Origin of the sequence: Pseudomonas mandelii (assembly GCF_006438925.1) — a bacterium.
GTDB lineage: Bacteria > Pseudomonadota > Gammaproteobacteria > Pseudomonadales > Pseudomonadaceae > Aquipseudomonas > Aquipseudomonas mandelii_C.
This window is the reverse complement of the sequence record NZ_RCZA01000004.1, coordinates 458,994-514,958: the sequence shown is the minus strand read 5'-3', so window position 1 is coordinate 514,958 and position 55,965 is coordinate 458,994. Positions and strand designations below refer to the sequence as shown.

52 protein-coding genes and 5 pseudogenes (1 of these 57 cut by a window edge) are annotated in these 55,965 nt (G+C 53.7%); 37 read left to right on the top strand and 20 right to left on the bottom strand.

The window, feature by feature from the left end; genetic code table 11:
- From EAH74_RS12450 to EAH74_RS12400, 10 genes are all read left to right on the top strand, one after another.
- On the top strand, positions 1-545 hold a 545-nt coding region (locus tag EAH74_RS12450), incomplete at its 5' end, for a carbohydrate ABC transporter permease (protein ID WP_140678727.1).
- A 165-nt stretch (positions 546-710) separates the two neighbouring features.
- Positions 711-1,814: an ABC transporter ATP-binding protein gene (locus EAH74_RS12440; protein WP_140678725.1), complete on the top strand. Its 1,104-nt coding sequence runs from the start codon at positions 711-713 to the stop codon at positions 1,812-1,814.
- Positions 1,815-1,830: 16 nt separating this feature from the next.
- Complete coding sequence (locus tag EAH74_RS12435; RefSeq protein ID WP_140678723.1) at positions 1,831-3,303, top strand: mannitol dehydrogenase family protein; 1,473 nt, start codon at positions 1,831-1,833, stop codon at positions 3,301-3,303.
- 150 nt (positions 3,304-3,453) lie between these two features.
- Complete coding sequence (gene xylB / locus EAH74_RS12430) at positions 3,454-4,950, top strand: xylulokinase (RefSeq protein WP_140678721.1); 1,497 nt, start codon at positions 3,454-3,456, stop codon at positions 4,948-4,950.
- Between the two features lie 13 nt (positions 4,951-4,963).
- Positions 4,964-5,902: a carbohydrate kinase family protein gene (locus EAH74_RS12425; RefSeq protein WP_140678719.1), complete on the top strand. Its 939-nt coding sequence runs from the start codon at positions 4,964-4,966 to the stop codon at positions 5,900-5,902.
- A 142-nt stretch (positions 5,903-6,044) separates the two neighbouring features.
- Positions 6,045-8,117, top strand: coding sequence for a type VI secretion system tip protein VgrG (locus tag EAH74_RS12420; RefSeq protein WP_140678717.1), 2,073 nt, complete (start codon positions 6,045-6,047; stop codon positions 8,115-8,117).
- Positions 8,114-8,956, top strand: a complete 843-nt coding sequence (locus tag EAH74_RS12415; RefSeq protein ID WP_140678715.1) for a DUF4123 domain-containing protein — start codon at positions 8,114-8,116, stop codon at positions 8,954-8,956. Before EAH74_RS12420 ends, EAH74_RS12415 begins: the two co-directional genes overlap by 4 nt.
- Positions 8,953-9,813 (top strand): hypothetical protein, encoded by an 861-nt coding sequence (locus EAH74_RS12410; RefSeq protein ID WP_140678713.1) that lies wholly within the window; start codon positions 8,953-8,955, stop codon positions 9,811-9,813. The genes EAH74_RS12415 and EAH74_RS12410 overlap by 4 nt, the downstream gene beginning before the upstream one ends.
- Positions 9,806-10,666: a hypothetical protein gene (locus EAH74_RS12405; RefSeq protein ID WP_140678711.1), complete on the top strand. Its 861-nt coding sequence runs from the start codon at positions 9,806-9,808 to the stop codon at positions 10,664-10,666. Before EAH74_RS12410 ends, EAH74_RS12405 begins: the two co-directional genes overlap by 8 nt.
- Before the next feature lie 10 nt (positions 10,667-10,676).
- Positions 10,677-12,905, top strand: a complete 2,229-nt coding sequence (locus tag EAH74_RS12400; protein WP_140678709.1) for a lipase family protein — start codon at positions 10,677-10,679, stop codon at positions 12,903-12,905.
- 99 nt (positions 12,906-13,004) lie between these two features.
- Here EAH74_RS12400 and EAH74_RS12395 read toward each other — a convergent pair whose 3' ends face one another.
- Entirely contained in the window at positions 13,005-13,301 is a 297-nt protein-coding gene (locus tag EAH74_RS12395) for a hypothetical protein (RefSeq protein ID WP_140678707.1), read from the bottom strand.
- Positions 13,302-13,809: 508 nt separating this feature from the next.
- On the opposite strand from EAH74_RS12395, the gene EAH74_RS12385 reads away from it, so the two are divergent.
- Positions 13,810-14,079, top strand: coding sequence for a DUF2790 domain-containing protein (locus EAH74_RS12385; RefSeq protein ID WP_140678705.1), 270 nt, complete (start codon positions 13,810-13,812; stop codon positions 14,077-14,079).
- A 91-nt stretch (positions 14,080-14,170) separates the two neighbouring features.
- Positions 14,171-14,565: pseudogene (locus tag EAH74_RS12380) on the top strand (hypothetical protein).
- Here EAH74_RS12380 and EAH74_RS12375 read toward each other — a convergent pair.
- Complete coding sequence (locus tag EAH74_RS12375; RefSeq protein WP_134419986.1) at positions 14,562-14,831, bottom strand: DUF1652 domain-containing protein; 270 nt, start codon at positions 14,829-14,831, stop codon at positions 14,562-14,564. The pseudogene EAH74_RS12380 and the gene EAH74_RS12375 overlap by 4 nt on opposite strands.
- 305 nt (positions 14,832-15,136) lie before the next feature.
- Between EAH74_RS12375 and eco the strand changes: the two genes are divergently transcribed.
- Positions 15,137-15,619 (top strand): serine protease inhibitor ecotin, encoded by a 483-nt coding sequence (gene eco, locus EAH74_RS12370; protein WP_140678703.1) that lies wholly within the window; start codon positions 15,137-15,139, stop codon positions 15,617-15,619.
- A gap of 29 nt (positions 15,620-15,648) precedes the next feature.
- Complete coding sequence (locus EAH74_RS12365) at positions 15,649-15,954, top strand: NIPSNAP family protein (protein WP_033055038.1); 306 nt, start codon at positions 15,649-15,651, stop codon at positions 15,952-15,954.
- A 24-nt stretch (positions 15,955-15,978) separates the two neighbouring features.
- Here the strand turns inward: EAH74_RS12365 and ilvA are convergent.
- Positions 15,979-16,971 (bottom strand): annotated as a pseudogene (gene ilvA / locus EAH74_RS12360) (threonine ammonia-lyase, biosynthetic); the annotation flags it as partial.
- A 353-nt stretch (positions 16,972-17,324) separates the two neighbouring features.
- On the opposite strand from ilvA, the gene EAH74_RS12355 reads away from it, so the two are divergent.
- Positions 17,325-17,660 carry a DUF2834 domain-containing protein gene (locus EAH74_RS12355; protein ID WP_140678699.1) on the top strand — a complete coding sequence of 112 codons (336 nt, stop codon included), beginning with the start codon at positions 17,325-17,327 and terminating at the stop codon, positions 17,658-17,660.
- 145 nt (positions 17,661-17,805) lie between these two features.
- On the opposite strand, the gene EAH74_RS12350 is transcribed toward EAH74_RS12355, so the two are convergent.
- Together EAH74_RS12350 and EAH74_RS12345 are read right to left on the bottom strand one after the other, a co-directional pair.
- Entirely contained in the window at positions 17,806-18,729 is a 924-nt protein-coding gene (locus EAH74_RS12350) for a magnesium transporter CorA family protein (RefSeq protein WP_140678697.1), read from the bottom strand.
- A 7-nt stretch (positions 18,730-18,736) separates the two neighbouring features.
- Positions 18,737-20,311 carry a RimK family protein gene (locus EAH74_RS12345; RefSeq protein WP_140678695.1) on the bottom strand — a complete coding sequence of 525 codons (1,575 nt, stop codon included), beginning with the start codon at positions 20,309-20,311 and terminating at the stop codon, positions 18,737-18,739.
- Positions 20,312-20,403: 92 nt separating this feature from the next.
- Between EAH74_RS12345 and rimI the strand changes: the two genes are divergently transcribed.
- Complete coding sequence (gene rimI / locus EAH74_RS12340; protein ID WP_140678694.1) at positions 20,404-21,501, top strand: ribosomal protein S18-alanine N-acetyltransferase; 1,098 nt, start codon at positions 20,404-20,406, stop codon at positions 21,499-21,501.
- A 154-nt stretch (positions 21,502-21,655) separates the two neighbouring features.
- Here the strand turns inward: rimI and EAH74_RS12335 are convergent, their stop codons facing one another.
- Together EAH74_RS12335 and EAH74_RS12330 are read right to left on the bottom strand one after the other, a co-directional pair.
- Positions 21,656-22,807 (bottom strand): PQQ-dependent sugar dehydrogenase, encoded by a 1,152-nt coding sequence (locus EAH74_RS12335; RefSeq protein WP_140678692.1) that lies wholly within the window; start codon positions 22,805-22,807, stop codon positions 21,656-21,658.
- 51 nt (positions 22,808-22,858) lie between these two features.
- Complete coding sequence (locus EAH74_RS12330; RefSeq protein ID WP_140678690.1) at positions 22,859-23,215, bottom strand: hypothetical protein; 357 nt, start codon at positions 23,213-23,215, stop codon at positions 22,859-22,861.
- 203 nt (positions 23,216-23,418) lie between these two features.
- On the opposite strand from EAH74_RS12330, the gene EAH74_RS12325 reads away from it, so the two are divergent.
- Positions 23,419-24,267 carry a Ku protein gene (locus EAH74_RS12325; protein ID WP_140678688.1) on the top strand — a complete coding sequence of 283 codons (849 nt, stop codon included), beginning with the start codon at positions 23,419-23,421 and terminating at the stop codon, positions 24,265-24,267.
- A gap of 120 nt (positions 24,268-24,387) precedes the next feature.
- Here EAH74_RS12325 and lpxO read toward each other — a convergent pair whose 3' ends face one another.
- Complete coding sequence (gene lpxO, locus EAH74_RS12320; protein ID WP_140678686.1) at positions 24,388-25,287, bottom strand: lipid A hydroxylase LpxO; 900 nt, start codon at positions 25,285-25,287, stop codon at positions 24,388-24,390.
- Between the two features lie 497 nt (positions 25,288-25,784).
- Between lpxO and EAH74_RS12315 the strand changes: the two genes are divergently transcribed.
- The gene (locus EAH74_RS12315) at positions 25,785-27,374 is read left to right on the top strand and encodes an ABC-F family ATPase (protein ID WP_123365020.1); all 1,590 of its coding nucleotides are present in this window, start codon (positions 25,785-25,787) and stop codon (positions 27,372-27,374) included.
- A gap of 218 nt (positions 27,375-27,592) precedes the next feature.
- Positions 27,593-28,780 carry an MFS transporter gene (locus EAH74_RS12310; protein WP_140678684.1) on the top strand — a complete coding sequence of 396 codons (1,188 nt, stop codon included), beginning with the start codon at positions 27,593-27,595 and terminating at the stop codon, positions 28,778-28,780.
- A 109-nt stretch (positions 28,781-28,889) separates the two neighbouring features.
- On the opposite strand, the gene EAH74_RS12305 is transcribed toward EAH74_RS12310, so the two are convergent.
- Positions 28,890-29,927: an alpha/beta hydrolase family protein gene (locus EAH74_RS12305; RefSeq protein ID WP_140678682.1), complete on the bottom strand. Its 1,038-nt coding sequence runs from the start codon at positions 29,925-29,927 to the stop codon at positions 28,890-28,892.
- Between the two features lie 179 nt (positions 29,928-30,106).
- Positions 30,107-30,718 (bottom strand): FMN-dependent NADH-azoreductase, encoded by a 612-nt coding sequence (locus tag EAH74_RS12300; protein ID WP_140678680.1) that lies wholly within the window; start codon positions 30,716-30,718, stop codon positions 30,107-30,109.
- Between the two features lie 1,314 nt (positions 30,719-32,032).
- Here EAH74_RS12300 and EAH74_RS12295 point away from each other — a divergent pair.
- Genes EAH74_RS12295 through EAH74_RS12280 form a run of 4 tightly spaced genes read left to right on the top strand, consistent with a single transcriptional unit; the run spans position 32,033 to position 38,488 of the window.
- Entirely contained in the window at positions 32,033-34,261 is a 2,229-nt protein-coding gene (locus EAH74_RS12295) for a hypothetical protein (RefSeq protein WP_140678678.1), read from the top strand.
- Positions 34,262-34,275: 14 nt separating this feature from the next.
- Positions 34,276-36,585, top strand: a complete 2,310-nt coding sequence (locus EAH74_RS12290; protein ID WP_140678676.1) for a hypothetical protein — start codon at positions 34,276-34,278, stop codon at positions 36,583-36,585.
- A complete protein-coding gene (locus EAH74_RS12285) occupies positions 36,582-37,097 on the top strand; it encodes a hypothetical protein (RefSeq protein ID WP_140678674.1) in 516 nt (171 codons plus the stop codon). The genes EAH74_RS12290 and EAH74_RS12285 overlap by 4 nt, the downstream gene beginning before the upstream one ends.
- Positions 37,094-38,488, top strand: a complete 1,395-nt coding sequence (locus EAH74_RS12280; RefSeq protein ID WP_140678672.1) for a tyrosine-type recombinase/integrase — start codon at positions 37,094-37,096, stop codon at positions 38,486-38,488. The genes EAH74_RS12285 and EAH74_RS12280 overlap by 4 nt, the downstream gene beginning before the upstream one ends.
- A 119-nt stretch (positions 38,489-38,607) precedes the next feature.
- Here the strand turns inward: EAH74_RS12280 and EAH74_RS12275 are convergent, their stop codons facing one another.
- From EAH74_RS12275 to EAH74_RS12265, 3 genes are all read right to left on the bottom strand, one after another.
- Entirely contained in the window at positions 38,608-39,561 is a 954-nt protein-coding gene (locus EAH74_RS12275) for a LysR substrate-binding domain-containing protein (RefSeq protein ID WP_140678670.1), read from the bottom strand.
- 374 nt (positions 39,562-39,935) lie between these two features.
- The gene (locus EAH74_RS12270; RefSeq protein WP_140678668.1) at positions 39,936-40,643 is read right to left on the bottom strand and encodes a hypothetical protein; all 708 of its coding nucleotides are present in this window, start codon (positions 40,641-40,643) and stop codon (positions 39,936-39,938) included.
- Entirely contained in the window at positions 40,640-41,200 is a 561-nt protein-coding gene (locus tag EAH74_RS12265) for a hypothetical protein (RefSeq protein WP_140678666.1), read from the bottom strand. The genes EAH74_RS12270 and EAH74_RS12265 overlap by 4 nt, the downstream gene beginning before the upstream one ends.
- A gap of 529 nt (positions 41,201-41,729) precedes the next feature.
- Between EAH74_RS12265 and EAH74_RS12260 the strand changes: the two genes are divergently transcribed.
- Both EAH74_RS12260 and EAH74_RS12255 read left to right on the top strand, forming a co-directional pair.
- Complete coding sequence (locus EAH74_RS12260) at positions 41,730-42,743, top strand: SLAC1 anion channel family protein (protein ID WP_140678664.1); 1,014 nt, start codon at positions 41,730-41,732, stop codon at positions 42,741-42,743.
- A gap of 116 nt (positions 42,744-42,859) precedes the next feature.
- Complete coding sequence (locus EAH74_RS12255; RefSeq protein WP_140678662.1) at positions 42,860-43,144, top strand: hypothetical protein; 285 nt, start codon at positions 42,860-42,862, stop codon at positions 43,142-43,144.
- 19 nt (positions 43,145-43,163) lie between these two features.
- Here EAH74_RS12255 and EAH74_RS12250 read toward each other — a convergent pair whose 3' ends face one another.
- Together EAH74_RS12250 and EAH74_RS12245 are read right to left on the bottom strand one after the other, a co-directional pair.
- The gene (locus EAH74_RS12250) at positions 43,164-43,484 is read right to left on the bottom strand and encodes a hypothetical protein (RefSeq protein WP_140678660.1); all 321 of its coding nucleotides are present in this window, start codon (positions 43,482-43,484) and stop codon (positions 43,164-43,166) included.
- 736 nt (positions 43,485-44,220) lie between these two features.
- Positions 44,221-45,249, bottom strand: a complete 1,029-nt coding sequence (locus EAH74_RS12245; protein ID WP_140678658.1) for a hypothetical protein — start codon at positions 45,247-45,249, stop codon at positions 44,221-44,223.
- Positions 45,250-45,262: 13 nt separating this feature from the next.
- Here EAH74_RS12245 and EAH74_RS33860 point away from each other — a divergent pair.
- Positions 45,263-45,428, top strand: a pseudogene (locus EAH74_RS33860) (cbb3-type cytochrome c oxidase subunit I); the annotation flags it as partial.
- A 184-nt stretch (positions 45,429-45,612) separates the two neighbouring features.
- A complete protein-coding gene (locus tag EAH74_RS12240; protein ID WP_140678656.1) occupies positions 45,613-46,242 on the top strand; it encodes a LysE family translocator in 630 nt (209 codons plus the stop codon).
- 148 nt (positions 46,243-46,390) lie between these two features.
- Here EAH74_RS12240 and EAH74_RS12235 read toward each other — a convergent pair whose 3' ends face one another.
- Complete coding sequence (locus EAH74_RS12235) at positions 46,391-46,948, bottom strand: carboxymuconolactone decarboxylase family protein (RefSeq protein WP_140678654.1); 558 nt, start codon at positions 46,946-46,948, stop codon at positions 46,391-46,393.
- Between the two features lie 104 nt (positions 46,949-47,052).
- On the opposite strand from EAH74_RS12235, the gene EAH74_RS12230 reads away from it, so the two are divergent.
- Entirely contained in the window at positions 47,053-47,961 is a 909-nt protein-coding gene (locus EAH74_RS12230; RefSeq protein WP_140678652.1) for an AraC family transcriptional regulator, read from the top strand.
- Positions 47,962-48,146: 185 nt separating this feature from the next.
- Here the strand turns inward: EAH74_RS12230 and EAH74_RS12225 are convergent.
- Positions 48,147-48,245: pseudogene (locus EAH74_RS12225) on the bottom strand (CstA-like transporter-associated (seleno)protein); the annotation flags it as partial.
- A gap of 14 nt (positions 48,246-48,259) precedes the next feature.
- Between EAH74_RS12225 and EAH74_RS12220 the strand changes: the two are divergent.
- From EAH74_RS12220 to EAH74_RS12205, 4 genes are all read left to right on the top strand, one after another.
- Positions 48,260-48,514 carry a LysR substrate-binding domain-containing protein gene (locus EAH74_RS12220; RefSeq protein ID WP_140678650.1) on the top strand — a complete coding sequence of 85 codons (255 nt, stop codon included), beginning with the start codon at positions 48,260-48,262 and terminating at the stop codon, positions 48,512-48,514.
- A 282-nt stretch (positions 48,515-48,796) separates the two neighbouring features.
- A complete protein-coding gene (locus EAH74_RS12215) occupies positions 48,797-49,429 on the top strand; it encodes a carbonic anhydrase (RefSeq protein ID WP_140678648.1) in 633 nt (210 codons plus the stop codon).
- Between the two features lie 71 nt (positions 49,430-49,500).
- On the top strand, positions 49,501-49,968 hold the full coding sequence (cynS, locus tag EAH74_RS12210) for a cyanase (RefSeq protein ID WP_140678646.1): 468 nt from the start codon (positions 49,501-49,503) through the stop codon (positions 49,966-49,968).
- A 35-nt stretch (positions 49,969-50,003) separates the two neighbouring features.
- Positions 50,004-50,480: a DUF1348 family protein gene (locus EAH74_RS12205; RefSeq protein WP_140678644.1), complete on the top strand. Its 477-nt coding sequence runs from the start codon at positions 50,004-50,006 to the stop codon at positions 50,478-50,480.
- Between the two features lie 148 nt (positions 50,481-50,628).
- Here EAH74_RS12205 and wrbA read toward each other — a convergent pair whose 3' ends face one another.
- Entirely contained in the window at positions 50,629-51,228 is a 600-nt protein-coding gene (gene wrbA / locus EAH74_RS12200) for an NAD(P)H:quinone oxidoreductase (protein WP_140678642.1), read from the bottom strand.
- Positions 51,229-51,585: 357 nt separating this feature from the next.
- Between wrbA and EAH74_RS12195 the strand changes: the two genes are divergently transcribed.
- Positions 51,586-51,945: a hypothetical protein gene (locus tag EAH74_RS12195; protein WP_140678640.1), complete on the top strand. Its 360-nt coding sequence runs from the start codon at positions 51,586-51,588 to the stop codon at positions 51,943-51,945.
- A gap of 79 nt (positions 51,946-52,024) precedes the next feature.
- On the opposite strand, the gene EAH74_RS12190 is transcribed toward EAH74_RS12195, so the two are convergent.
- Positions 52,025-52,588 (bottom strand): cupin domain-containing protein, encoded by a 564-nt coding sequence (locus EAH74_RS12190; RefSeq protein WP_140678638.1) that lies wholly within the window; start codon positions 52,586-52,588, stop codon positions 52,025-52,027.
- A gap of 152 nt (positions 52,589-52,740) precedes the next feature.
- On the opposite strand from EAH74_RS12190, the gene cynS (EAH74_RS12185) reads away from it, so the two are divergent.
- The 4 genes and pseudogenes from cynS (EAH74_RS12185) (at position 52,741) to grxC (ending at position 54,561) form a co-directional block, all read left to right on the top strand.
- Entirely contained in the window at positions 52,741-53,208 is a 468-nt protein-coding gene (gene cynS, locus EAH74_RS12185) for a cyanase (protein WP_140678636.1), read from the top strand.
- 105 nt (positions 53,209-53,313) lie between these two features.
- Entirely contained in the window at positions 53,314-53,562 is a 249-nt protein-coding gene (locus EAH74_RS12180) for a DUF2790 domain-containing protein (RefSeq protein ID WP_140678634.1), read from the top strand.
- 41 nt (positions 53,563-53,603) lie between these two features.
- Positions 53,604-54,267, top strand: a pseudogene (locus tag EAH74_RS12175) (carbonic anhydrase).
- Positions 54,268-54,297: 30 nt separating this feature from the next.
- The gene (gene grxC, locus EAH74_RS12170) at positions 54,298-54,561 is read left to right on the top strand and encodes a glutaredoxin 3 (protein WP_140678632.1); all 264 of its coding nucleotides are present in this window, start codon (positions 54,298-54,300) and stop codon (positions 54,559-54,561) included.
- 19 nt (positions 54,562-54,580) lie between these two features.
- Here grxC and EAH74_RS12165 read toward each other — a convergent pair whose 3' ends face one another.
- A protein-coding gene (locus EAH74_RS12165; protein ID WP_140678630.1) for a pyridoxamine 5'-phosphate oxidase family protein crosses the window boundary here: on the bottom strand, positions 54,581-55,965 show its 3' portion. It continues 688 nt past the right edge of the window; the window shows 1,385 of its 2,073 coding nt (coding positions 689-2,073); its start codon lies beyond the right edge, outside the window — the gene reads right to left on this strand; the stop codon is at positions 54,581-54,583.

Genomic DNA, 55,965 nt, shown 5'->3' with positions numbered 1-55,965 from the left:
CGATGGCGTTCTACGAAACCAAGCGCACCAAAGGCACGTTGCTGTGGATGCTCTCCACCAAGATGCTGCCGCCGGTGGGCGTACTGATGCCGATCTACCTGCTGGCCAAAAGTTTCGGCCTGCTCGATACGCGCATCGCGCTGATCGTGATCTACACGCTGATCAACCTGCCGATCGTGGTCTGGATGATTTACACCTACTTCAAAGACATCCCCAAGGACATCCTCGAAGCCGCGCGCCTCGACGGTGCCACGCTGTGGCAGGAAATGGTCCGGGTGCTGCTGCCGATCGCCAAGGGTGGGCTGGCCTCCACGGTGCTGTTGTCGCTGATCCTGTGCTGGAACGAGGCGTTCTGGTCCTTGAACCTGACTTCGTCGAAAGCCGCGCCGCTGACCGCGTTGATCGCCTCCTACTCCAGTCCCGAAGGTCTGTTCTGGGCCAAGTTGTCGGCGGTGTCGACGCTGGCCTGCGCGCCGATCCTGATCTTCGGCTGGATCAGCCAGAAACAATTGGTCCGCGGCCTGTCGTTCGGCGCCGTGAAATGAAGATCGCCGACTCAACGCGATCCACTGTGGGAGCGAGCCTGCTCGCGATGGCGGAGTGTCATTCAACAGTGATGTTGACTGACACGGCCTCATCGCGAACAGGCTCACTCCCACAAAAAAGCCCGCACGGCTCAACTGAATAACAACAAGTGGAGGCCCATCATCATGGCCAACCTGAAAATCAAGAATCTGCAAAAAGGCTTCGAAGGCTTTTCCATCATCAAAGGCATCGACCTGGAAGTGAACGACCGCGAGTTCGTGGTGTTCGTCGGCCCGTCGGGCTGCGGCAAATCCACCTTACTGCGACTGATCGCCGGCCTGGAAGAAGTCAGCGGCGGCACCATCGAACTGGATGGTCGCGACATCACCGAAGTCAGCCCAGCCAAGCGCGACCTGGCGATGGTGTTCCAGACGTACGCCCTGTACCCACACATGAGCGTGCGCAAAAACATGTCGTTTGCCCTCGATCTGGCTGGCGTACCGAAAGCCGAAGTCGAGAAGAAAGTCGGCGAAGCGGCGCGCATCCTCGAACTCGGGCCGATGCTCGAACGTAAACCGAAACAGTTGTCCGGCGGTCAGCGTCAGCGCGTGGCCATCGGCCGGGCCATCGTGCGCAATCCGAAGATCTTCCTGTTCGACGAGCCACTGTCCAACCTCGACGCCGCCCTGCGGGTGCAGATGCGCCTGGAACTGTTGCGACTGCACAAAGAACTCAAAGCCACGATGATCTACGTAACCCACGACCAGGTTGAAGCCATGACCATGGCCGACAAAGTCGTGGTACTCAATGGCGGCAAAGTCGAACAAGTCGGCTCGCCACTGGACCTGTATCACCAGCCGGCCAACCTGTTCGTTGCCGGGTTCCTTGGCACGCCGAAAATGGGTTTCCTCAAGGGCAAAGTCACCCGCGTCGAGAGCCAGAGCTGCGAAGTGCTGCTGGACGCCGGCACCCGCATCACGTTGCCGCTGAGCGGCGCCAACCTGAGCGTCGGTGGCGCGGTGACCCTGGGCATTCGCCCGGAGCATCTGAATCTCGCGCAAACCGGCGACTGCACCTTGCAGGTCACGGCGGACGTTAGCGAACGCCTGGGCAGCGACACCTTCTGCCACGTGGTGACCTCGTCCGGCGAAGCGCTGACCATGCGCGTTCGCGGCGACCTGGCCAGCCGCTATGGCGAATCGCTGAGCCTGCACCTGGACGCCGAGCACTGCCATTTATTCGATGCCGACGGCGTGGCGCTGACCCGCCCGTTGCGCGCTGCGGCCTGATTTTAGAGAGCACGTGATGAAACTCAATAAACAGAACCTCAACCGCCTCGCCCCCGAGGTGGTCCTGCCCGCCTACACCCTGAGCGACACCCGCCAAGGCATCGCGCACATCGGCGTCGGCGGTTTCCACCGGGCACATCAGGCGTATTACACCGATGCGTTGATGAATACCGGCGAAGACCTGGACTGGGCGATTTGCGGCGTCGGCCTGCGCGCCGAAGACCGCCGCGCCCGAGACGATCTCAAAGAGCAGGATTACCTCTTCACCCTGTTCGAGCTGGGCGATACCGACGACACCGAAGTTCGGGTCATCGGCGCGATTCGCGACATGCTGCTGGCCGAAGACGGCGCACAAGCGCTGATCGACAAACTCGCCAGCCCCGAAATCCGTATCGTTTCGCTGACCATTACCGAAGGCGGCTACTGCATCGACGACAGTACCGGCGAGTTCATGGCCCAACTGCCGCAAATCCAGCACGACCTGGCACACCCGAGCGCACCGAAAACCGTGTTCGGTTTTCTCTGCGCCGCGCTGGCTAAACGCCGTGCAGCCGGCACGCCCGCGTTCACCTTGATGTCCTGCGATAACCTGCCGCACAACGGCGCGGTCACTCGCAAAGCGTTACTGGCTTTCGCCGCCCTGCGCGATGCCGATCTGCGGGACTGGATCGCCAGTCATGTCAGTTTTCCGAACGCGATGGTCGACCGCATCACGCCGATGACCAGCACCGAACACAAGCTGCAACTGCACGATAAACACGCTATCGACGACGCCTGGCCGGTGGTCTGCGAACCCTTTGTGCAATGGGTGCTGGAAGACAAGTTCGTCAATGGTCGGCCGGCCTGGGAAAAGGTCGGCGTGCAGTTCACCGACGACGTCACGCCTTATGAAGAGATGAAGATCAAACTGCTCAACGGCAGTCACCTGGCACTCACTTATCTGGGTTTTTTGAAAGGTTACCGCTTCGTTCACGAAACCATGAACGACCCGCTGTTCGTGCGCTACATGCGTGCCTACATGGACCTGGACGTCACGCCGCAACTGTCACCCGTGCCGGGGATTGACCTGACCGAATACAAAAACACGCTGGAGGCGCGCTTCTCCAACCAGGCGATTGCCGATCAGCTGGAGCGCGTGTGTTCGGACGGTTCGTCGAAGTTTCCGAAGTTCACGGTGCCGACGATCAATCGATTGATTGCTGATGGGCAGGAGACCAAACGGGCGGCATTAGTAGTAGCGGCTTGGGCGTTGTATTTGAAGGGCGTGGACGAGAATGGCGATACCTACAGCATTCCTGATCCGCGGGCGGCGTTCTGTCAGGCGTTGGTGGCGGATGATGCGTTGATCACGCAGCGGTTGCTGGCGGTTGAGGAGATTTTTGGTACGGCGATCCCGCATTCGCCCGAATTTGTGGCGGCGTTTGAGTGGTGCTGTAACAGCTTGGGTGACGTCGGCGTGTCGCGGACGTTGGAGCGGGTGTTGGCTTAAGCACGGCGGTGAGTCTGCCTCCGTCTTCGCGAGCAGGCTCGCTCCCACATAGGATCGGTGCTGGAGACAAAAAATCCGTGGCCTCCTGTGGGAGCGAGCCTGCTCGCGAATGGCCTCACCGAGATCGACCTGACACACCAAGGATCTTCCATGGCAAATCAACAATTATTCCTCGGCATCGACTGCGGCACCCAAGGCACCAAAGCCATCATCCTCGACGCCGTCAGCGGTCAGGTGCTGGGCCAGGGTGCCGCCGCGCACAGCCTGATCAGTGGCGCCAATGGCCGCCGCGAGCAAGACACCTCGCAATGGCTGGAAGCCTTCGCGCTTGCCACCCGCCATGCATTGCTCGCGGCGAAGGTCGACGGCCAGGACATCCTCGGCATCGGCGTTTCCGGCCAGCAACACGGGCTGGTGCTGCTCGACGATCAGGGCCAGGTGCTGCGTCCGGCCAAGCTCTGGTGTGACACCGAATCCACCCCGGAAAACGACCGACTGCTTGCCCATCTGGGTGGCGAAAAAGGCTCCCTGGAACGCCTCGGCGTTGTGATCGCGCCGGGCTACACCGTCTCCAAACTGCTCTGGACCAAAGAACAACATCCGCAGATTTTCGCTCGCATCGCACGCATCCTGCTGCCCCATGACTACCTCAACTATTGGCTCACCGGCCGCAGTTGCAGTGAGTACGGCGACGCCTCGGGCACCGGGTATTTCAACGTGCGCACCCGCCAATGGGACTTGCAGCTACTGCGTGACATCGATCCCACCGGGCGACTGCAAGCCGCGCTGCCGGAGCTGATCGACGCTCATCAAGCCGTCGGCACGATCCTGCCGAGCATCGCCGAACACCTGGGCATCAACCCGCAGGCGCGGGTCTCCAGCGGCGGTGGCGACAACATGATGGGCGCCATCGGCACCGGCAATATCAAGCCCGGTGCAATCACCATGAGCCTCGGTTCTTCGGGGACGGTGTACGCCTATGCGGACCAGCCGAAAGTCAGTCCGGACGCTTGCGTCGCAACGTTCTGCTCCTCCAGCGGTGGCTGGCTGCCGCTGATCTGCACCATGAACCTGACCAACGCGACCGGGGTGATTCGCGAGCTGTTCGAGCTGGATATCGAACAGTTCAACAACCTCGTCGCGCAAGCACCCATCGGTGCCGAAGGCGTGTGCATGCTGCCGTTCCTCAACGGCGAGCGCGTCCCCGCCCTGCCCCATGCCACCGGCAGCCTGCTGGGCTTGACCATGACCAACCTGACCCAGGCCAACCTGTGCCGCGCGGTGGTCGAAGGCGCGACCTTCGGTTTGCGTTATGGACTGGACCTGCTGCGCCAGAATGGCTTACAAAGCCGCAGCATTTGCCTGATCGGCGGCGGCTCGAAAAGCCCGGTGTGGCGGCAGATCGTCGCTGACATCATGAACACCCCAGTCATCTGCACCGAACAAAGCGAAGCCGCAGCCCTTGGCGCCGCAATTCAGGCGGCGTGGTGCAAGTCCTGGGAAAACGGGCATGAAGACAGCCTGGTGGATCTATGCGAGCGCTGCGTGAAGCTCGACCCAGCCAGCGAAACCTTGCCGATCGCAGACAATGTGGCGGCCTGTCAGCAAGCCTACGAACGCTATCAACAGCATGTCGAAACCCTTTAAAGAGTGAATAACTATGTACCTGGTGTGTGGCGAAGCGCTGTTCGATTTCTTCAGTGAAGAGGACGCCAGCGGCCTGGCTTCAAAAGTGAGTTTCAAGGCGATTGCCGGTGGCTCGCCGTTCAACGTGGCGGTGGGTTTGCGCCGTTTGGGCGTGGACGCGGCACTGTTTGCCGGCCTGTCCACCGACTATCTCGGTCGACGCTTGCAGCAGGTGCTGCAGGATGAAGGCGTGCGCGCGGATTACCTGGTGGATTTCGCTGCGCCTACGACCCTGGCGATGGTGGCCGTCGGTGCCAATGGTTCGCCGCATTACAGCTTCCGGGGTGAAGGCTGCGCGGATCGTCAGCTGAAAACCGAGCATCTGCCGGAACTGGGCCCTGAGGTACGCGGCCTGCACATCGGTTCGTTTTCGCTGGTGGTGCAACCGATTGCCGACACGCTGTTGGCATTGGTGCAGCGAGAAAGCGGCAAACGCTTGATCAGCCTTGACCCCAACGTGCGGCTCAATCCTGAGCCGAATATCGGCCTGTGGCGTTCGCGGATTGCGACCTTGGTTGAGCTGGCCGACCTGATCAAAGTCAGCGATGAGGATTTGAGCCTGTTGTACCCCGAGCAGGATCCGCAACGGGTGATCGAAGGCTGGCTGCAGCATCGCTGTCAGTTGGTGTTTCTGACCCGTGGTGGCGAGGGGGCGACGGTGTTCAGCCGTAAGCATGGCTCCTGGTCGGTACCGGCGAGTTCAGTGAAAATCGCCGACACCGTGGGCGCTGGCGATACGTTCCAGGCAGCGCTGATTACCTGGCTGACGGAGCAGCAGCTGGATTCGGTTGAGGGCGTACAGCAGCTCAGTCGTGAGCAGATTGATGCGATGCTCAAGTTCGCGGTGCAGGCAGCGGCGCTGACCTGCAGCAAGACCGGGCCGGATTTGCCGTATCGGCAGCAACTCACCTAACTGATTGTTCCGGTCACAACACCGAAGGGCTGTTACGGGCTACAGACGACTTTAGTCGGTAAATGACGGTTCGTTTCCTTGAACGAGGCGCTTTAATCCTGCACCATCCGCCCCAGCTTATTCAAAGGACGGAATTAAAGGCATGCTGGACGCGAACGCAACCCATATTTCCCTGACGCTGGAAGGCGTTTCCGTTGACCTTCAGGTACTCAGCTTCGTCGGTCGCGAAACCCTCAATCAACCGTTCTGCTTCGACATCGAACTGGTCAGCGCGCGCCCCGACCTGAAACTCGAAGAGTTGCTGCACAAGCCCGGCTGCCTGACCTTCGGCGCCACCGGCAAAGGCATCATCCACGGCCTGGTGTACCGCATCGAGCAAGGCGACTCCGGCAAAAGCCTGACCCGCTACAGCATCAGCCTGGCGCCGCAACTCGCCTACCTGCGCCACAACCATGACCAGCAGATTTTCCAGCATTTAAGTGTGCCGAAGATCATCGCTCAGGTCCTCGAAGCGCGCGGCATCCTGGCCGACGCCTACAGCTTCCAGCTCGGCGCGATCTACCCCGAGCGCGATTACTGCGTGCAGTACGACGAGTCCGACCTGCATTTCATCCAGCGCCTGTGCGAAGAAGAAGGCATTCACTTCCACTTCCAGCACAGTGCCAGCGGCCACAAACTGGTGTTCGGCGATGACCAGACCGTGTTCCGCAAACTCGCGCCCGTCGCCTATCAGCAAGACTCCGGCATGGCCGCCGAGAAAACGGTGATCAAGCGCTTCAACCTGCGCCTGGAAACCCGTACCACCCGCGTCAGCCGCCGCGATTACGACTTCGAGAAACCGCGCATCCTGCCCGAGGGCTCCGCCAAAAGCACGTACGCCCCGGACCTGGAAGACTACGACTACCCCGGCCGCTTCACCGACCGCGAACGCGGCAAGCAACTGGCAACCCGCGCCCTGGAACGCCACCGCAGCGACTACAAACTTGCTGAAGGCAAAAGCGACGAGCCCACCCTGGTCAGCGGCCACTTCATGGCCCTGAGCGAACACCCGCGCGCCGAGTGGAACGACCTCTGGCTGCTGCTGGAAGTGGTGCACGAAGGCAAACAGCCGCAAGTGCTCGGCGCAAACGTCATCAGCGACGTCACCCAGAACAAAGACGATTTCCACCAGGGCTACCGCAACCGCTTCCTCGCCACCCCGTGGGACGCGCACTTCCGCCCTGCCCTCGAACACCCGAAACCCAAAGTCCTCGGCAGCCAGACCGCCATCGTCACCGGCCCTGCGGGTGAAGAAATCCACTGCGACGAATACGGTCGCGTCAAAGTCCAGTTCCACTGGGACCGCGAAGGCCAGGCCGACGACAAGACCAGCTGCTGGCTGCGCGTCGCCACCGGCTGGGCCGGCAGTGCCTACGGCGGCATCGCCATCCCGCGCATCGGCATGGAAGTACTGGTGTCGTTTATGGAAGGCGACCCGGACCAACCACTGATCACCGGCTGCCTGTACCACAAGGAAAACGTCGTCCCCTACGACCTGCCGGCGAACAAGACCCGCAGCACCTTCAAAACCCTGAGCTCGCCGGGCGGCAACGGTTACAACGAGTTTCGGATTGAAGACAAGAAAGGTGCGGAACAGATTTACGTGCATGCCCAGCGCGATTGGGATGAAAACATTGAGCATGACCAGAAGATCCGTGTCGGTAACGAGCGGCATGACACAGTCGAGGCCAATGTTTTAAGCGTATTCAAAGTTGAAGAACATCGCATCACCCACCTCGACCGCAAGACTGAAACCCGGGCGGATGATCACCTTACTGTTGGCGTGACTCAGCATGTGAAGGTGGGGACGGCGCAGTTTGTTGAGGCGGGTCAGGAGATTCACTACAACGCTGGGGAAAAGGTCGTCGTGGAAGGCGGCATGGAGCTGACGGCCAAGGCTGGCGGGAGCTTTGTGAAGGTGGATGCGGGGGGCGTGACGATTAGTGGTGCGCAGGTGAAGGTTAACTCCGGCGGTGGTCCCGGCGCGGGGACGGGGATTCAGATTCTCCCTCCTGTTATTCCATGGGCCGCCGCCCAGGACAAAGCAGGCGCCCTGCTCGTCCCGGCCGCCGTACAAATGGCCATGGCCAAAGCCGCCCGTGCGGCTGGGGACATCCGCTGTCCGATTTGCGAGGCCTGCCGTGAAGGCAAATGCGACCTGGGGACTGCGGCATGAGCGACGCACTGAACAACTGGCTCGGCGAACAAACCCGGCTCAACCGAGTCCTGATCCTCGCCCTCGACAGCCTCGCCGAACCAAACCCGGTCACCTCGCTGTACAGCGCCGGCCTGATGCAGCGCTCGGTGCAACTCTATCGAGGCACCCAGTACGCCGAATTCGTCGCCATCAGCCCATGGCTGACCGAACTGTCCAACCCCAGCGCCGACGCCTTCCGCAAACTGCTGGACGACCCACAGCGAAACTGGGGCTGGATCGGCAGCATGGACAACGCCGACCTCGACGGCCTGACCCAACACTGGCGAGCGCGGATGATCATCGACGAAGACGGCGAACGCTCGTTGTTCCGTTTCCAGGACAACCGTGTGATCGCCCGCTGCCTGGCCAACCTCAAAGAAACCGAATATCCGCTGCTGCTTGGCCCGATCGCTAGCGTATTGTTTTGGGATGAAGATCAGTGGAAGAGCGCCGACAACGTCCGGCCTGGGGTTTACCCGGCTCCTGATCCGGCGCCCTGGTTACGAAACCCTGAGTCCGGCGAACAGGCCCGCAGCATCTTGCGCGACAACCTCAAGCGCTGGCTGCTGACCTACCACGTGGAAGCTGCCGCTGAACTGGCGGAAACACGCGTCGTCAGCGAGTGGCTTGAGGAGCAGATGGACTTGCTGGATCTGTGGCAATGGAAAACGCCGGAACAGCGCAAGTTGATGCTGAGTCGACGGTTGAACGCCAAGTGCATGGACGATGTGGCGTGGGAGCCTTTGCCGGGGGAAACGCCGGAGGTGCATTTTGCGCGGTGTCAGCGGGTGTTCGTTGAGCCAGGCGTTGCCGTTTGAAAATCAGGTTCTGGTTGCTGCCGGGATTGGTGCTGCTTCTCGGCGCGTGTAGTTGGGTGGGATCTGCTGCCCGAAACAGCATTGAGGATGTGGCCAGTCGTTATGGGCGCGAGCATTTCACGCTTGTCGTCAGTGTTCCCCCGAATTTCGGCTTTACCTCTAAAGCGCAGTATTCACCGAAAGAGGGTCAGGACTGTGAGGTTTATAGCCCTGGCTTAGGCGGTTTGGTTACTCGACAACAACAGAAATCCGATAAATTTCCGGCAAAAGGCGTAGAGCAGACAGTCTCAACAGAGATCCCGTTGGAGTACCACATTGCTGGTTGCTCGATGGTGCTTACCAGAGTGAGTTATGAGGTTAATGCCACTTACGGTGCTGACGTTTGGGATCATGGATTGGATCACGCAGGCGGACTGGCGATTGTAAAGAACGCATCGAAAACAACCTTAGATGGTTCCGAACAAAGAGGTCTATGCACATGGCTTTTCCAAATAAGCGTTGCTAAAGCCAAGAAAGGTGCAATTGAGAAAATTCTGTCCTGCAATGCTGCCGATGAGAAATGGCAGGTTCCAGAGAATAAACCTGAGCGGCGCAAGCCTGGTGGTGTCGCCGATAGAAGCTCCCTTCCCGGGAAAGTCATAAAACTTGTGCTGCGCCAATCATCCGAGGAGCGACCTGCAATCGGCGACGCTTGGCAAAAGCACGCTGAAGGATGGAAACCTTGCCTCGGAAAAGGCATAAACGATCCATACGGATTCTGTCGAGGCAACACTAAAGAGTTTAGAACTTTCAAGCTGAACGGACGCGAGTGCACCGTCTACCCAAATTGCACAGAGCAAGGAGCGTTTAATGAGTAGCAATTTTTTTTCAGGCAGCGCCAAGTCAGTATTTTTTCTTGTTCTTCCACTGATGGGCGCTTGTAGCTGGGCTGGGCCGATGGCCAAAGACAGTGCAGAAGCAGCAACTAGTTACTATGGCTCAGAATCCTTTACCTTAGTCGCGACGACACCCGCCAACTTTGGATTTACATCGAAAGCCCAGTATGCACCACGGGCAGGACAGGACTGTAAAACTTACGTACCTGGCTTGGGTGGAGAAGTCACCAGACACCAGCAAAAAACTGACCGGATCGACGTTAAAAATATCGAGCAAACTGAACGCTTCGATATACCTTTGGAGTATCACATCGCAGGCTGCGTCATGGACTTGATGCGTGTAGATACCAGCATCAACGGACGATATGGCACCTCATCATTGGATATTGGTGGAGACGGTGGTGGAATATCTATCCGAGAATTTGTTCCCTCGGATGTATCAAGAAACGCATTAACCAGAGACACCGAATTTCGAGGTCTGTGCACTTGGATGTTCCAGCTCAGTGTTGCAAGAATTCAAAAAGACGGCATTTCTAAAATCTTGTCGTGCAGTGCTGCAAATAACGACTGGACAGTCCCCGCTGATTATTTTTCTCGAAACAAACCCGGCGGATCGGTGCAAAAATCCACCCTAAAAGACAGTGAAGTAAAAGTAACGTTTCGCATCTCCGATGAAGAAGAACCGAGCAAGGATAATCGGTGGATAAAAACCCCAAATGGGTGGAAGCCATGTCAAGGCACGGATAACTCAAAGCGGTGCCAAACGCCGCCAACCTTTAAAACTTTTAAAATGAACGGACGCGAGTGCACGGTCTACCCGTCCTGCACGGAATAAGGACTTCCCAATGACAGAACCATATCTGTGTGATAAGAGAGTTTGCCCCGCCAGAGGTAGTTGGATTAGTTTTAGGTTTGTAGATGAGTTCGGCGATGGAAAGCCTTACGCGGGATTGAACTACGAACTAACTGATTCGGAGGGCCAGAAATACGAGGGTATGCTCGATGGTGATGGATACGCAAAAATCAGTAATAACTATAAAGGGCCAGTGACGCTGACCTTAGCAAAGGCTTATCCCGGCGGCGAAGAATTTTACGAAGATCTTCGAGATCGAAAAAACTACCGAATCCCCCTAACGGCTTTTCAGGTTGCCGCTGAGCGAACCTTACACCGCCCTATTGGAAGTAGCGCGAAGACTGGTGCTTATAGAGCGGCGTCAGAAAAAGCGGAATTTTATAACGTTGAAGTTTGCCAGTTTGTTCAACATACACGTCACTTGCCGCCCGAGGCAAAGTTGTCTAAACCTGTTCCATATGGCTGGACAAAACTTGCGTATGACTTTGGGAAGGGAAAGGTGCCCGAGTACGGGCTTGCGTTTTTACCCGACAAACATTATGTGCTGGAGGTGCGGGCCTTACGTGCTTTCAGACCTCTGCTCTCCCTGGCACCGGCGTTTAGCGCGCTTAATCTTTACAATCTGTCACTTTTCGCAACGCTTAGTTACGGAGCTTTCGGTCAAGTTCCTGAAAACCCAAACGCGCCTAAGGATCCGGAAAAACCCGAATCCCCGGAGCCAGGCGGGGAAGTAACGTTTCCTATTGTGGGAACTGTGGGTCATGTTCTTCAGACATGTTTGGCTTGCTATCAGGAGCCTATGCGTTACGCCGATGCTAAAATTGTGAATTACCCCATTGTTGAGGATGTGCCTTATTCGAAGCGTTTGGAGATTATCCCGTACGACCCGGACCTCTATAAAAACGCGGACGAACAAAAAACGCCCTCAGAAGTCCATTTCTTCAACGATCAACGTCAGGGCATGACTGATTGGAAAAACACTGATACTCAAGCCTACGCGACTCACGATGACCGTATGATCCTTATTGCGGTCCGTGGAACGGCAGAAAAATGGGACGCTTGGCGCGATGGAGATGCTGAGCAAGTACCCGTTGAAGACGGTGTTGGAAAAGCACACCAAGGTTTCCACGAAGGTTACGTGGCTGTAAAAGCCTTTTTAGCTGGGTACATTGAGCGATTCAGCACAGGCAATCAGCGAATTCTTGTCTGCGGTCACAGCCTCGGTGGTGCAATTGCACTGTTAGTCGCCGAATGGATACGTCGGAACTACGACCCTGACGTCATTCTTTACACTTTTGGCTCACCGCGGGCAGGTGATGCCGAGTTTGTTGAGGGTGCCAAGTCTCTGGTTCACCATCGAATCGTGAATAACAATGATCCGGTGCCAAGCGTACCTGCCGCATGGATGGATACAAATAAAGCAGTCTGGATCACAGGCATTGCAGCCACAGTAACCGGCGGTGTTGCCCCCGTCGTGGGTGGCATCGTGTTCGGTGCTGGTTTGAGCAGATTTGGCGGCGAGCCGTATCGACATCAAGGTGAGCAGCGTTACTTCATGCCCTTAAGACTGCCCGGAAATCAGGTTTCCTCCGTCTTATGGACTCCCGGTTGCGAAGGTTTCGAAGAATCGGCAATGACCCAACTCTGCTATGCCAACGTAAAAAATAACGACACACCGGAACGTAGCAACTTTGGCATACAAGTGATGAATGGCGCTGATCACACGATGCTCGGAGGTTACATTCCTGCTTGTTGGGCTACCTTGCGCCGCTGGCAAGACACCCAAACAAGCGGCGGTAAGGTGCTAACTGCAAGGGAAGCAGACAACATGCGCACACAGATAAAAAATTACCGCGCTGCACTTGAGAAATGGCAGTTAGCTGCTGATACGGAGTTCCCGGGCGGCACCATCGACAGCAAAAAGAACGACCGGGCTACTGCTGTACAGCGAAACTCTTCAATGGCGGATCTTCAGGCTCGTCAAAAAGAAATCCATTTAGCAATCAAACACAATAAGGCAGAGTTGGAGGAAATCGAAAACACGCTTCAACGCGTCACATCGTTGGAGTCAACCACTCTGCAATTGGCGGATGTTTATGGTGACCGCGCTGAATTGCCCGACATCAAGAAACATGTTGAGCGTTGGGCGGAGCATAAAGAAAACCAAGTGGTAGTGCGTATTGCGCAAATTCCTTCGTCGCAATCCGCTAGCATGGCCTGAGTCTATGCGGGGTGAGAGCCCTTAGTGTGGAATCTGCATGTGCAATAACGTATCAAAAAATCCAGCCCTTACAGGGCTGGATTTTTTATTTGTCTAACGTCAGACCGGCGCCTTCCACCCCATCATCTGCTGCTGCGCAACCAGCAGCAAATCGGACCCATCCTGCGTCAGAAGATAAAGCGCATGCGTAATGTGCGGAATATCTTGAACATCACCGTACTTGAAGCATTGGCAATGGAGCGTTTCAAGCAACTGGCTGGCGGCTCGGACACGCTGTAAAGCGGCTTCGAGTATGTCTTGGGGATTGGCCTCGGTGTCGATGACCATTGGGCTTGTCTCGGTAACGCTGCTTTTGATTGAGCGATAGCGATCTGGGAATGGATTTAGCGTTGGCATAGTAATTACTCGAGCATTAATTAGTAATCGCCAGCACCGTGACCAAACGATGGAGGCGGCTGTGTACAGGCTTGGTCAACCGCTAACACTCAAAACGGCTCGCCCGAAAGCGTCCTGCACACAGCCACCATTGCAACGCACTACGAGACGTAGAAGTCCGCAGCGCGAATGATGGCACATATATGTGCAGTGTTAATCAGGTGACCAAACCTGCTCGCTGATTTTGCAGCGAGGTCAAACAGTAAACGCTGGTACCTTGCCGACGAAAGACGACAAAGAGTCCAAGCGTGTAGGACCTCGCCGAAGCTCCCCCAAGTTTTTTTACCTACATGAAACCTCTGTCAGAAACCTTCTCGCGACAGGCGGCATTCAGTCGGGTTAACCATCGCTTAACCCCGCGGTCCAAAACTTTACTGGACCGCACGCCCTCAGAGTTCTCTGACGCCCAGTGCGGCAGGTTCGACGCCAATACGTCGAGCTGACTTCCCTCCCGCATCGGAGATCGTTCATGAACATGCGCACCTTGCTGATCACCACCGCCCTCGCCTGCACCGCGTTTGCCGGCCTGGCTCAGGCCAATGACACTTCATCCTCCCAGGCCGTGCCCTATCACTACGGCATGCCGCTTCACGTAGGTAAGGTCGTTGCGCTGACTGAACCGAATACGCTGGATTGCAAAGTGGTCACAGCCGACATGAAGTACATCGATAGCACCTCGGGCAAGCCTGCGGAAATCTCCTATCGGAAGCTTTCCGACGCTTGCAGTTATCAAAACTGACGGAAAGGTCTGATTCAATACTTTGCGGTATTCCTGTGAGGGGTTCTGGCGCTATGCTCAGCGCCTCCCCCCACTGCCGCAAGGATTCGCCATGCAGTTATCGTTTCGTACCCTGTCGACTTTTACCGCCGCGCTGTGTTTTCTGTTGGCCCTGGTCTGGGGTTTGATGCCGGACAGGTTTCTGTCAATCTGGAGTATCGAGTACTCGTTGGCGGTGGGCGTTGTCGCGCGGCGCAGCGCAATGCTGTTCGCGGCATTGGGCGTGATGTTTTATCTGGTTCGAAACGAGTCGCCTTCGATCACCCGCCATGCGCTGACCAATGGTTTCATGGTCGGCTGCTGGGGCTGGCAGCACTGGGCTTCGGCGAATGGCTCAATGGCCATGCCGGTCCGGGCATATTGCTTGCGGTGGTGGTTGAGCTGGCGCTGGGTCTGGCGTTTCTCCAGACCAAGCGCGTGTCGGTGGAGCTCGAAACCGTGGGTTAAAGCGCTTTTCTGTCTGGATGCAGAGTCTGGGCAATGGTTTGGTGCTGCATGTCAGAGCGCAGTCCAGCTATCAGGTCATTGATTTCTCGGCAACCATTCAGCTGTTTGGCATTTATTCCTGTCTTCATTAGATCGAGGTGATCGGTTTCACGATCGGAATACACCTTGACGGTCATCGACAGGTCCGGCGACAGCGTGCATTGACAACGTTTCGGCAAAAAGCTGCTTTCAATGATATTGCGAAGTTCCAAGGCAGAAAGAAACATGGCGAACCTCTCCTTAATGTGAGACTGCCGATCAACTATCGATACTGACGCAATGAAATCCCCGGTCAGCTTAAGACCAGCTTCAGCATAAAACATGCCTTGGATTTCGCACTGCAGCTCATCGGTAAATCAACGATTTAGCGAAACCGCACGTAAATAGCCCCTGCAATATGCAAGAAAGGCGTTGTGGTGCCCCTGCAATTTGCATACATCCAGCGACAAGTTTGCATTGGCCGACCACCCCAGTAAGAATGCGGCCAATCAATTCAGTATCCGCTGACCCCACAGGCACGCAAGGAGGCATCATGGGTTCTTTGACCTATATCACTACCGTCGGGCTGATTGTTGCCGGGCTGTCGACCATCGCTCACGCCGCGAAACTAGAAGAGGTTGCGCCGTTCCCCAAAGCTGAGAGCGGTTTCACCCGCCAGGTCATTCACCTTGCCCCACAGACGCAGGAAGACGGCTACCAGGTCGAAATCCTCGCCGGCAAAACCCTGACCGTTGACTGCAATCGCCAACGCCTGGGCGGCATTCTCGAGGAGAAAAACCTCGAAGGTTGGGGCTACCCGGTCTACCGACTGGAAAAAGTCATCGGCCCAATGAGTACGCTGATGGCCTGCCCGGACGGCAAAAGCAAAAAGGACTTTGTGCCGGTGGTCGGTGACGGTTTCATGCTGCGCTACAACAGCAAACTGCCGATCGTGCTCTACGTGCCCAAAGACGTCGAAGTCCGCTACCGGATCTGGTCGGCGTCGAGCAAGGTCGAGAAAGCCGTTCAGGAATAATCGTTCTATCCCGTTACAGGAGCGCCATTTTGATTACCTGCCACGTCAAATATGTGATCGATCCGTATCAACTCAGCGAATTCGAAGCCTACGCCAAAGCCTGGCTCGGCATCGTCGAGCGTTTGGGCGGTACGCACCACGGGTACTTCCTGCCTTCCGAGGGCGCGAGCAATATCGCCTACTGCCTGTTCAGTTTTCCTTCGCTGGCGGACTACGAAAGCTACCGGCATATCGCGATGACTGACGCCGAAAGCACCGCGCTCGTAGCTTCGCTGGTCGAAAAGAAATTTATCGTCAGTTACGAGCGGACCTTCCTGCGCCCGCTGCTGGCCTGACACCGCTCACGCCGGGGCGCCGCTCAACGCGGCGCGCTCGGCCACATGGCGCAAACTGTCGAAATTGATATTGGCGCCTGAGTCGATCGCTACCAGTGTCTGACCACGGGCACCGGTCTGCGCCACGTACTTCTTGATTCCGGCCACGGCCAACGCACCGGAAGGTTCGGTGATTGAGCGGGTATCGTCGTAGATATTCTTGATGGCGGCGCAGAGTTCGTCATTGCTGACCGTCAACACCTCATCGACACAAAACCGGCAGACTTCGAAACCATAAGCGCCGATCTGGGCGACGGCGACACCGTCGGCGAAAGTGCCTACATTTGGCAGGACAACTCGCTCGCCGGCCTGTAATGCCGCGGACAAACACGCGGAATGCTCCGACTCGACGCCGATGATGCGGACGTCAGGTCGCAAGTATTTGACGTACGCCGCGATGCCGGCGATCAGGCCGCCACCACCCACGGGGACGAAGATCGCGTCCAGTGAACCTTGATGCTGACGCAGGATTTCCATGGCGACGGTGCCCTGTCCCGCGATCACGTCCGGGTCGTCGAAGGGCGAGACAAAGGTGCGACTGGTTTGCCGTGCCAGGTTCAGCGCATAGTCCAGGGCAAACGGAAAACTCTCACCGTGCAGCACGGCGTCGGCGCCCCGACTGCGTACACCGAGCACCTTCAGTTCCGGCGTCGTACGCGGCATGACGATGGTCGCCGCAATTCCCAGTTCACGCGCTGCCAGCGCTACGCCCTGCGCATGATTGCCCGCCGAAGCGGTGATCACACCGCGTGCCTTTTGCTCATCGCTCAGTTGTACCAGTTTGTTATAGGCACCGCGGATCTTGAAGGAAAAGGTCGGCTGAAGGTCTTCGCGCTTGAGCAGGATCTGATTGCCGAGCGCCTCGGACAGCGCTGGCGCCGATTGCAACGGCGTACACACCGCGAGTTCATACACGGGCGCGGCGAGGATCTTTTTCACGTAGTGCTCAAGCAAGGTCTGCTGGGCGGGGATGCTCATGGTTGTCTCCTGTCGTACACCGACTGCGTAGGAGCTGCCGAAGGCTGCGATCTTTTACTTTTGCTTTTAAAAGCAAGATCAAAGATCGCAGCCTTCGGCAGCTCCTACGCCGGTCGGCGTTGGTTCAAGACCCAAGAGACAGAAAGAAAAAACCCGCCTCGAGGGCGGGTTGGGTGCTGCAGTCGTGAGCTAGCCCGCCAAATAAGGAATGGCGGTAATAATGCTTGGCTGGCAGCGCAATACAGTGGAAGTCATGTCCGGAAATTAGCCGGACGCCGATGGCAAGTCAATGGCCAATTTTACTCGGCCTCTGTAGGCTGCCGACTCTGTTCATCGTCCCAAGGAAGGAAACCATGAAGTCTGTCGCCCTGCCCCTCATTGCACTGATCGCATTCGCCGGCTACACCGTTTCGGTGATGCTTCAGGCCGAACAGTCATTGATCGACTTCGGCATCAGCCTGATGTCGCGCCCCGACACGGCGCAAGTGGTGATTGATTTGTACCTGCTGGCGACGCTCGCGGGGATCTGGATGTACAAAGATGCGCGCAAGCGTGGGCGGTCACGGTTGTCGGTGGTGCCGTATCTGTTGCTTACCGCAATATTTGTTTCCATCGGACCGTTGTTGTACTTGGTGGTGCGTGGGCTGCAGGATCGGAAGAAATCCGTAACCATCCATCAAGAGGTCTGATCCTGGATTTGTAGTGCTTTTGAGATTGCCATCGCGGGCAAGCCCGCTCCCACAAGGGTTCTGTAGCGGACTCGGAACTTGCGTACACCCTGATCAAAATGTGGGAGCGAGCTTGCTCGCGAAGGCGATCTGACAGCCGCCAAATTTATTTCGCCAACCGCCTGAGCCCGAGCACCATCACTCCAGCCCCCATTATCATCGCGGTCAGAAACAACGGATACGAAACCCACCACGGCACGCCCGCCGTCATCATGCTGAACTCGGACATGCCGCCGATACTTGCAATCAGGTTCAGCGGCAGAAACACCACATTGATCAACGTCAGTTTGCGCAGCAGGTTGTTCATGCTGTTGTTCATCAGGTTGCCCCGGGCGTCGATCAGCCCGGAGAACACCGTGGAGTAGATTTCCGCCTGTTTGTAGCACTGATTGTTTTCGATGATCAGGTCGTCGATCAGGCCAATGGCCTGGGCGCTGAAGTGTTCCTTTTCCGCGTGGTTGCGCAGCCGGGTCAGGACCGCGCCGTTGCTGTGGATGGCATTGATGTAATAGATCAGGCTCTCGCTGAGGTTGAACATCTGGATCAGGTGCTGGTTTTCCATCGAAGCATTGAATTTTTGCTGCAACTCACGGGCAACCAGTTTGATCACCTTCAAGTGGCCCAAGTAGTGATGGATGTTGTTGAACAACAAATCCAGCAACACATCCAGCGGTGTGTTCAGCCGCTGCCGGGTGCCGAGCCCTTGCAGCGGCGAGTCATCGGTGGCGATCACCAGCAAACGATGCTCGGAAAACAGCAAACCGCAGGACGACACTTCAAAAGCCAGGCTGCCGGCACCGGAATAGTTTTCCGGGCGTTTCCAGATCAGGAACAGGTTGTCGGGGTGAAACTCGATTCGTGACACTTCGTCGGGGTCCAGGGCCGAGGCCAGGGCGTGTTCATCGACTTTGAAATGGCTGTGCAGCAGATCCCGTTCGGCCGCATCGGGATTGCTGAACAACATCACTTCGGCGTCCAGCCGTTCGACTTTGTGCAGGACTCCGTGGATCAGTTGAAAGCTCTTGATCATCCGCAGCTCACCAGGCCTGGCCGCGGCGCTTGAGTTCCAGGCGACGGACGAACTCTTCCAGCACCAGTGAATACAGATCGTCCTGCAAGTAAGCGTCTTCGATGCCGGCGTCCATGTTCGGGTTGTCGTTGACCTCGATCACCACCACTTTGTCGCCGGACTGCTTGAGGTCGACACCGTAGAGGCCATCGCCGATCAGGTTCGCGGTCTTCACCGCCAGCTCCACCACCGCCCGCGGTGCTTCGTGAACCGCCAAGGTACGGCATTCGCCATTGATGTCCTGGCCCTTTGCCTTGTGGTTGTAGATCTGCCAATGGCCCTTGGACATGAAGTACTGGCAGGCAAAGATGGGTTTGCGGTTGAGCACGCCGATGCGCCAGTCGTATTCGGTGTAGAAGAATTCCTGAGCCAGCAATAGTACCGAATGCTCGAACAGTTCGGCCGTGGCTTCGAGCAAGGCTTGCTGGCTTTCGACCTTGATCACACCCCGAGAGAAACAGCCGTCGGGGATCTTCAACACCAACGGGAAACCGAGGCGCTCGCCAACCCGCTCGAAGTCTTCCGGTCGCTCTTTATAGAGAATTTCGGTGGCGGGCATACCCAGTTGGTGGCTCTTGAGCAGATCGGTCAGGTACACCTTGTTGGTGCAACGCAGAATCGACGCCGGATCGTCCATCACCACCAACCCTTCGCTCTCGGCTTTCTTGGCGAAGCGGTAGGTGTGGTTGTCGACGCTTGTGGTCTCGCGGATCAGCAACCCGTCGTATTCGGCAATACGTGCATAGTCCTTGCGCTCGATCAGTTCGACGTCGATGCCCAACGTCTTGCCAACCCTGACGAAGTTGTCCAGCGCCTTGGCATTGGACGGCGGCAACGCTTCTTGGGGATCGTGCAGGATGGCCAGGTCATAACGGGCCAAACGCCGGGAACGCGGCACGCGCCAGATCTTGCGGCTGAAACTGTCCAGGGAGTTGGCGAACTGGTCTTCCTGATCTTCGCGTAACTTATGTAAGGCGCCGGACTTTATCCCTTCAATGTGCCAGCCGTTAGTTCGACGAAATTCAACTAGTAATATCGGACACGGAAATACTTCAAACAACTGTCGCGCCAGATCCTGTAACGGCTCGATATGAGTCTTGCCAAAGTACAGTGTCAAGGTAAAGCCTTCGGTATCGCTGTAAAGATGATGACTGAGGGCTTTTTCCAGGGTTTTATCCAGATCATCCAGGGCCAGGCCGTACAAGGATTTTCGAGTCAGTTCGCTGATGGTCCGCACCGACGGAATCACCTTGTGTCCACGGGCTTCGGCCAGTAGCGAGCAATAGTAACCGTGCCCCAGGTACTTGTAGCTGCGGCACAGGTTGATCACCTGGATCCGCTTGCCCCGCTCGTCATCACGGGTTTTTTCGAGGTATTCCTGAGCCGTCACGATGTCTTCACTGGGGAAGTAGGAGGTCCAGTCTTCCTTGCGTTCGACGATGATAATCAACTGGCTGGAAGTTCTAACACCGTCATTTAAATAAGTTGCTGCCGGCAAAGTTTGCTCGGATACTTCGCGCCAATGACCCAGTACCGCTGACATAGTGATTGATCCGTTGGAGAACAAGACCTTTCCTATTAAGCACGAACTTTTTAGAAAGTCCCGTTTCGTTACGCAACTTTTACGGTGGTCATATGAATCTGGTTTTTCGCTTGGCGGTCGTTGAAGACTTACCGGCGCTGCTGGAACTCGAACAACACTGTTTCACCACGGATCGGCTTAACCGTCGCAGTTTTCAATGGATGATCACGCGGGCCCACGGGCAACTGCTGGTGGCCCAGCGTGGCGAGCACCTGGTCGGTTACGCCGTGGTGCTGTTTCACCGGGGCACTTCCCTGGCGCGTCTTTACTCGATTGCGATCGCCACCGACGCGCGCGGCAGCGGCCTGGGCAGGCAGTTGCTCGAACGCGTCGAGGCCTGCGCCCTTGAGCACGACTGCGCCTACCTGCGGCTGGAAGTACGCATCGACAACCCGGCAGCGATTGCCCTGTATGAGCGCAATGGTTATCGACGCTTTGCACTGATTCACGACTATTACCAGGACCACGCCGACGCGCTGCGACTGGAGAAGCGCATCCTCCAGCACCGCGACTCACGCAACATCAAGGTGCCCTGGTACCCGCAGACCACCGATTTCACCTGCGGCCCGGCCTGTCTACTGATGGCCATGGGCGCGCTGCAAGCGGATCGCGTGCCGGAGCGTCGCGAAGAACTGCAGATCTGGCGCGAAGCGACCACCGTGTTCATGACCTCCGGCCATGGTGGCTGCAGCCCTCAAGGCTTGGCGCTGGCGGCATGGCAAAGAGGGTTTCGGGTGCGACTGCAACTGAGCATGACCGGGCCACTGTTTCTCGATGGCGTACGCGATGCGCATAAAAAAGAGGTAATGCGCCTGGTGCACGAGGAGTTTACGGCGCAGCTGCACACCACTGACGTCGAACAGGTGATCGGCGGGCCGCTGGATCTTCCGGGTTTACTGAACGGTGGCGGGCAGCCGCTGGTACTCATCAGCAGCTACCGCCTGACACGTTCCAAATCGCCGCATTGGGTGATCGTCACCGATTGCGATGAAGAGTTCGTTTACCTGCATGACCCGGATGTCGACCACAGCCAGCATCGCCAACCCATGGACTGCCAGCATTTGCCGGTCAGCCATGGGGAGTTCGACAAGATGAGCAGCTTCGGACGAGGCAAGTTGCGTGCGGCAGTGGTCCTGTACGCCCGATCATGAGTGTCACAATCCCTGTAGCAGCTGGCGAAGCCTGCGTTCGGCTGCGCAGCAGTCGTAAAACCATCCACCACGGTGGTTCAGTTAGACCGAGGTGACCGGGTTGGCGACTGCTGCGCAGCCGAACGCAGGCTTCGCCAGCTGCTACAGGAATCGGTTACTTCAGTCCGATCTTGTACAGGGCCCCATCGTCCTCATCGGTCAACACATACAAATACCCGTCCGGCCCTTGCCGCACATCGCGAATGCGCTTGTTGAGTTCGCCCAGCAAGCGCTCTTCGTGAACCACCCTGTCGCCATCGAACTGCAAGCGGATCAACTCCTGGCTCACTAACGCGCCGATAAACACGTTGTGCTGCCAGGCCTTGAAGCGGTCAGCGTCGTAGAACGCCATGCCGCTGAGGCCGGGGGACTTTTCCCAGACATGGTGCGGGGCGACGGTGCCTTCGGCGGACTTGCCCTTGGCTTCCGGTATCGGCTGGCCGGAATAGTTGATGCCATGGGTTGCCATCGGCCAGCCATAGTTCTTGCCTCGCTCGATGATGTTGATTTCATCGCCACCCTGGGGACCGTGCTCGTTTTCCCAGAGGGTGCCGGTCCAGGGATTGAGCGCCGCGCCTTGTGGATTGCGATGACCGTAGGACCAGATTTCCGGGCGTACGCCGGCCTGACCGACAAAGGGATTGTCATCCGGCACCTTGCCGTCCGGGTAGATCCGCACGACCTTGCCTTGCAGCTTGTCGAGGTCTTGGGCGGTCGGCCGGTCATTGTTCTCGCCAAGGGTGATAAACAGATAGCCGTCGCGATCAAACACCAACCTGGAGCCGAAGTGGTTACCGACTGAAAGCTTGGGTTCCTGACGGAAGATCACTTTGAAATCCTTGAGGGCCGTCAGGTCGTCGGACAAACGTCCGCGCCCGACCGCCGTCCCGGCCTTGTCGCCCTCACCACCCCCTTCGGCATACGACAGATAGACTGTGCGGTCTTGCTTGAAGTCGGGCGACAACACCACATCCAGCAAGCCGCCCTGCCCTTTGGCCCAAACCTTTGGCACGCCACTGAGCGGAGCGGAAAGTTTACCGTCGGCGCTGACCACCCGCAGGTTGCCGGGCCGTTCGGTCACCAGCATCCCTTGGCGATCGGGAAGAAACGCCAAAGCCCAAGGATGTTCGAGCCCCTTGGTCATTGTCGTCACCTCAAGGGTGCCCTGCTCGCTTTTAAAATTCTGGGTTGGCGCTGCGAAAACGGGCGCCGTGACGGTGATCAGTGCGCTGGCGCACAGTGTGGCCAGAAGGGTTTTACGCAACATGCACGATTCCTTTTGTCGTTCGAATGGCTGGCAAGATCGCTGTCGTGCCGTTCAACGGTTGCTGGTGTCTGCGTCCCGATGAGGTGGGTTGGGAATGAATTTCGGTGGGGTGGCGGGATGCGACCGGTCTTGGGGATAACGGTTGCCGATGCCACCATTATCAAGGGTCGGTGGCCGCGGCACGGGCACTGTGTTCGGCCCACGAATGGCCGGCGCGCTGGGTTGCGTGCCTTGCATGCTGTTGGGATTGGCCCGGCGAATCGGGCTGTTGTAAGGATTGCTGGTCTGGCCCGTTGGGCTCTGGGCCAACAGCAATGAAGAAGGTGGCGATGCGGTGTCAGCCTGGGCCAGATTGCTCAGCACGCCACTCAACGCCAACGCGGTGCAGCCGAGCACAAATCTGTTCATGGGGTGCCTCTCGACATCAGCGTGGATAGGAACTTCGATATCACGCTACGCCCGGGGTTCGGATTTGTTAACTAAAACCTCCTTCACAAGATGTAACACGAGTTGACCCGACCGCCGATACGCCCGCAGGACCGGGTCGCAGCCTGCTGAAACTTTTGCACAGCGGCACAGGTCACCTGAACATCACTCGCGAGAAGACGACCATGGCACGGGCAATCTGGAAAGGCGCGATCAGTTTCGGTCTGGTGCATATCCCTGTGGCGCTGGTCTCGGCGACGTCCTCGCAAGGGGTGGATTTCGACTGGCTCGACAGCCGCAGCATGGACCCGGTGGGCTACAAGCGCGTCAACAAGGTCACCGGCAAGGAAGTGACCAAGGAACACATCGTTAAAGGTGTGCAGTATGAAAAGGGTCGGTATGTGGTCCTCAGCGAAGAGGAAATCAAGTCGGCGCACCCTCTGTCCACTCAGACCATCGACATCTTTTCCTTTGTCGACAGCGAGCAGATCCCCCTGCAAAACATCGATACGCCCTACTACCTCGCGCCGGATAAACGCGGTGGCAAGGTCTATGCGCTGTTGCGCGAAACGTTAAGCAAAACCAATAAAGTCGCCCTGGCTCATGTTGTGCTGCACACGCGCCAACACCTTGCCGCGCTGATGCCGCTGGAATCGGCGATGGTATTGGTGATGCTGCGCTGGCCTGCCGAAGTGCGAAGTCTGGATACGCTTGAGTTGGGCAGTGAAGTCACCAAGCCCGAACTGGCCAAAGGTGAACTCGACATGGCCAAACGACTGGTTCAAGACATGAGCGCAGACTGGAAACCCGAGGATTATCGCGACAGTTTTGAAGACAAGATCATGGCCTTGGTGGAGAAAAAGGCCAACGAAGGAAAAATCGAAGATGTCGAAACGGCGACTGACGAAGAGGAGCGCAAAACCGCAGACGTTATCGATCTGACCGAGCTGCTTAAACGCAGCCTCGGCGGCAAGAGCACGGGCAAAACGAAGCCGGCCCCAAACAAAAAAGCCACGAAGACTTCTCGTGGCTGATTGATGGTTTTGCGGTGGATGTTATGGCCCCATCGCGAGCAAGCTCGCTCCCACAGGTGATCGCGGTTAACTGTGGGAGCGAGCTTGCTCGCGATGGCGTCTTCCGACGTAACGCAAAACTCAGATCAGAACGATAATCGCCAACAGGCCACCGAAAATCGCCCACTTCTCCAGGTAATAGAGCTTGCGGTTGCGCTTCTTCAGCGCTTTGCCGCGCAGGCGAATCTTGTAGATTTTGGTGAACAAGCGGTTGATACCGCCGGTCTTGTCACCCACATCGTTCGGCGCGCCCGCTGCCGCCATCACGCTACGGCTGAACCAGCGATTGAACGCCGCCGTCCAGCGATACTTCATCGGCCGCTCAACGTCGCAGAACAGAATGATGCGGTTCTGCTCGGTGGTGTTTTCGGCGTAATGAATGAAGGTCTCATCGAACATGACCGCTTCACCGTCGCGCCAGTGGTAGTTCTCGCCATCGACGTTGATATAGCAACCGGCATCGTTCGGTGTTGCCAGGCCCAGGTGATAGCGGTAGGAACCCGCATACGGATCGCGGTGACGGACCAGTTTCGAACCCGGTGGCAGCTCGGCAAACATCGCAGCCTTGATCGAGCCGATGCTTTGCACCAGTTCGGTGGTGCGCGGACAGAGTTTCATAGCCGAAGGATGGCTGTCGCCATACCACTTCAGGTAGAAACGTTTCCAGCCCGTCTTGAAGAACGAGTTGAAGCCGACGTCGTCGTACTGATTCGAGCGCTTGATCTCCCCGGCCCTGAGCAGGTTCTGGCCCTCGGCGCGAATTTCTTCCCAATGGTCTTGCAACGGACTCAGATCGGGAAAGTCTGCCGGGTTCAGATAAGGCTTGTTGGGGATCTTCGAGAACAGATAAAGGAAACAGTTGATCGGCGCCAGAAACGTCGAGTGGTCGCTCAGTTGGCGGCCCAGCTTGTGACGCACGCGTCCGTGCAAGTGAACGTACGCAATGGAAACAACGTAAATAGCGGCAATGATCAATTTCACAAAAAATCGTCACATGTCAGAAGTGAACAAACTGCGTCCCTTGCCGGCCAATCGGCCCAAGGGTCTTGTGCAGTGTCTGAATACGAAACAACGGTCCCGGATGGCGCGTCCTTGAGCCCATGCCGCCTGTCGGCATCGGGTGATAGATGGCATTTTAGCCACAGTTTGTAACCAATAGTTAACCTTCAACTGTGAAAATCTGTCCACTGATGCTGCCAAAGTGGCCGTGCGGCCTTAACGCCCTATCGTTTAAAGAGCCAGACCAGTACAATCGCCGCCAAACATTACGCGCCCCCCTTGGTTGATGACGGGAATGAACCCCGTCTCAGCGCACTTCGACTCGGGCCAAGCGCTCCATATGCTGCTGTCCACTTATTGCCAGATGGACCTTCCGCTTCTGACCGGGATGCATTTCCTGTGGTTCGAAAACCGGAAACGGGTACTGAATCGGTACTGCCGCAACCCTAGCTACTCTGAATGCTTCGCAGGAAAAACCTTTGATCTCTACAGCTAACATCACGATGCAGTTCGGCGCCAAGCCGCTATTCGAAAACGTTTCGGTCAAATTCGCCGCGGGTAACCGCTACGGCCTGATCGGCGCCAACGGTTGCGGCAAGTCGACTTTCATGAAAATCCTCGGCAATGACCTCGAGCCGTCCGGCGGCCAGGTCATGCTCGAGCCGAACGTGCGTCTGGGTAAATTGCGCCAGGACCAGTTCGCCTACGAAGAATTCACCGTGATCGATACCGTGATCATGGGTCACGAAGAGCTGTGGAAGGTCAAGGCCGAGCGCGACCGTATCTACTCGCTGCCGGAAATGACCGAAGAAGACGGCATGGCCGTTGCAGAGCTGGAAACCGAGTTCGCCGAAATGGACGGCTACACCGCCGAATCCCGTGCTGGCGAACTGTTGCTGGGCCTGGGTATCGGCATCGAGCAGCACTTCGGCCCGATGAGCGAAGTGTCCCCAGGCTGGAAACTGCGCGTATTGCTGGCTCAGGCGCTGTTCTCCGATCCTGAAGTGCTGTTGCTCGACGAACCGACCAACCACCTGGACATCAACACCATCCGCTGGCTGGAAAACATCCTGACCCAGCGCTCCAGCCTGATGATCATCATCTCTCACGACCGTCACTTCCTGAACAGCGTGTGCACCCACATGGCTGACCTGGATTACGGCGAGCTGCGCCTGTTCCCGGGCAACTACGACGAGTACATGACCGTGGCGACCCAGTCCCGCGAGCAACTGCTGTCGGACAACGCCAAGAAGAAAGCGCAGATCTCCGAACTGCAATCGTTCGTCAGCCGCTTCTCGGCCAACGCCTCGAAAGCCAAGCAGGCCACTTCCCGCGCGAAGGCGATCGACAAGATCCAACTGGCCGAAGTCAAGCCTTCGAGCCGTGTGAGCCCGTTCATCCGTTTCGAACAAACCAAGAAGCTGCACCGTCAGGCGGTCATCGTCGAGCGCATGGCCAAAGGCTTCGACGGCAAGACACTGTTCAAGGACTTCAGCTTCCAGGTTGAAGCTGGCGAGCGCGTGGCGATCATCGGCCCGAACGGTATCGGTAAAACCACCCTGCTGCGCACCCTGGTCAATGAACTGACCCCGGATGCCGGTACCGTGAAGTGGACCGACGCTGCGGAACTGGGCTACTACGCCCAGGACCACGCGCACGATTTCGAAGACGACTGCAACCTGTTCGACTGGATGGGCCAGTGGACTCAGGGCGGCGAGCAAATCGTTCGCGGTACCCTCGGCCGTATGCTGTTCTCCAACGACGAGATCCTCAAGTCGGTCAAGGTCATCTCCGGTGGTGAGCAAGGTCGCATGCTGTTCGGCAAGCTGATCCTGCAAAAGCCGAACGTGCTGATCATGGACGAACCGACCAACCACTTGGACATGGAATCCATCGAGGCGCTGAACCTGGCGCTGGAGAACTACCCGGGCACGCTGATCTTCGTCAGCCACGACCGTGAGTTCGTATCGTCCCTGGCCACCCGCATCATCGAGTTGAGCGCCAGCGGCGTGATCGACTTCAGCGGCACCTATGACGATTACCTGCGTAGCCAGGGCGTTGTGTTCTAAGCACCGGCTGAAAATGGAAAGCCCTGTCCTGGTGACGGGGCTTTTTATTGCTTGAAGATCAATAGATCGCAGCCTTCGGCAGCTCCTACAGGGGACGCATTCCAATGTAGGAGCTGCCGAAGGCTGCGATCTTTTGATCTTATCGTTAGCCTGCTTCCTTTTATTCGCAGCCCGCGCCATGATGCAGTTCTCCTACCGCCGCCCGCGAACGAGCCCTCATGTCTGTGCAGCAACTGCCACCGCAAAGCTCCATGGCGATCACCCTGCAGATCGTCTCCATCGTCTTTTATACCTTTATTGCCTTCCTCTGCATCGGTCTGCCGATTGCGGTGTTGCCAGGGTATGTCCATGAGCAGCTGGGTTTCAGCGCGATCATCGCGGGGCTGACCATCGGCTCGCAATACCTGGCCACCCTGCTCAGCCGCCCGATGGCCGGGCGGCTGTCGGACAGCATCGGCACCAAGCGGGCGATTGTTTACGGGTTATCGGGGATTGTGTTGAGCGGCGTGCTGACGTTGATTTCAACGCTGCTGCAAAGCTTTCCGTTGCTGAGCCTGTTGATCCTGATCGCCGGCCGCTTGTTGCTGGGGATTGCCCAGGGATTGATCGGGGTCGGCACCATCAGTTGGTGCATGGGTCAGGTGGGCGCTGAACATACCGCGCGATCGATCTCCTGGAACGGCATCGCCTCCTACGGCGCCATCGCCATTGGTGCGCCGCTGGGCGTGGTGATGGTTGGCGAGCTGGGGTTCGCCAGTCTTGGGATCGCGCTTTCGGTGCTGGCGCTGGCGGCGTTGTTGCTGATCCGAAACAAACCCTCGGTACCGGTGATTCGCGGCGAGCGCCTGCCGTTCTGGGCGGTGTTCGGGCGCATTGCGCCGTTCGGCGCGAGCCTGAGCCTCGCCTCCATCGGTTATGGCACGTTAACCACCTTTATTACCCTGTATTACGTCAGCCGTGGCTGGGCCGGCGCGGCTTACTGCCTGACGGTGTTCGGCGTGTGTTTCATTCTGGCGCGACTGTTGTTCATCTCCAGCATCAGCCGTTTCGGTGGGTTCACCTCGGCCGTTGCCTGTATGAGCATTGAAACGGTGGGCCTGGTGTTGCTGTGGCTCGCGCCTTCGACCGGTTATGCGCTGATCGGCGCAGGCCTGACCGGGTTCGGTCTGTCGCTGGTGTATCCGGCGCTGGGGGTCGAAGCGATCAAGCAAGTGCCCAACTCCAGTCGCGGGGCGGGATTGAGTGCTTACGCGGTGTTTTTCGACCTGGCGCTGGCGATTGCCGGGCCGTTGATGGGCGCCGTGGCGTTGAATCTGGGGTACTCGTGGATTTTCTTCAGCGCGGCGTTGTTGTCGGTGACTGGCCTCGGTTTGACGTTGTTACTCAAGCGCCGTGCAATGACGTGATTCACGCAATCCATGTAGGAGCTGCCGAAGGCTGCGATCTTTTGATCTTAAAAAAGCAACGTCAAAAGATCGCAGCCTTCGGCAGCTCCTACAAAGGGATCTGTGAATCTTATTGATCGGCGGTCTGCATCCCGGCCCGGGTCGGCTTGGCAAGCGCGTGAGCGAAGAAACGCCCGGCCTCGGACACCATGGTGCGATGGATGTCTTTGCGGTCGACGCCATCGGCATCGGTGCACAGCGCCGGCATGGCGATGATTTGCTCTTCGTTGCAAGGCGCCAGGAACACGAAGTGCCCTGCCCCGACCAGCAACTTGAAGTCCGGTGCGATCGGCAGTTTGCGCGCCAGGGCGGCGGCATTCTTGTCGAACGCTACCAGTTTGTCGCCGTCGCCGCTGTACAGAAGCACCGGCACATGCACGTCGGCCAGGGTATGGCGACCAAACTTCAGGCTGAGCGGCGCCATGAGCAGCAAGGCGCGAACCCGCGGGTCAGCCACCGGTTGCAAGTCATCACGGTCAGCAATCAATTCGCCTTGGGTGTTGCAGGCATCGCGGTCGTCCGGGCGTTCCTGACAATAGCGGCGCAGACGGTCCAGGTCTGGTGTCGCGCCGGACAGAATCAGCGCAGTCTCCCCACCCGCCGAATAGCCGATCACACCCACCTGATCGGCGTTGACGAAGGGCGCGAGCATACGGTCGCCCAGCGTCTCGGTAATGGCTTCGGAAATCTGGATGGGCCGACCGTAAAGGTTACTCAACGTACCGAGGCGGCTGTGGTCTTTGGAGTTGTCGCCGGGATGGATCACCGCCACCACCACAAACCCTTTGCGTGCCAGCGACGTGGCGAGGTCGTGCAAGGCCAGCGGTGTTCCGGTGTTGCCGTGGGACAGCATCAGCATCGGGAAACGACCGATGGCGACTCGGGTGTCTTCGCCCGCTTCGACCGTGTAGCCCTCAAGGATGCTGGAGTGCTCCTTGTCGCTGGAGGGATAGAAGGCGATGGCGCGCATCGGCTGCAAGTCCAGAGGGTCGAGAAAGCTCATCTCATGGAAGCCGACGCTCCAGTGAGGATGCGGCGCAGGCGCGGCGTGCACTGAGTTCAGGCTGCTGAGCAGGCAAATCAGTAAGGTTGCACAAAGACGCACCATGGAAGGCTCCACCTGGCTACTGACCGGGGACGTTAACCCTCGATTGCATAACTCGGGCCACTATTTAATGAAATTCCGAAACAGCCAGAAACAAAAAACTCCGTATCTGGCACTTGCGTGATCAGAATACAGAGTTTTTTGGATGTTGCTCGAGCTGTTTGATTTTCTTTACACACGCCTTACGCAGCGGCGAACAACTGCTCGCTGATTTGCGTGTGAGCGTCGCTCATGGCTTTGGTGCGGACTTCGTCACCGTAGGCAAGACCATGGGCACGGACGAACTCGATGTCAGTGATACCGAGGAAGCCGAACAGCACCTTCAAGTACTCTTCGTGAGCAACGCCAGTGGCCTGACCGGCATGCAGACCGCCGGAAGTCGATACGATGACGACTTTCTTGCCACCGCACAGGCCTTCAGGGCCGGCTTCGGTGTAATGGAAGGTCTGACCGGCAACGGCGATGCGGTCGATCCAGGCCTTGAGTTGGGTCGGGATAGTGAAGTTGTACATCGGAGCTGCAATCACCACGGCATCGGCGGCGAGGAATTCGGCCAGGGTGGTGGCGCTCAGCTCGGCTTCGTGTTGCTGCGCGGCGTTACGCAGTTCAGCGGTGGTGCCGGCGGCAACCAGGGTTGTCGCGGAGAAATGGCTGATGGCATCGGCGGCCAGGTCGCGGTAGGTCACCACGGCAGTCGGCTCGGCAGTTTGCCAGGCTTTAACGACTTCGCTGCTCAGCTGACGGGAAGCCGAGTTGTCACCAAGAATGCTCGAATCGATATGCAGCAGTTTCATGTGGGATCTCCAGGTGAGGATCGCTACGAAGCGATCTGATGGGGAGAATCCTACAGGCGAAACCAATAGCTGATTAGACTGCAACAATGCGATAGTTCGTCCCACTGATAGAACAGTTGAGCTCCCACCATGCAAGACCTCAATGTTTTGTTAGAAGCACCAATTCACCCGTCAAAATGATCAATTTCAGATACCCCGCCTCCCCCTCACCATAATGCTCTTCCATCAAATGAAACCAAAGTAATCACATGGGGAGTGCACTGAGCATCAAGGTATTCGTATCTGTGGAGGCACAGGGAGAACTTAGATTGGAGGGCCTTATCTGCTCCACTCGAATGTCCTTAACGCTCCCTGATCGTTCACGTCGCTCATACTGCCTGGTCCTCTTAAGGCAGACAGAAGTTACTCCCCCTCTTTTTTAGCTAAGCCGATTAGATCCTAAACACCCGAGGCTGATTCGTCTGGCAATTGAGGGACTGGTGCAGCAAGAGGTCTGGCTAGGCGCCGCCCCAATCACATAGCCGTGCTGTCCATGCAAGCCCTCTCCACCTCCTAGATCGACACCCGCGGATTCTCGCCCCCGTAGCAGGCTTGCCCCCCCCACGCTCAGCATCGCCACCCAATCGCAGTGCCCGCTCGCAGATCCGACGGCCGCATTACCCTGCTAGGCATCCATTCATATGAAGCTTCTGTCCAAAGCGATCTCAGTGGGCCCAAAGGTCTCGGCTGCTGTTATTCCCTAGATCGAGCGCGGGGTAACACGTTTGCGTCCAGGAGGCAGCCGTGATGGCCATTGATGGGAACCTCTCCAAATGACCGGTAGAGACGCAGCCGCCATTAGCTGCGAGAGGCTCCATAAGCAGGCTGAAGGTACTGATATCGAGAATTTTTTTCGAAAGTAGCCAAAGCGAAAAAGTGCAAGGCATTCCCCAAAAATACGAGCTTTGTATTTTTTGTACAAAAATAAACTCTAGTTAAATCAATCAACAAGACCAAAAAAATATAATAAGTAACTATTAATAACGCCAGCAATGCCAGTGGGGTTTATTTGTTATTATATAAGCAATCAATACGAACCAAATCAAAATCCACTTGATTTCAACAAAGATTGGTATATATCCTAAGTTACCACTTGATGGTGAGCTGATTGAAATCATGGATACTTAGAACCTACCAAACCAAGGCAGCAATCCATACATAAAATTGGAAGCATCGTACTTTCAATCGCGCTCTCTCGCGCCTGCTTTTTATCACGCAAGCAACCAGCGACTCGAAATCCTTGAGGGATAAGTTATGTTGGACGTAAGACAGGTTATGAAATTTCCTATTATGGGTTTCTTCCTTCGTCTAGTTGAAATTATCAAATCGGCTTTCACCCCCAAAAAGGAAGTAGATAAATACATCCGCACGACTCATCTTTATTATGCTTACACGCAAATCATCGAATGCCCGGAGGAGGATTACTTTTCCAAGGAGTCATTAGAGGGATTTTATGGCTTTATCGATACTGAGTTTAACCTAAGCCGTGCTACCGCAGAATCGTACTTCAGAAACGCCTGCCAGCTTCCACGTTTCATTGATCAACCAGAGTGTAAATATCATTTAGGAATGAGCGATGAGTATCGCGAGCACACCTTCTGGCTTTATGCGGCATGTAAGAAAGACCGATCCCTTCTAACCTACTACGAAGCCTGGCCGTTGCGCAGCAAGGATGGTCGTCAGATTTACTTGAATATGGTGCAGTTCCAAATACAGTACGGCAAGACTCATACTGACTATTGGTACCGTCAGCTGGTTAAATATGCTCGCACCCTGACCGGGACAACTTTGAACTCAGAGATTACCTCCCTTCACGTTATCTTCGATTTGTTGTATGTGATATATCCAGACGGTGAATATCTCGAAATCCTCAGCGATCCATTGGAAGTCAATGAAGCATTCGAAGAAATGTACGAAATCAGCTTTGTTGATTATATGAAAAATACCCCCTCGCCATCACCAACGGCTTTTCAACGCAACTGGTCTATTACGAAGCGAGTTTTCCAAGCCGCTATTATTGGAAGAGGGTTGGTCTCAGAGTCCCTGTATGACCTTTATGCAGGTTATGCCAAGAACTCGCTTACTGGCAAGCTAAAAACAGACAGTGAAAACTTAGTTAGCTTATTAACCCCTCTGCCTTTGCATCTATCTGACAACCAAACAGCAGAATTGGTATTTAAGAAAATCACTTCCGACTACGAAACGCTGAAAGAGTGTTGCGAAGTTGAGCGCCGCAGAACCATGGAAGGCTTCAACAATCGAATAGAGGCCTCTAAGATTGGCACAATCAGCAATGCTGAACATTCTACTACCCAGAGACGCCTCTATATAAATCGTTGTGCAACATGGCAGCACTATGGTTATACGCTGGACAGCGAGTCGTCAGATTACAAAAATGTCAGACGACAACTATTTGGTATAGATACCTCGTTAAATCTTGAATTGATGCTTCTGACCACCAGATTACTACTCCCATTCATCTACCTTCTTATCATGGAGCACCCATTCATTACTCCTGGCTGGCTTTTAAATTTCACGATCTATGACAAGCACGGAAAGCTATCAAATTTTTTGAATGACGGCAGGGTTGTGATCAGCTTCAAAAACCGCAGGGGCGTAGTGCATGCGCAACAAGAATGCCACCTAACTCCGAAATCCAAAGCTCTTTTCGAAGACATCATTGCGATCACAGCACAGGCTAGACAGTTCTTGAAAGATGCTGGTGACGACCAGTATCGATATTTGTTAATTGGCTCCAATGGCGTAAGCCGCCCATACAGAGTAACAAATCTCCCGCAGCTTTTTAACAATGCTCGGGACGAACTCTTTGTAAAAATGCTTATCGATAAATTGGGTATTGATGTTGCCAAGCGAATTAACCCAAAATCTATTCGCTCTACTGCGGGCGTCAAAATTTACATCGACACTGGTCGTATCCGTGCTATGTCTGAGGCTCTCGGACATCTCACCTTCTCTCTCAAATTGATCGAGTCATATCTGCCGAAAGAGCTTCGCCTGTTTTTCTTTAACAGGTGGATTCGGATCTTTCAAACCGCCATTACCTATGAAGCTGTGCGCGGCCGGCCATGCATGGATGAAGTCATGGGCGCCAAAACAATGGAAGACATTGATGAATTCTTCGAAAACCATGGCCTGAAACCGCTCCCTCCTTATCTTGAGATGGGCACCCATGGGCTGCCGATAGAGCAAGATGATGCGGTGCAGAAGACGCAGATCGTAATTCCTATCACCCCGCAACTTTGTGATGTGTTGGTCACCATGGGTCAAGTTATTCGCGATCTAGCCCATCAAGACATCGAGCTTTGCAAAGAGGCCGCGACGTGGACGCAGACGATAGCGTTTGTCGAAAAGACTGTTGCAATGCACAAGGAGGATCAACTACGTGCCTGCTCCGCTGACGTCATCAAAATCTTTGAGTCAGCGAAAGTCGTACCGTCTATGGCAAGAAAACTTACCCAACTAATGACTTCCCACCAATTCTAACGGGGCAACAGCATATGGTACGCGCAAAAGCCGCAAATGAGACCTCCATAGCACAACCCCAGGTGAGTGATTTAGTAGCCGCCATGGAGCTTGCAAAGAAACAACCTTTTTACTATCGCAGAAAAGCAATTCGCGAAATGTCGGGCATCGCCAGTCACGAAACTCTAATCAACGCTCCCAAATGGCTTGTGAAGGGATCGAATTTTCATTCCAATATTTGGTACGTGAATTTTTTTGGCGACAAACGCCCATGCATTGAGGTTGACTTCAACATTCAATTGTCTGATGGCTCGCTTCTGACTGACGGACAACATAGCGATACTCTGTATTGGATTAAAGTCTTTCTCGTGGTGCAAAACCATCCGCGCTATAACAGCCAAACTCGCAAGACTCCTGAGTATGAACAGACGAAGTTTATTTCCGCGCTGCAATTCATCGACTGGATAATTTTGAATGACGATCAATTTGACGTGGCGAACAATCGCCTTAGCCTGGTTACGTTATCTGACATCAAAAGTTATCTTAATACCACGCTTGGCACCCCTACGAGCGATAGGGTGTATAGCTACCCTCAACGTCTATCACAGTGGCTGAAAGCAAATATCGAAACCCTGAGCGAAACCGAGTACACAGAAGGGCTCAAGCAGTGGCCTTACCTTAGAAATCTTCCATCTGTTCAGGACAGAGTTCTTGACCTTGATGAAACGCAATTACTTAAGGCTCGCGTTTGGATTAAATCAAGAAAGCAATACTCCTTGAGAGATGGGAATGCTTTCTTCAACCCATCATCCTTTCAGCAGATTGCCTACAAAAATACATTGTACGGAAGAAGCCTAAAATTTCGAACGGTAGAAGATCTCCGAATGACAGATATTCCGAGGCGAGAATATCCAGGGGTCCCGGTTGCGAAGTCAGCGATTGATGGAACGTCCTTGTACGAGATAAATCATGCCTTGCTGGTGCTCAAAAAAATATGCGTGGTAGCTGCACACTATTCAGATCGCGGCATAAACCCAAGTGGTTTGTCAGCGATCAGAGCATCTGATGTGTTTAGCTATGTACAAACCCCGAAAGAAAAAGGGAGATACAATACCCTCCCACACAAAATGGTAATCAAACTTCTTGGCGATTGTTTTCAATACTACACCGACAATGCACGCAGTGTGTTCTCACGCGTAATCTGTTTTTTCAAAAACAAAGAATCTCTTCAACGCTTAAAGAAACAGCGATATGCAGCCTATGATGCTGCGATTGCATCACAAATACCTTGTGATACGGCCGACTCGCTGCGCCCGAGCACATGGATTGCTAGGGATAAATACTCTGATCAGAGCGCCTACTTATTGTCGCTGCGCGCCAACGAGTCTCTATACGAAATGTATCGCATCACATTAGGTTGTTTCCAAGTAATTGTCGGAAGCCTTACTAGTAAAAGGCAAGGCGAAATACTCGATTTGGATGTCGGTGATTGCTTAGAGCCGATGGTAGACCCGAATGTTCCTGGAAACGAAGATATAGCCTACTGCATGAGATATTTCGCACGGAAAACGGGTGCACGGGGCGTTAAAGAGATAGCGCTGATCGGAATTACTCACAATATCGCAAAAATGATATGGGATTTCATTAAGTTCCATAATGAATTGGCGAAAATGAATTTGGTATCAAATCAAGGTCAGTTGCTAAAAAAAGCGCTCCATCGCAACCTCGCGTTCAGCGACCTAACACCCACCTCATATAATGACGTAATAGATACTGTTTGCGACTATTTCGAAACACCCACCATAGAGTTAAATGGAGTGCCGCACAGGTATTATGTGCGACAGCACCAACTCAGAAGGTTTTGCGCCCTCGCATTTTATCATGCTGACCAGCATGGTCGCATTGAGATTATTCAGCACTTACTCGGTCATTCCGACCCAGAACACGCCTATCACTATATTTCAGATACAGTCCCTGGCGCTGTACTTTTGGAAGCCAAAGCTCAGCGAATTACCGAAGAACTACTGTCGGGTATCAACGGTATCGCGGGGCTAAATTCGGTTAAGGCTTACTTATTGGAAAAATTTCAAAGTAGCGACATCCTCTTGAAAACCACTGAAGAATTCAGCGCGGATTATGAAGAACTAATAGCAGAAAAAATCTTCAGCGCATCAGAAACAGCCGACTACTTCACTCGTCAGTCATTGATATTTCAAGAAGTAGCAAAAATGCTCGACGCTAAATTCATTGATTTGCAGCCTGAGTTTTTTACGTATCGCGACCCGGTCGATGGTGACGTTAAGACGTTCAAACTATTTATCAAACTGAGCGAGAATCTAACATGAGGGGCGAAAAATATTTATCATCCGTAGATAACGTTCATCGCCTTCTTACCCATATAACAGAAAGCCCTGAGCAATATATTTCTGATGGTAAGTGGGAGGCGATGACCCATACGATTCATACTATGTGTGCGTTTGAGGATGAGAGTCTGAATATAAAAAAATGCGCACCAAATACATTCAAGCGCGTTGCAGCCAACACCATTCTTGGTGGGTTTACAGAAGTTGATCGATTGCGAAAACTAGCAAAAGTTCGACTATCACAAGCTTCCACTCCGCAAAAAAAACAAAAAACCAAATCTCGTCGTGTTGTGGCCGTGGAAAACAAAAGTCAAAAAATGCGCTTGCAGAGACTGGAGACAAGCTTTGCGCAAATGCAAATCGTACTTCAAGACTTGCGCGATCTTTCATATCAGCTAGCTCATGACGACTCCATTCCGAATAAACCGAATTATTGGAAACGGCGCATGCGCGAAATCACTTCTATTTTTCAACTCGTTGGAGGCGGACAATGAACACAATAGAGCAGTTACACACCTTATTGCCAAATACTGCGCAATTAGCTGTAGGAATTCATACGGATGGCAAAGAATTATACTTTAAAAAAGCCGGAGGCCTACCGACAATTTATTATCCGAACGGGCAATATTGCGTCGAAGCAAATTCTTGGCTGGTAGAAAAATTTCGTAACTCTAATGTCTCTCTTAGAGAAAAAGGGGGCACCTTAGGACAAAATGCTTTTGATCTTTCCGAAATCATAAGATACCTCCACTATAACAACATTAAACCTATTGAAATGACAAATACAAGATATGAAGCATTCATACTGGGCCTTTCGGCAAAGCGCACACCTAACGGCGCGGAGGCAAGGTCATCGAATGTCATTAGGTCAATTGGATCCACAACGTTAGATTTCCTTAATCATGTCGGCGAGTTGCATAACCACACCGACTTCATCGCCAAGAAAGGTATTATCAAAGCAATAAGAGTAGACAAAGACTTGCCGAAGGAGCTGAAGTATAAAGCTCGCGGCTTAAGATGGTATCATCCGATACTACCAACTCCCGAGCCCGAGCATCGTCGGTATCCAATTAGCGATAATTCAATCAATAAGCTTTATCAAGCGGCTGAATTGAGACCGAGGGGTTTTGCCAGAAGATCAAAAGTACTCATTTCAGTTTTCGAGCACACTGGTGCACGGCGTAGCGAAGTCGCAGCTTTACTCGTGTCTGACGTTATCAAAGCCTTTAACTCAACCGACGCAAACCCTCTTGTAAGGCTCATCACGTTGAAACGACGTGTGAACCATTTCAGATTTGTTCCGGTCCCTAGAGCAGTCATTGCAATTTGGATCGACTACATCAAAACCACAAGAAAACTGGTTATGGTGAAAAAACATGGACACTCCAAAGATCACGATGTGATGCTCATCAATCATTTAACGGGCGCCCCGCTTAGCCCATTCTCCATCCCAAATGAAATCCATGATCTAAAGACAACGGCAAACATTGATGAGCCCGCGCACGCCCATCTTTTCCGTCACCGTTTTATCACTAACAAATTGAAAATGCTTATCATGCAATTTAATTTCGATAACCAGGATGCCTTTCGACGTGCCCTTTTGGATATATCCGGATTCAAACATAAAATTCAAGAATGGGTTGGTCATATAAGCGTAGAGTCGTTGGAGCGTTATATTCATCTTGCCTGTAGGGAGATCACGCAAGAAGACTCTACGACTGCCAATGCGCTTTTGATTAACGCCGCTATGGAATTCGTAAAATACACTGATAATCTTCTAGATGATCTAGATCGCGGCGTTATTGACCAGGAAGAGTATATAGCCGCAATGAGACTATTGAGAAGTAATGCGAAGCAGCACCCACCAAGCACCAGCCGCGAATAGTTTTTGCGCACTGCGTCCTTCAGATGCGAATCATGCCATCACGTTTAAAGCCTAAATCACTATACTTGAGAACTTCATGCTAGGGAGCGTCGCTTAGGCGACTGCTCCCTACCACTACTTTATTTGCCATTCAATGGATGAATTTTCCCAGCCTTCTCACACGCCAACCGATCCGCCTCAGCATTTGCTCCAAAATCCTCCGCTAGCAGATCAATCAGTCCTCGAACAGAAGGCAGTAATCCTCTCCTGGAAGGGAATACCGCATGGATCAATCCACTTGGAGGAGGACACATTGGCAGTATCTCAACTAGACGGCCATCGTCCAGAGCATGCCTCACCATGATTTCTGGCATCTGAACCACTCCCACACCTTGAATGGCCGCGCGGCGTAAGGCATCGAGATCCGAGGTTACAAATCGCGGAGTATGAATGACATCAATTGATGTTTCTCCTGGCCCTATAAACGTCCATCGGTGCTCACGATTAGGCGGGCCTAAATCCATGCTCGGCAGCCCAGCTAGATCCGCAGGGGTCTCCAGGTGCATTCCTGCAACCAGCGATGGGCAAGCCACTAGCTTTTGGTGGCTGTCGCCAAAAACCCGCATCACCAAATTCGCGTCCTCAAGTGGTGGAAAGCGAACACGAAGAGCAATGTCATAACCCTCCCCTAATACATCCACCCTGCGATTGGTGCTATCGATCTGTACCTGTACCTTGGGGTGCAGCACCATGAATTTTGCGATTGTGTCGCTTACGCCCATGGCTCCCAAGGCGGGAGGGCAACTGATCCGCACAATTCCTTGAGGCTCAGATCGTGAATGCGCAACAACCTGCTCCGCAGCATCAGCTTCAACAAGCATCGCCAGGCAGTGCCGATAGTAGTCTTGACCAATATCCGTCACCGTGAATTTGCGTGTCGAACGCTGTATCAACCGTACTCCTAAGCGCTCCTCCAGCTGCCCAATACGCCTGCTGAGCTTTGACTTTGGCACGCCTAGCTTTCGGCTAGCAGCGGTAAATCCCTCGTGGTCGACCACCTGGACAAAGAAATACAAATCGTTGAAGTCGTACACGGGATCATTTACTCGGGTTCGAGGACGCAGGACTTTATCATCGCAGAGGGACAGACGGGTTTTCTACGAGAACCCAGCAGCCATCTGATCATTGATGACAACTCTAGCCGTGCTACAACAAACCCTGACGGAAACTGGCCACACGAGCCCGCCTCTTGCCGGTCATGAAATTGGGGCGTCTGGCACCTGATTTACAGCGGTTGCGAGCCGTAACAAATCGGAATGAGTCAATAGCCGCCCCCCCTCATGAGCTATTACCCATCCTCTGGCAAAAAGCCGTCAGATTGGTTAGCACAACCGCATTACGCTTGGAACGCTCAAAGCCAAGTGGGCATGGTCAAAACACCAAACCCACGAGGAGATTTCATTGGGAGCTATTCAGCCTTTTCTTGCACCTTTCGCGTAGGAGATTGAGTCTCAGCTTCTTTGTGGCCCAGCAGCTCCCAATGCTTACCGGTCCGATCATAGAGTTCGTACCCGCAGGCGAGATCCACCTCTCCGAGCAGGCGTTGTTGGTACAGGCCGAAATAGTGTTTGAAAAGGATAGGTGGGGTGCGTAATCGCTCCGCAGGTATCTGGAAACAAATTGCAATCGCCCAATTCGCTTTATCGCGGTTTCCCACCAATATATCGGAGACATCATTTGGCCTTCCAACGGAGACCCAAGTACATGGGATTTTCCCATCAAGTATGTTGATGAACCATTGTTTTTCCAAGTCTCTAGCAGATGTGTAAGGGGTAAGCACCCCCAAAGCTAACTTTTTATTTGCAACCTCTTCTGACATTCGATGCGTAACCCAAACCTTGCCACTCCCAGATTTTTGATACTTCAAAAATAAAAAGTTAACAAAAATCGCAGTAATACTTGTGATCGTCACAATGCCTAGCATCGTTAAAAAGACCCTTGACACATCAAATAAATGCAGCACATTGAACGTATACTTTGCCAGCATTACAAACAAATGCAAAAAAGCAAAGCTGACCAGTACATAGAGCAAGGACCAAAGTTTAATTCTCGGCATGTTTGGCGCACAACTTGGGGCTTTCGTTTTTTGCTGAAGCTTCTGTCGCTTGACGTTCAATTCACAATCTCACTTGCTAGACCATTGAGTTTGCGTTTAGCAATCTGGGCACATTCAGTGATTGCCAGCGAGGATTGCCTAGCTTTGTCGATGACAGCTTCATATTCAGCGTAAGCTTTTTCTGCTTTAATTTTATTTAAAGCCTCTTTGAAGTTCCCCCAGAAAATATTCATCTGCGCGTAAATTTCATCTACGGGTTTAAATATTTCTGCAAAGTGCATCTCTACTAAAGCGCGAGCCCCGTCCAACCTTTCACATGAAATAAGATACTTGCGATCAAATTTTTCCTCGCTGATCCCAGCTCTTACCATGATATCCATTGAAGTGAAGGAATATTCACGAGTGAGATAGCTGAGCGCTTTGTGGACCTCAATGTAATTGGCGATGACCTCAGCCCGGTGCTTCTCCTTGACAGAAGCATTTAGCTTCATGGTTTCCACATGAAATTGGGCAGCCTGGGCCTCCCGCACTGTCCGCAACTGGCTTCTTGATGCCAGAGCGACGCCCAGAAGTGCTGATGCAGGAGCGATAATTGAGGTGACAATAGTGAGATCCAAGTTTCGTTAATCCTTGATGGAGGGCCGTCATTTACATGCGCTGACTGCTCTCTATCGTCCGGTGAAGAGATGTCTTTAGGCCTCCATAGTGGAAATCGAATTCGGCTGAAAAGGCCCAAGAAATTTTCCGGGCTCTATCGGAGCCAGCCTCAGATAACGCCAGGCTGTGGCGTGAAAATACCTCTTCCACAAATAACCTGGCGCACCACTCGATTCAGCACACGCGCAGGCTCATTGGTTTAAGGCTCTCAGCGCCGCTTCAACGCGGACAGCGATCACGATGATCATCCAGTCGTCTAGGGTTAGGTCATGGTCCCAACACTCATTTTTGGGATTATCTGGTGCTCCGGCCTTCGCTCCAAGAAGGCGTTTCTGTGGATTTTTACCGTATCGGTTTCAGCCATCGGAAGCATAGATCTCCACTATCTGCAAAATACGGTCGATTCAGAGCTATGAAGCTGCAAGGTTGAGGAAGGCCAAATAATTCTTTTCAACGCGAATAGCCCTCATCACGAGAGCAGGTAACGGTATGAGCACCGCTGGGACTTCACAAGAAATCGATATCAAAATTGGGGCGATGGGATATCTGCCGGTGGCACTGTTTGGCTCCATCATGGCCCTCAGCAGCTTGGCCTTGGGATGGCGCATAGCGCATGCCTATTTCGGTACTCCACAGTGGGTTGGCGAATATATAGGCTATGCAGCCATGCTGGGCTTCGTAGGCTTGGTAATTGGCTATGCAGTCAAGGTATGGAGCAGCTTCGACTTAGTCCGAGCCGAATTCAACCATCCCATCGCAGGCAGCCTCTTCGGCACACCGCTGATAAGCCTTTTACTGCTGCCCATTTTGCTGGTCGAAATAAACCTTCAACTGGCGCGCATTGTTTGGGTATTGGGTACGGTCGGAATGACGCTTTTTGCCTGGTTGATCGTCAATCGTTGGATGAGCGTAAAGATGCGTATCGAACACACAACCCCAGCATGGATTATCCCAGTAGTTGGCATGATCAACGTGCCGCTTGCGATCCCAGCGCTGCACTTCCAATCGATGCATGGCGTTATGATTTTTTCGCTCGCCGTCGGGTTGTTCTTCGCGATACCGTTATTTACGATGATTTTTTCGCGTTTGATGTTCGAGGCGCCAATGCCGACGACATTGCAGCCGTCCCTGATGATTGTTGTCGCACCATTCGCAGTCGGATTCTCCTCTTACGTCACGACCATCGGGCAAATTGACGCGTTCGCCGAAGCGTTGCTCATGTTGATGCTCTTTTTGCTGGCGGTTGTGCTGGGGCGTCTGTGGAGATTGGCGGGCTGCTGTCCATTCCGGGTGGTGTGGTGGTCTGTCAGCTTTCCGTTAGCGTCATCGGCTTCTGCTGCACTGCGTTACGCAGCGTATGCGCAAAACGAATACGCCAACGGTATTGCAATATTTTTGCTTACCCTGGCCTCCAGCGTGATTCTCGGATTGTTTGCACGGACGTTGCTCGGCATCGTCCGAGGCGAATTGCGCACGCTGACCGGGGACCTCGCTGCGAACTGAAAGCTAAATAAGCCTTCTTACCCCCCCTCGCACTGCCCTACCTAGCAGCAATGCACTATTCTAAGAATTCGGTCGTTACGTCGACGTGCCATATCAGACAAACCATTGGGCGCCCCATGAGTAAAACTACCTCCGACCATGGCGATCTCGACCAGGGACCACCTGACTTCGAGCATATGGTGAAGATCAAAGCATTGAGCAAGGATCGCCTGGCATTTCAAAGGAGCGCGTCGCGCGCGGAATATGAAGCACTGAGCCCAGAAGAGAAAGTGCTCGTAGATGCCAAATTCAACAAAATGTTTGTGAAAATCGCCGCTCAATTTGGCCGAAGTCGCCCTTTCATTTGCGAAGACCACCTCAAGACGAAGCGCAAGGAAAATAACGAGGATATGCCTTCATAGTATCGAGAAGGAAAATGTGTCATTCGATAGGCTTGATTGAGATCAATTCAAAATACTTAAATTTTTTCTTCTTCGCCTCAGCCTTTGCTTCCTGCTCGGCGATAAGGGTACTCAATGTATTCGCATCGTAAGTAAACAGCTCAGTAGCGCCTTCAAAATCCCTTGTAACACGAAGAGTCACTCTCAACTTCGGAGTAAGCGACGCTGGAGCCTTTCGAGATTTTGATACATGCTGGTGATCTGAAGTTACAGACGAGTCTGGAGTTTCGGATGTTGTAGGCTCACTAGCTGTGCCGAATAACGCCTGACGCATCTCTTCTTCGCTCAACATTTCTTTCATACGTCCCGCTACCTCCTCATGGCCACTACAGAGTCTGAGTGAAATTTTAGCATCCGCCATCGAACAAGAGCATAGATCTCAACGTTTTCTACTTGTGTCCTTGCCCGAGATTAACCGGGCAGATTCCTCAGTGCTTGAAGGCGCCCGACTCATCCGGGACAAACTGAAGGGCTTTTGACTAGCAAGGCGAACATCTACAGACGTCGCGTTTGCATAAAATAGAGACGCTTAAGATCGACCTTTCCCACCCGCAATCAGCGTTCAGATCTCGCGTACACAGTCATTTCCACCGGCGCACCTCAGGATCGAACCGGCTCCACAGCCTGACCGTAGAGTGCGTTATAGATAAAAATTCGATTCTTCGGTGACTGTCGCTGATATTGAGGAGATCACGCTAGATCAGGCTTTCAACACTTCGGGCTATGATGTAAATTCATTCTACAACTCCAATCTCAGGTCCGCCTATATCCTATGGCAATCGTAGCAATTAGGCCTTGGCACATTGGGACCATCGGAAGTTTTTTGCCGGCCTCAGCGCGTTTCTTTTCTTTGGCTGTACGCAGCAGCGCTTGCCGTTACTCTAAACTGAGAAATTTGGCGTCTTCCTAATACACCTCTAGCGCTTTGGCAAGCGCAAGGGGCGCTCGATTCGCCTGACAGTCAGTGTATCGACCATTCAACTTTGTCATACAGCTTTCAATAATAGGGTAATAATGCGCTAAGCCACCACGATCCACTATCTATAAGGATTATAAGAATCAGTATTTCGCGAAGTGTATTTATCTACGTAGGGCACGCTTGAATATTTCCTTAAAAGAAGTCTTAGTGGCAGTATATTTATATCAAGATCAGGATCGTCACACACACCATCTCCACAATCTACATACATCCTTTCGTAAATAATATCTAATGCCCTCCGACACTCCCCCTCTAAATTTACTCCAAACTTAAAAACCAGATCAGCAAATGATCTCGCATTATATGCATAAGAAATACTTGTAAATGGAAGATGTTCCATTATCACTCTAGGAATTAGATACTCCACCAAGACCCGATCCGCTATCACCGAGTTTAAATACTCCTCACTGCAATGAAACACAGCCATAGAGCTTTGTTCCATCTGACAGAGATTGAACACCCTCAGAAGTCTAATAAAGTTACTCTGCCCATACTCCCACCCCATGGACACCGACGCGAACACATAAAAATCGAAGTCATTCGAGCACCTACACTGATGCTCAAGCAAATCATCAACCGCAGTTATAATACCCTTGAACAACGCTGTCGACTTAAAAAAACCAAGCCAAGTTACGATAACACCTATATAAGTACTTGCAACACTAGAAAAACCTTTAGCTTCGATTGAACCAAGTAAAAAATTAGATGCAGCACTCAACCCCTGTGTCGCAGATTCCAGATTCCCGCAGATAAACTTGACCATACCTTCCATTTGGTAGGAGTGCGCGTATATCAAATCGTTTTCTGAACCAACTATATGAGCATCACACAGAAAATCAATAAACTCCCTTGGCGATAAATTGCTGGAAGACTGCGCTGACACCCGCAAAAACTGCTCGACAAAAACTGATTTATCAACCACCCCCAACACACTGAGTAAAACCCAGCATATAGCAGAGTGCTCTACACTATGCGAACCCCATCCTTGCAGCATCAGGCGCGTTGATTCACCGGTGGTTTCACTACCAGCACGTGCAATTATCTCCGCTACCTTCACCCACTCTTCAATACCCTGACCATCAAACACCGATTCCGGTGGATGGTTTAAGTCTTATTCGGTATTCCGGGGCCACCGACGCCATGGTCCAGTGGTGATGCAGGCACAACGCGGTAGGGTTCTTCCTGACCACCGGCTTCTTGGGGATGATGTATTACGTCGTGCCGAAACAGGTCGGGCGACCGTCTCGTTGCAAAGCTTTGAGTATGTCTCAATCGTAACTATCGAGTTTTATGTGTGAATTACGATAATTTGGCATTAAACGACCTCAGATAATATTTATTGGCATGATCTGCCAAAAAACGAGGTATTTTGAGTTCAATACGCAACCACCTGCCCCACCCCTTGGTCATAAACTTTTACTTCCTTAATCAGTCACCGAGCTGCTCCAAAATGGAAGACTTAGCGCTGTATCTTTTAGCCCTCTCAATGATCTTTTTAATGCCCGGCCCGGACATGATCCTGCTGCTGCAAACCGGCGCAAAACAAGGCCGGAGTTTTGCAATGGCGACGGCACTGGGTCTGGCACTCGCACGTGCCTGCCACGTCACGTTGACCGCTTTGGGGTTGGCAACCATATTCAAGGTTCTTCCTTGGACATTTGACGTCGTTAAATATGCAGGCGCTGCTTACCTACTGTGGATTGGGTTGCAAATGTTCAAAAGCAGTGGCGCAAGCTCACCAACAGCTGTTGAGAATCCCGTTGCATCGCCATCCTTGAAGGCAGCTTTCCAGCGTGGTCTTCTGACTAACCTGCTCAATCCGAAAGCGCTACTATTCAGCTCGATATTGCTACCACAATTCATTGACCCCCATCGCTCTTCCGTATGGGAGCAATTTGCCGTGTTAGGCATCGTGCTCGTAATCACGGGCCTTGTGTTCGACAGTATTTTTGCAACTGCCAGCGCCTGGGTAGGCCGCTGGCTGGAGCGAAGCGCACTGGCGCAACGCATTCAGCAATGGCTATTCGGTACTCTTCTCATAGGATTTTCCGTAAGGCTGGCACTGGTACAGCAAGCCTGAAACCCAATTGTGAAGAGCTTTTTCATTGGCTACTGCGGTACCAGCACATTCGCGCCGACACCGGCGCGAAATTGCTGCATTGACCACTGGGGCGACTTTCAATTGGGCTAACCTGCCCAGACAGGCGATCCAGTTGCCAGATTTTGGATTATTTATCCGACTGCCAGCTGTAACGGCTAAGCTCCGGATTGAGAGGGGTTTTAGCGAAAACATTGGCAAAGTTACACAGGGTTGCCAGGCTCACTCCAAGGATTACTTCCAAGGCATTTCCCTCTGTGTAGCCCGCAGTTTTGAAAGCGCCGTAGGTTTGTTCACTGACGTTACCGCGCGTCGCGATAACTTCGCGGGCGAAGGCTGCCAAGGCTTCAAGCTTCACCTCCGGTATGGCTGTTTGTCCGCGCAGTGCGCCGACCACTTCATCAGACAACTTCGCCTTGTTCAACGCTACCGCGGTGTGACCCGCTACGCAGAAATCACAACCGTGATTGGTCGCAGCAATCAGCTGCACGACTTCACGTTCAGCTAAGCTCAGCTCAGCTTTGCCATTGAGGGCAGATACCGTGACGTACATTTCCAATGCCACTGGAGCATTTGCCAACACAGCCAGTAAATTTGGAATGAAACCAGAGTTTTTCTGGGCGTTTTCCAGGAAAGGTTTGGCTGCTTCAGGTGCAGTTTGCAATGTGTGGAGAGTGACGCGTGCCATGAGATATTTTCCTGCGAATTGAATGTCCGGCAAGTCTGTTGGCAACACGAATTTACAACCACTCTCCTGAGTAGCGTTTACCTGCCTCTGAGTATTTTCATTAGATGATTTCGTCGAGCCCACTGATTGATTGGTTATTAGAAAGTCTTGAGCTAGAGGCCAACCTCTTTCATGTTGGCCGTTACTGCGGAGGATGGCATGCGAGCACCTACGGCTCTGCACGATCCAGTTTTCATTTGGTCGTACAAGGCAATTGTTGGCTACATATCAATGGACAGAATCAGGCGCAGCAACTGAATGCAGGAGATGCTGTGTTTTTGTTGCGTGATCAGAATTATCGGCTGTCCAGTGCCGAAGAGGCTGATACCGCCCAGCGTCTACCCCGCGGAGAAATGACAGAGCTGGATAGCGACGCAGAGGACGGTGTGGGGCTCGTATGTGGCTTTTTTTACTTCAAATCAGGGTTGTCGTCGCTGATCATCGAAGGGCTTCCGGACTGGATAATTCTACGGGCTGGGGATCCGTCGCTGAGTGCCGCCCGCGTCCTGTTTGAGCTGATCCTGGAAGAATGCCGGCAAGCCTCCCCCTCCACTGCCTTATTGGAGCGCTTGAGCCATCTGATGTTTCTGTATGTGTTACGTCAACAGGTGATGGAAAATCATAATCTAGGAGGCTTGGTGGCCTTAGCCCGGCATCCGGTCTTCGCTATGTTGCTGGACCAATTAATTGAGTGCCCAGAGCGCCCATGGTCTTTAGAAAATATGGCGGCGTGTACCGGACTTTCTCGCTCGGCATTTTTCATAAAATTTAACGAGCTGGTCGGGCAGTCGCCGGGGCAAGTACTGCTAGCGCTGCGGATTCGCCATGCCTGTCAATTGCTGAAGAACAACAACACAGTGGAGACAGTGTGTGCAGCTGTGGGCTATCAATCGATTTCCGCGTTTTCTCGCGCTTTCGCTAAATTGGTGGGCATGCAACCAGGGGCCTATCGAAAAAATCATGAAGGTCGTTGAGCAACGTGCTACTGGAGTCCGCCCGTCAGGTGCTAGGCACCCTATCGGCAGCACAGTAGTAATGGTCACCTTTTAGGTGACCGTTGCGAGGAGGATTAGTGAAGAAGAATATTTCGCTCAAAGCGACCGCCATCATAGGCTTGGGCTAAACGGTTTTTTGCTTCAATACTCCGCAAGAACAAAGGTCAGCAGCAGCGCGTTGTACATTTTCCGTTGCCGTAGCGAGCTTCCTGACGCTCACGAAAAAATTCCGAATACGTCATTACCGGTTGGCCCGGATGCTTGATGCCACCGAGCGTTGGGATCTCTTGGGCGGCAACGTCACGTTGTTCTCGCTGTTCCACAATACAGTGTTCTTAAAACACTACTCGAAGGCACGGATATGTTAGCCGTAGTGCCTGATTACGTAGCCAAAGCCATGACTCGGCAAGGTGGATTACGCGCGGATCCCGTTCCGATGACCCTCCCTGCCCTCGATCTATCAATGTCATGGAGCGCCACGCTGGACAACGATCCCGGAGAGCGTTGGTTGCGCTCACGCTTTAGTCATTAACTGAGCGAAAAAAAATGCAACTCTGATCGAAATAACTGCGACAAAGGCCGCTGCTTAATATCCTGATCAACAATAGTGCTCACCCATGCCTTATTGTTGCTTTACTTGACTTGGATTTTATGGGACTACCAATCTTTCATTGGTAGCTAGGAGAAAGCTGCATACACATTAGATTTATCCAATATAACCAATAAATTATTGCTCCTTCTTATTCTTGGACGGCATTCAACGAGCAATCTAACATCGGCTTTCGAACCATGCCCTAAACACCGGAACTTGTATATGAAAGCGCTCATCGAAGGTTTCATCAAGTTTCAAAAAGAAGTATTCCCGCAGCGAACCGACCTTTTCAAATACCTTGCCACGACTCAAAATCCAAAAGTTTTATTTATCACTTGTTCGGACAGTAGAGTTATTCCGGAATTGCTGACACAGCAGGAGCCAGGAGAACTATTCGTTGTTCGTAATGCAGGAAATATAGTGCCGTCCTATGGACCACAACCTGGCGGCGTGACTGCCTCTGTCGAATACGCCGTTGCGGTACTTGGCGTTGTAGATATCGTCATCTGCGGGCACTCCGATTGCGGGGCAATGACCGCCGTTTCGAGTGGAAAATCGTTGAACCATCTGCCGGCTGTAGCCGCCTGGATGAGCTACGCGGAGTCTGCAAAGGTGATAAATGCAACCCGCACGCACGCCTCCGATAAAGAGCGCGTCAGTTCCATGGTTCGAGAAAATGTGATCGCTCAACTCTCCAACTTAAAAACACATCCGAGCGTTAGGCTCGCTCTAGAACAAAAAAAATTGAACCTGCATGGCTGGGTCTACGACATAGAAACCGGGTCAATTGACGCGCTCGACGGAAAGACAAATACGTTCGTTCCACTCGCAGAGTTCCCTGAAACAAAGGCTTAACTTAAGCAACTCCTAATCGGCGAGAGTGCAATATCAATTTTGCACTCTAAATTCATTGACAGGAGAAAGACATGACACAGTCTCATGCATATAAAGACTCATCCATTGATTTGACATCGGAGATATTGGCAAGCAAAGCAAGGAAAAACTTATCGTGGCAAGATCTCGCAGATGGTACTGGGCTTAGTCTTGCCTATGTAACAGCTGCATTGCTCGGCCAGCACCCATTATCAGCAGAGGCTGCAAGAAAAGTTGGAGACCGCCTAGAGCTAGACGCAGATTCAATAAGTCGACTGCAACTCATTCCTCTACGTGGCAGCCTGAACGGTGTACCAACTGACCCTACGATTTATCGCTTTTATGAAATGATTCAAATTTATGGCACTACATTAAAAGCAATAGTCCATGAGCAGTTTGGCGACGGCATTATAAGCGCGATAAATTTCAAGCTAGACTTCAAAAAGGTTGAGGATCCGGAAGGTGGATATCGGGCAGTGATCACTCTCGACGGAAAGTTCCTCCCCTTCAAACCGTTTTAGCTCGGAAACCTGGAAAACTATCGGGAGTAAAAATCATGGCTGGCTCTGAAACTCGTACACCGCTACCACCTTTCACTCGTGAGACGGCGATCCTCAAAGTCCGTCTTGCCGAAGATGGCTGGAACACACGAGATGCGGAAAAGGTTTCCCTCGCGTACACGCCTGATACCAAATGGCGAAATCGTGTCGACTTCGCAACAAATCGCGCAGAGGCCGCAGCGTTCTTGACCAGAAAATGGAACAAAGAACTGGATTATCGATTGATCAAAGAACTGTGGGCGTTCACCGATAATCGCATCGCTGTGCGGTATGCATATGAATGGCATGACGACTCGGGTAATTGGTTCCGCTCCTACGGTAACGAAAACTGGGAGTTCGCTGAAAACGGTCTGATGGCGCACCGTTTTGCCTGCGTCAACGACATGCCAATCAAAGAGACAGAGCGAAAATTCCGTTGGCCACTCGGCCGTCGTCCTGACGATCATCCTGGCCTTTCTGATTTGGGTCTTTAACTTGCACCTTCTCGACCAAGGTAAACAGGGACGTTTACCCTACTTCCGTTTCTATCAGTTCATGCGCAGGCGTTTACGAACATACTAGGAGAGGCATTTCGAAACCTTGTCGTCAGTAGCCAGATCTACATCTGGCTACTGCGGTTTTTTAGGTGTTGAGCTTTGTCGCAATTTTAGCGACGTACTGCCCTTGGTGACGAGCGATACCCAACTCACGTTGATCAGGCTGGCGGGAGCCATCACCACCTGCAATTGTGGATGCTCCGTAAGGGGTACCACCTCCCGGCTGCGACACATCGAACAATGCCGGATCGCTATATCCAATCGGCACAATGACCATGCCGTGATGAGCAAGCGTCGTCCATGTCGACGTGATGGTCATCTCTTGTCCACCTCCAGTGCCGGTGGATGTAAAGACACTGGCGACCTTACCGACCAGTGCGCCTGAGGCCCACAACCCACCAGTCTGATCCAGGAAATTACGCATCAGACCTGACATATTGCCAAAGCGCGTCGGTGTCCCAAAGATGATCGCATCGTAATCAGCCAGTTCGGCTGGATTTGCTACTGGAGCAACCTGGTTTACCTTGCCATGCGCTGCCTGAAAGGCAGCTGCGTCCATAGTTTCTGGTACGCGTTTTACAGTGACCTCTACGCCAGGAACGCTTCGAGCACCATCGGCAACATGCTCAGCCATCGTTTCTATGTGGCCGTACATCGAATGATAGAGAACCAGTATTTTGACCATTTGCACTTACCCCGTTCGCTGTATCGGTTGTCGGGTGCTGCACATCTGGATCTGGGTTGAATCTGGAACCAATCAAATTTAGTCGCCGATTGCCACTGCAACCACCCACCAGCAGATTTACCTCACCGCAGCTCTGGGAGTCGAGTTGAGCCGACTACAATATTTAGTGGCTAGCAGTTGATGAAACACAAAACACCCAACGCACACGGAGCGCTTTGAGTGAGACAGCCGACAATCTACATCAGGAAGAATCGTTTCGTTTTGACGTTCCAGAAAACTGGGCGGTGCTTTTTTTTGTTGGCCGCCCCCTGTTGATCAATTTGGTAAGTGCTCATGCGCTTGCCAACGGGAGGCAGCATGAAACACTTACGCGTCTTAACAGTGAGCATTGGCATTTCTCTCTTCCTCACTGGTGTCGCACAAGCAGATCAAGTTATTTCGCAAACTGGAGACACTACAGCGGGCGGCGCATTTGGTGCGGGCACCGGCGTCTTGATTGGGGGCGCAGCTGGCGGCCCCTTAGGTGCACTGATCGGGGCAGGTATAGGGTTACTGACGGGAAGTGAAGTGCAAAAGGCTGGCGGTATGGAGGAACGAGCCTACAAGGTGCGCAGCGATACCGGAGAGGAGCAAATCGTACGTTCTCCACGTGAAGAATTTGCTATCGGTCAACAGGTACAAATCAAAGGCAACCGGCCACATGCCGTCAGCCCGTAATCCCCCATGCATTTTTCAATCAGGCCCGCCAAACGCGGGCCTTTTATTATCCGTCTCGATTTTCAGGTCTACGCAAAGACTACTGTGCGAGGTTGTCTCCCAACGCCGCCCATTTGAGTGCTAGCAATTTCGCGACTGTCTCTGGCAATTCGGCGAACCACTCCTGGAGCGGACGCACGATTGGCGTTTGAGGTTCTTCTCTCGCAGCATCAGTAGTCCATACAACACCATAGCGGGAAAGTATCTCAACCATCTCGCTACGCAGAATAGTGTTGTGTTTAGCCGCGTCAGCCAGCTCGCGAAAAGCCGATTCAACCACTCCAGGCCACAACACAATTCCTACCGTGCTTGGGCACGCACCCTGCTGATGGATTCGGTGCGCGGTACCGGCATGAAGCTTTACCGCGTCGCCTTCTTTGAGCAACGCAATTCGTTGTCGACCCGAACGAATCTCCAATGCGCCACTGAGCGCCACCACCAGTTTCGTCTCATGGCGATGCATCAACGGCAAATTGTGGGCATTGACCGGCAATACAAAGCGCATCGCCGTGCCCGCACCTCCTGTGGTCGCCTGCGGCACGTCGATCCACACGGGATAACCATTGGGTACTAGCAACAACATCTCAGACGTTTTCACGTTCATGTCCTCCGTAGCCACAATGCATAGGTACTGCTTATGCGCTGCATTGGATATCGGTCTTGGACGCTATCGGTTAATCGGCAGAAGATTGCTTCACACCCAAGCGACACCAACCCAGCAACACCAACTCAGTGAAACCCGACAGGAAATCCACCATGCAACAGTCTCACGCTTACAACGACACTAGCCTCCAACTGACCACCGAAATTCTGGACGCAAAAGCTAATAAAGGTCTGTCCTTTGCCGACCTGGCTGAAGGCACTGGCCTGGGCCTGGCTTATGTAACCGCAGCTCTGCTCGGTCAACACCCACTGCCAGAAAGCGCAGCCAAAGTGATTGGCCAAAAATTGGACCTGGACGCCGACTCGGTAGCCCGCCTGCAAGTCATCCCGCTGCGCGGCAGCCTGTCGGGCGTCCCAACTGATCCGACCATCTACCGCTTCTACGAAATGATCCAGATCTACGGCACCACCCTGAAGTCCCTGGTTCATGAGCAGTTCGGCGACGGCATCATCAGCGCGATCAACTTCAAGCTGGACATGAAGAAAGTCGAAGACCCAGAAGGCGGCCACCGCGCAGTAATCACCCTCGACGGTAAGTTCCTGCCACTGCGTCCTTTCTAAGGATACAAATGAAACTGTAATTCGGCCCGCAGCCACTGCGGGCCTGCTTCAAAAAATTTACTTAACCAACTTTATTGAACACCAACTTTGACTGGAGGATTCGTCATGAAAAAAATTCTGTTTCTCGCCTTGTCCCTGACGGCCTCGCTGTCAGCTTATGCACAGGAAGCTGTGGTCACGCCGGACGCCGTTCCATACGCATACGGCATGCACTTGGATATCGCCAAGGTAGTCAACATCACCCCTGCGGCGGATGTATGCGGTCCAACCCCAGTGCAAATGACTTACAAAGATTCGCACGGTGATACCCATATTCTGGAATACAGCGTGATCGGTGCCGGCTGCACCAACTGATCGTCATTCGATCACTTAACAATCAATCAGAGGCTCACATTATGAAAGCGCTCATCGACGGTTTTTTGAAGTTCCAAAAGGACGCATTTCCACAACGGACTGATCTGTTCAAACACCTGGCCACTACCCAGCATCCAGGTACGTTGTTCATCACTTGCTCCGATAGCCGCGTTGTACCTGAACTGCTGACCCAGCAAGAACCTGGCGAACTGTTCGTGATCCGTAACGCCGGAAACATCGTGCCGTCCTACAGCCCACATTCAGGTGGTGTATCGGCAACGGTCGAATATGCAGTCGCTGTGCTCGGCGTCACTGACATCGTGATCTGCGGATCATTCCGATTGCGGTGCTATGACCGCTGTTGCCAAGTGCAAATGCATGGATCACCTGCCCGCTGTTGCTGGTTGGTTGCAGCATTCCGAGTCAGCGAAAGTCATCAACGAATCGCGCCCTCATGCAAATGAAGCAGCCAAAGTAAGTTCGATGGTCCGGGAAAACGTCATCGCCCAACTGGCCAATATTCAGACCCACCCAAGCGTGCGCCTGGCTCAGGAAAAAGGTCTGGTGAATCTTCATGGCTGGGTTTACGACATCGGAACCGGTTCAATCGATGCACTGGATGCCGACAACAAAACTTTCAAATCACTGGCCAAGCACCCGACCACCGTTGCCGTGCATGCCCGTCCTGCAAAAGCCGTTGCTTAATCAACCAAAATTATTTACGGAGTTCTCAACATGCTTGAAGTCACTATGTACACCACCAGCACCTGCCCATACTGCCGTGCTGCCAAGAAGCTGCTTAATGCTAAAGGCATTCGCTATACCGAAATCGACGTACAGTCCGCACCGGTGAGGAGTGAAATGGTTAGCCGAAGTGGGCGCCGCACTGTCCCACAGATCTTTTTCGGTAATCACCACGTAGGCGGGTTCGACGACCTAGCTCAACTTGAAAGCGAAGGCGGTATCGACGAAGCGCTCAGCCCACGCTTGGTGGGATGAGCGGTCGATGGCACCCAAATTACAAATCCAGCACAAGGGGGGCATCGCCCTCCTTAGGTTGTGCAGGTACAGCGCAGCAAATCAGCACTTCCCCTTCGGCCGGCATCTCAGCTGGCAAATTCAAATAGTGCACTTGCCCACTGATCAGTTTGGTACGGCAAGTTCCGCACGATCCACCCCGGCAACTGAAGTCCGGATTCAGGCCACGGCTCTCGGCCAGTTCCAGTAAACTCCCGCCACCCGGCTCCCAACGAGCTTCCTTCGCCGATGCCGAAAACAGCACTTTGACCGGGCTGCTTGCCGCGGGTATCTGCTCGACCGCCGGGGTTAAATGATCCCGTTGGCGAACCAGGGTCGAAGGACCGAAAGTCTCCGCGTGAATACGATCATCGCCAATACGCAACTGACGCAGACCGTCGTACAGCGCCTGGGTAAAAGCACCAGGGCCACACAGGTAAAAGTCGTAATCGTCCAGGGGCAGCAATGCCTTGAGCAGTTCGACATCCACACGCCCCGCCACCTCAAAATCCTCACCAACGCGAGCATGAGTTTCCGGTTGACTGAGCAGACGCAGCGCACGAATTTTATCCTTGGCACGGGTCGCCAGTTCGTGCAGCTCATCGCGAAACCCGAGTTCACTCAGGCTGCGCGCACTTTGGATGAACCAGGTCGGTCGAGTGCGACGGATACGTTCGCCTTCATAAATCACTTCACGCAGCATCGACAGCAGTGGGGTCACGCCCACGCCCGCGGCCAGCAAAACCAACGGTCGATATTCATCGGCTTGCACCGTGAAGCGCCCTTGAGGGGCGCGGGCTTCAACCAGATCCCCTACCTGAACGCGGTCGTGCAGATGCGACGAGATGAGTCCGTCACGCTTGACGCTGATGCGGAAAAAACTGTCCGACGGCGCACTGGACAGGCTGTAGGTTCTGACCAGAGGCGCCTGTCCTTCAGCAAGGCAAAAGCGCACCGGCAGATGTTGGCCAGCCTCAAACCGCGGTATGCCCGCGCCATCGGCCGGTTCAAAATAGAAGGAGCGAATGGAGCTGCTCTCGTCAACGACCCGCGTCACCCTCAGTGGTCGCCATTGATCGCGCAGGTTATCGGCTTGCAATCGGCCCTCAGCTTGCTCCCAACTGCCCGTCATCAGGCTGTTAGGCGAAAAACCTTCAAACCGCCAACGTAGGGCCAACACAGCCTGACGTCGGACCACCTGTTCCACGGTCAGCGTCCAGAGTCGCTCAGCCCCCTGAAAGGCAGCAATCTCCGGGCCCTCGAGAATGATCTCGGTACGCCCGCTGACTTGCAGCATGTCGCCTGTTTCAAAATCGATGAACACCAGCCCTGCGCGCGGGTTGAGCAGGAAATTACCCAAGGTGTTGAAGTGCAGGTTGCCAGCGA

Coding starts and splice junctions, on each gene's coding strand:
- EAH74_RS12190 (WP_140678638.1), bottom strand. CDS start 52,588: ATGAACGTGAAAACGTCTGAGATGTTGTTGCTAGTACCCAATGGTTAT.
- eco (WP_140678703.1), top strand. CDS start 15,137: ATGGGTTCTTTGACCTATATCACTACCGTCGGGCTGATTGTTGCCGGG.
- EAH74_RS12305 (WP_140678682.1), bottom strand. CDS start 29,927: ATGGTGCGTCTTTGTGCAACCTTACTGATTTGCCTGCTCAGCAGCCTG.
- xylB (WP_140678721.1), top strand. CDS start 3,454: ATGGCAAATCAACAATTATTCCTCGGCATCGACTGCGGCACCCAAGGC.
- EAH74_RS12375 (WP_134419986.1), bottom strand. CDS start 14,831: ATGTTTCTTTCTGCCTTGGAACTTCGCAATATCATTGAAAGCAGCTTT.
- EAH74_RS12345 (WP_140678695.1), bottom strand. CDS start 20,311: ATGTCAGCGGTACTGGGTCATTGGCGCGAAGTATCCGAGCAAACTTTG.
- EAH74_RS12295 (WP_140678678.1), top strand. CDS start 32,033: ATGAAATTTCCTATTATGGGTTTCTTCCTTCGTCTAGTTGAAATTATC.
- EAH74_RS12355 (WP_140678699.1), top strand. CDS start 17,325: ATGAAGTCTGTCGCCCTGCCCCTCATTGCACTGATCGCATTCGCCGGC.
- EAH74_RS12395 (WP_140678707.1), bottom strand. CDS start 13,301: ATGCCAACGCTAAATCCATTCCCAGATCGCTATCGCTCAATCAAAAGC.
- EAH74_RS12205 (WP_140678644.1), top strand. CDS start 50,004: ATGGCTGGCTCTGAAACTCGTACACCGCTACCACCTTTCACTCGTGAG.
- cynS (WP_140678636.1), top strand. CDS start 52,741: ATGCAACAGTCTCACGCTTACAACGACACTAGCCTCCAACTGACCACC.
- EAH74_RS12385 (WP_140678705.1), top strand. CDS start 13,810: ATGAACATGCGCACCTTGCTGATCACCACCGCCCTCGCCTGCACCGCG.
- EAH74_RS12335 (WP_140678692.1), bottom strand. CDS start 22,807: ATGTTGCGTAAAACCCTTCTGGCCACACTGTGCGCCAGCGCACTGATC.
- cynS (WP_140678646.1), top strand. CDS start 49,501: ATGACACAGTCTCATGCATATAAAGACTCATCCATTGATTTGACATCG.
- grxC (WP_140678632.1), top strand. CDS start 54,298: ATGCTTGAAGTCACTATGTACACCACCAGCACCTGCCCATACTGCCGT.
- EAH74_RS12300 (WP_140678680.1), bottom strand. CDS start 30,718: ATGAAACTGCTGCATATCGATTCGAGCATTCTTGGTGACAACTCGGCT.
- EAH74_RS12255 (WP_140678662.1), top strand. CDS start 42,860: ATGAGTAAAACTACCTCCGACCATGGCGATCTCGACCAGGGACCACCT.
- EAH74_RS12415 (WP_140678715.1), top strand. CDS start 8,114: ATGAGCGACGCACTGAACAACTGGCTCGGCGAACAAACCCGGCTCAAC.
- EAH74_RS12350 (WP_140678697.1), bottom strand. CDS start 18,729: ATGATCAAGAGCTTTCAACTGATCCACGGAGTCCTGCACAAAGTCGAA.
- EAH74_RS12180 (WP_140678634.1), top strand. CDS start 53,314: ATGAAAAAAATTCTGTTTCTCGCCTTGTCCCTGACGGCCTCGCTGTCA.
- EAH74_RS12235 (WP_140678654.1), bottom strand. CDS start 46,948: ATGGCACGCGTCACTCTCCACACATTGCAAACTGCACCTGAAGCAGCC.
- EAH74_RS12425 (WP_140678719.1), top strand. CDS start 4,964: ATGTACCTGGTGTGTGGCGAAGCGCTGTTCGATTTCTTCAGTGAAGAG.
- EAH74_RS12280 (WP_140678672.1), top strand. CDS start 37,094: ATGAACACAATAGAGCAGTTACACACCTTATTGCCAAATACTGCGCAA.
- EAH74_RS12440 (WP_140678725.1), top strand. CDS start 711: ATGGCCAACCTGAAAATCAAGAATCTGCAAAAAGGCTTCGAAGGCTTT.
- wrbA (WP_140678642.1), bottom strand. CDS start 51,228: ATGGTCAAAATACTGGTTCTCTATCATTCGATGTACGGCCACATAGAA.
- EAH74_RS12435 (WP_140678723.1), top strand. CDS start 1,831: ATGAAACTCAATAAACAGAACCTCAACCGCCTCGCCCCCGAGGTGGTC.
- EAH74_RS12285 (WP_140678674.1), top strand. CDS start 36,582: ATGAGGGGCGAAAAATATTTATCATCCGTAGATAACGTTCATCGCCTT.
- EAH74_RS12230 (WP_140678652.1), top strand. CDS start 47,053: ATGATTTCGTCGAGCCCACTGATTGATTGGTTATTAGAAAGTCTTGAG.
- EAH74_RS12250 (WP_140678660.1), bottom strand. CDS start 43,484: ATGAAAGAAATGTTGAGCGAAGAAGAGATGCGTCAGGCGTTATTCGGC.
- EAH74_RS12420 (WP_140678717.1), top strand. CDS start 6,045: ATGCTGGACGCGAACGCAACCCATATTTCCCTGACGCTGGAAGGCGTT.
- EAH74_RS12400 (WP_140678709.1), top strand. CDS start 10,677: ATGACAGAACCATATCTGTGTGATAAGAGAGTTTGCCCCGCCAGAGGT.
- EAH74_RS12260 (WP_140678664.1), top strand. CDS start 41,730: ATGAGCACCGCTGGGACTTCACAAGAAATCGATATCAAAATTGGGGCG.
- EAH74_RS12330 (WP_140678690.1), bottom strand. CDS start 23,215: ATGAACAGATTTGTGCTCGGCTGCACCGCGTTGGCGTTGAGTGGCGTG.
- EAH74_RS12325 (WP_140678688.1), top strand. CDS start 23,419: ATGGCACGGGCAATCTGGAAAGGCGCGATCAGTTTCGGTCTGGTGCAT.
- EAH74_RS12215 (WP_140678648.1), top strand. CDS start 48,797: ATGAAAGCGCTCATCGAAGGTTTCATCAAGTTTCAAAAAGAAGTATTC.
- rimI (WP_140678694.1), top strand. CDS start 20,404: ATGAATCTGGTTTTTCGCTTGGCGGTCGTTGAAGACTTACCGGCGCTG.
- EAH74_RS12240 (WP_140678656.1), top strand. CDS start 45,613: ATGGAAGACTTAGCGCTGTATCTTTTAGCCCTCTCAATGATCTTTTTA.
- EAH74_RS12310 (WP_140678684.1), top strand. CDS start 27,593: ATGTCTGTGCAGCAACTGCCACCGCAAAGCTCCATGGCGATCACCCTG.
- EAH74_RS12290 (WP_140678676.1), top strand. CDS start 34,276: ATGGTACGCGCAAAAGCCGCAAATGAGACCTCCATAGCACAACCCCAG.
- EAH74_RS12195 (WP_140678640.1), top strand. CDS start 51,586: ATGAAACACTTACGCGTCTTAACAGTGAGCATTGGCATTTCTCTCTTC.
- EAH74_RS12405 (WP_140678711.1), top strand. CDS start 9,806: ATGAGTAGCAATTTTTTTTCAGGCAGCGCCAAGTCAGTATTTTTTCTT.